58 protein-coding genes (1 of these 58 running past the window's edge) are annotated in these 57,671 nt (G+C 53.5%); 42 read left to right on the top strand and 16 right to left on the bottom strand.

Annotated features, from left to right (window positions below):
- Together manY and manX are read right to left on the bottom strand one after the other, a co-directional pair.
- Window positions 1-79, bottom strand: the 5' portion of a protein-coding gene (gene manY / locus AAIG39_RS09400) for a PTS mannose transporter subunit IIC (protein ID WP_090085924.1). 722 nt of this gene lie to the left of the window's left edge; the window shows 79 of its 801 coding nt (coding positions 1-79); the start codon lies at window positions 77-79; its stop codon lies off the left edge, out of view.
- Between the two features lie 59 nt (window positions 80-138).
- Window positions 139-1,098, bottom strand: a complete 960-nt coding sequence (gene manX, locus AAIG39_RS09395; RefSeq protein WP_343193704.1) for a PTS mannose transporter subunit IIAB — start codon at window positions 1,096-1,098, stop codon at window positions 139-141.
- A 442-nt stretch (window positions 1,099-1,540) separates the two neighbouring features.
- Here manX and yoaE point away from each other — a divergent pair, with 442 nt between their 5' ends.
- On the top strand, window positions 1,541-3,100 hold the full coding sequence (gene yoaE / locus AAIG39_RS09390; protein ID WP_343193703.1) for a CNNM family cation transport protein YoaE: 1,560 nt from the start codon (window positions 1,541-1,543) through the stop codon (window positions 3,098-3,100).
- 5 nt (window positions 3,101-3,105) lie between these two features.
- On the opposite strand, the gene AAIG39_RS09385 is transcribed toward yoaE, so the two are convergent.
- From AAIG39_RS09385 to pabB, 4 genes are all read right to left on the bottom strand, one after another.
- On the bottom strand, window positions 3,106-4,698 hold the full coding sequence (locus AAIG39_RS09385; protein ID WP_343193702.1) for an EAL domain-containing protein: 1,593 nt from the start codon (window positions 4,696-4,698) through the stop codon (window positions 3,106-3,108).
- A 133-nt stretch (window positions 4,699-4,831) separates the two neighbouring features.
- Window positions 4,832-6,196 carry an L-serine ammonia-lyase gene (sdaA, locus tag AAIG39_RS09380; protein ID WP_090085931.1) on the bottom strand — a complete coding sequence of 455 codons (1,365 nt, stop codon included), beginning with the start codon at window positions 6,194-6,196 and terminating at the stop codon, window positions 4,832-4,834.
- A gap of 183 nt (window positions 6,197-6,379) precedes the next feature.
- The gene (locus AAIG39_RS09375) at window positions 6,380-6,958 is read right to left on the bottom strand and encodes a CoA pyrophosphatase (protein ID WP_090085933.1); all 579 of its coding nucleotides are present in this window, start codon (window positions 6,956-6,958) and stop codon (window positions 6,380-6,382) included.
- A gap of 3 nt (window positions 6,959-6,961) precedes the next feature.
- A complete protein-coding gene (pabB, locus tag AAIG39_RS09370; protein WP_343193701.1) occupies window positions 6,962-8,323 on the bottom strand; it encodes an aminodeoxychorismate synthase component 1 in 1,362 nt (453 codons plus the stop codon).
- A gap of 83 nt (window positions 8,324-8,406) precedes the next feature.
- On the opposite strand from pabB, the gene AAIG39_RS09365 reads away from it, so the two are divergent.
- Both AAIG39_RS09365 and AAIG39_RS09360 read left to right on the top strand, forming a co-directional pair.
- A complete protein-coding gene (locus tag AAIG39_RS09365; protein ID WP_085005980.1) occupies window positions 8,407-8,586 on the top strand; it encodes a YoaH family protein in 180 nt (59 codons plus the stop codon).
- A 24-nt stretch (window positions 8,587-8,610) separates the two neighbouring features.
- Complete coding sequence (locus AAIG39_RS09360; RefSeq protein ID WP_343193700.1) at window positions 8,611-9,663, top strand: DUF7716 domain-containing protein; 1,053 nt, start codon at window positions 8,611-8,613, stop codon at window positions 9,661-9,663.
- A 35-nt stretch (window positions 9,664-9,698) separates the two neighbouring features.
- On the opposite strand, the gene AAIG39_RS09355 is transcribed toward AAIG39_RS09360, so the two are convergent.
- Window positions 9,699-10,043 carry a RidA family protein gene (locus tag AAIG39_RS09355; protein WP_039079523.1) on the bottom strand — a complete coding sequence of 115 codons (345 nt, stop codon included), beginning with the start codon at window positions 10,041-10,043 and terminating at the stop codon, window positions 9,699-9,701.
- Window positions 10,044-10,153: 110 nt separating this feature from the next.
- Between AAIG39_RS09355 and yoaA the strand changes: the two genes are divergently transcribed.
- The 5 genes from yoaA (at window position 10,154) to rnd (ending at window position 16,528) form a co-directional block, all read left to right on the top strand.
- Entirely contained in the window at window positions 10,154-12,064 is a 1,911-nt protein-coding gene (gene yoaA / locus AAIG39_RS09350; protein WP_249569107.1) for a DNA repair helicase YoaA, read from the top strand.
- Window positions 12,065-12,123: 59 nt separating this feature from the next.
- Window positions 12,124-12,819, top strand: a complete 696-nt coding sequence (tsaB, locus tag AAIG39_RS09345) for a tRNA (adenosine(37)-N6)-threonylcarbamoyltransferase complex dimerization subunit type 1 TsaB (RefSeq protein ID WP_090085940.1) — start codon at window positions 12,124-12,126, stop codon at window positions 12,817-12,819.
- 37 nt (window positions 12,820-12,856) lie between these two features.
- Complete coding sequence (locus tag AAIG39_RS09340) at window positions 12,857-13,438, top strand: Slp family lipoprotein (RefSeq protein ID WP_090085941.1); 582 nt, start codon at window positions 12,857-12,859, stop codon at window positions 13,436-13,438.
- A gap of 205 nt (window positions 13,439-13,643) precedes the next feature.
- Window positions 13,644-15,329, top strand: coding sequence for a long-chain-fatty-acid--CoA ligase FadD (gene fadD, locus AAIG39_RS09335; RefSeq protein ID WP_139223064.1), 1,686 nt, complete (start codon window positions 13,644-13,646; stop codon window positions 15,327-15,329).
- Window positions 15,330-15,400: 71 nt separating this feature from the next.
- Entirely contained in the window at window positions 15,401-16,528 is a 1,128-nt protein-coding gene (gene rnd, locus AAIG39_RS09330) for a ribonuclease D (protein WP_343193699.1), read from the top strand.
- A gap of 98 nt (window positions 16,529-16,626) precedes the next feature.
- Here rnd and minE read toward each other — a convergent pair whose 3' ends face one another.
- Genes minE through minC form a run of 3 tightly spaced genes read right to left on the bottom strand, consistent with a single transcriptional unit; the run spans window position 16,627 to window position 18,427 of the window.
- Entirely contained in the window at window positions 16,627-16,893 is a 267-nt protein-coding gene (gene minE, locus AAIG39_RS09325) for a cell division topological specificity factor MinE (protein ID WP_090085947.1), read from the bottom strand.
- A 3-nt stretch (window positions 16,894-16,896) separates the two neighbouring features.
- Window positions 16,897-17,709 carry a septum site-determining protein MinD gene (gene minD, locus AAIG39_RS09320; protein WP_090085949.1) on the bottom strand — a complete coding sequence of 271 codons (813 nt, stop codon included), beginning with the start codon at window positions 17,707-17,709 and terminating at the stop codon, window positions 16,897-16,899.
- Window positions 17,710-17,731: 22 nt separating this feature from the next.
- Window positions 17,732-18,427, bottom strand: coding sequence for a septum site-determining protein MinC (gene minC, locus AAIG39_RS09315; RefSeq protein WP_090085950.1), 696 nt, complete (start codon window positions 18,425-18,427; stop codon window positions 17,732-17,734).
- Between the two features lie 121 nt (window positions 18,428-18,548).
- On the opposite strand from minC, the gene AAIG39_RS09310 reads away from it, so the two are divergent.
- The 4 genes from AAIG39_RS09310 (at window position 18,549) to AAIG39_RS09295 (ending at window position 20,665) form a co-directional block, all read left to right on the top strand.
- Entirely contained in the window at window positions 18,549-18,818 is a 270-nt protein-coding gene (locus AAIG39_RS09310) for a YcgL domain-containing protein (protein WP_139223066.1), read from the top strand.
- 151 nt (window positions 18,819-18,969) lie between these two features.
- Entirely contained in the window at window positions 18,970-19,629 is a 660-nt protein-coding gene (locus AAIG39_RS09305) for a fumarylacetoacetate hydrolase family protein (protein ID WP_090085952.1), read from the top strand.
- Between the two features lie 91 nt (window positions 19,630-19,720).
- Entirely contained in the window at window positions 19,721-20,167 is a 447-nt protein-coding gene (locus AAIG39_RS09300; protein WP_039079506.1) for a YcgN family cysteine cluster protein, read from the top strand.
- A 108-nt stretch (window positions 20,168-20,275) separates the two neighbouring features.
- Window positions 20,276-20,665: an Exc2 family lipoprotein gene (locus AAIG39_RS09295; protein ID WP_343193698.1), complete on the top strand. Its 390-nt coding sequence runs from the start codon at window positions 20,276-20,278 to the stop codon at window positions 20,663-20,665.
- Window positions 20,666-20,764: 99 nt separating this feature from the next.
- Here the strand turns inward: AAIG39_RS09295 and dsbB are convergent, their stop codons facing one another.
- Entirely contained in the window at window positions 20,765-21,295 is a 531-nt protein-coding gene (gene dsbB, locus AAIG39_RS09290) for a disulfide bond formation protein DsbB (protein WP_090085955.1), read from the bottom strand.
- 352 nt (window positions 21,296-21,647) lie between these two features.
- On the opposite strand from dsbB, the gene fadR reads away from it, so the two are divergent.
- Entirely contained in the window at window positions 21,648-22,367 is a 720-nt protein-coding gene (fadR, locus tag AAIG39_RS09285) for a fatty acid metabolism transcriptional regulator FadR (RefSeq protein ID WP_090085957.1), read from the top strand.
- Window positions 22,368-22,405: 38 nt separating this feature from the next.
- Here the strand turns inward: fadR and AAIG39_RS09280 are convergent, their stop codons facing one another.
- The gene (locus AAIG39_RS09280; protein WP_090085958.1) at window positions 22,406-23,938 is read right to left on the bottom strand and encodes a SpoVR family protein; all 1,533 of its coding nucleotides are present in this window, start codon (window positions 23,936-23,938) and stop codon (window positions 22,406-22,408) included.
- A 318-nt stretch (window positions 23,939-24,256) separates the two neighbouring features.
- Here AAIG39_RS09280 and AAIG39_RS09275 point away from each other — a divergent pair, with 318 nt between their 5' ends.
- Window positions 24,257-25,555, top strand: a complete 1,299-nt coding sequence (locus AAIG39_RS09275) for a D-amino acid dehydrogenase (protein ID WP_343193697.1) — start codon at window positions 24,257-24,259, stop codon at window positions 25,553-25,555.
- Between the two features lie 28 nt (window positions 25,556-25,583).
- Window positions 25,584-26,654, top strand: coding sequence for a catabolic alanine racemase DadX (gene dadX / locus AAIG39_RS09270; protein ID WP_343193696.1), 1,071 nt, complete (start codon window positions 25,584-25,586; stop codon window positions 26,652-26,654).
- A 14-nt stretch (window positions 26,655-26,668) separates the two neighbouring features.
- On the opposite strand, the gene AAIG39_RS09265 is transcribed toward dadX, so the two are convergent.
- Entirely contained in the window at window positions 26,669-28,402 is a 1,734-nt protein-coding gene (locus AAIG39_RS09265) for a potassium/proton antiporter (RefSeq protein WP_090085964.1), read from the bottom strand.
- A gap of 141 nt (window positions 28,403-28,543) precedes the next feature.
- Complete coding sequence (gene ldcA / locus AAIG39_RS09260; protein WP_343193695.1) at window positions 28,544-29,455, bottom strand: muramoyltetrapeptide carboxypeptidase; 912 nt, start codon at window positions 29,453-29,455, stop codon at window positions 28,544-28,546.
- A gap of 98 nt (window positions 29,456-29,553) precedes the next feature.
- On the opposite strand from ldcA, the gene emtA reads away from it, so the two are divergent.
- Entirely contained in the window at window positions 29,554-30,168 is a 615-nt protein-coding gene (gene emtA / locus AAIG39_RS09255; RefSeq protein WP_090086066.1) for a membrane-bound lytic murein transglycosylase EmtA, read from the top strand.
- Window positions 30,169-30,203: 35 nt separating this feature from the next.
- Here emtA and ycgR read toward each other — a convergent pair whose 3' ends face one another.
- Window positions 30,204-30,938, bottom strand: coding sequence for a flagellar brake protein YcgR (ycgR, locus tag AAIG39_RS09250; protein ID WP_090085970.1), 735 nt, complete (start codon window positions 30,936-30,938; stop codon window positions 30,204-30,206).
- A gap of 210 nt (window positions 30,939-31,148) precedes the next feature.
- Here ycgR and AAIG39_RS09245 point away from each other — a divergent pair, with 210 nt between their 5' ends.
- The gene (locus tag AAIG39_RS09245) at window positions 31,149-31,403 is read left to right on the top strand and encodes a GlsB/YeaQ/YmgE family stress response membrane protein (protein ID WP_090085972.1); all 255 of its coding nucleotides are present in this window, start codon (window positions 31,149-31,151) and stop codon (window positions 31,401-31,403) included.
- 51 nt (window positions 31,404-31,454) lie between these two features.
- Here the strand turns inward: AAIG39_RS09245 and AAIG39_RS09240 are convergent, their stop codons facing one another.
- Window positions 31,455-33,149, bottom strand: a complete 1,695-nt coding sequence (locus AAIG39_RS09240) for an alpha,alpha-trehalase (RefSeq protein ID WP_343193694.1) — start codon at window positions 33,147-33,149, stop codon at window positions 31,455-31,457.
- Window positions 33,150-34,185: 1,036 nt separating this feature from the next.
- Here AAIG39_RS09240 and AAIG39_RS09235 point away from each other — a divergent pair.
- The 25 genes from AAIG39_RS09235 to AAIG39_RS09115 all read left to right on the top strand — a co-directional run.
- Window positions 34,186-34,680: a hypothetical protein gene (locus AAIG39_RS09235; protein WP_047370836.1), complete on the top strand. Its 495-nt coding sequence runs from the start codon at window positions 34,186-34,188 to the stop codon at window positions 34,678-34,680.
- 22 nt (window positions 34,681-34,702) lie between these two features.
- Window positions 34,703-35,209 carry a type VI secretion system lipoprotein TssJ gene (gene tssJ / locus AAIG39_RS09230; RefSeq protein ID WP_343193693.1) on the top strand — a complete coding sequence of 169 codons (507 nt, stop codon included), beginning with the start codon at window positions 34,703-34,705 and terminating at the stop codon, window positions 35,207-35,209.
- 25 nt (window positions 35,210-35,234) lie between these two features.
- A complete protein-coding gene (gene tssK / locus AAIG39_RS09225; RefSeq protein ID WP_343193692.1) occupies window positions 35,235-36,590 on the top strand; it encodes a type VI secretion system baseplate subunit TssK in 1,356 nt (451 codons plus the stop codon).
- Window positions 36,587-37,381, top strand: coding sequence for a PP2C family protein-serine/threonine phosphatase (locus AAIG39_RS09220; protein WP_343193691.1), 795 nt, complete (start codon window positions 36,587-36,589; stop codon window positions 37,379-37,381). The genes tssK and AAIG39_RS09220 overlap by 4 nt, the downstream gene beginning before the upstream one ends.
- A 21-nt stretch (window positions 37,382-37,402) precedes the next feature.
- A complete protein-coding gene (locus AAIG39_RS09215) occupies window positions 37,403-38,398 on the top strand; it encodes a hypothetical protein (RefSeq protein ID WP_090085996.1) in 996 nt (331 codons plus the stop codon).
- Window positions 38,399-38,533: 135 nt separating this feature from the next.
- Entirely contained in the window at window positions 38,534-39,346 is an 813-nt protein-coding gene (locus tag AAIG39_RS09210; RefSeq protein ID WP_090085998.1) for a type VI secretion system accessory protein TagJ, read from the top strand.
- On the top strand, window positions 39,339-39,905 hold the full coding sequence (gene tssE, locus AAIG39_RS09205; protein WP_090086000.1) for a type VI secretion system baseplate subunit TssE: 567 nt from the start codon (window positions 39,339-39,341) through the stop codon (window positions 39,903-39,905). The genes AAIG39_RS09210 and tssE overlap by 8 nt, the downstream gene beginning before the upstream one ends.
- 2 nt (window positions 39,906-39,907) lie before the next feature.
- Window positions 39,908-41,779 carry a type VI secretion system baseplate subunit TssF gene (tssF, locus tag AAIG39_RS09200; protein WP_090086002.1) on the top strand — a complete coding sequence of 624 codons (1,872 nt, stop codon included), beginning with the start codon at window positions 39,908-39,910 and terminating at the stop codon, window positions 41,777-41,779.
- A complete protein-coding gene (gene tssG, locus AAIG39_RS09195) occupies window positions 41,776-42,819 on the top strand; it encodes a type VI secretion system baseplate subunit TssG (protein WP_090086004.1) in 1,044 nt (347 codons plus the stop codon). Before tssF ends, tssG begins: the two co-directional genes overlap by 4 nt.
- Before the next feature lie 48 nt (window positions 42,820-42,867).
- Window positions 42,868-45,480 (top strand): type VI secretion system ATPase TssH, encoded by a 2,613-nt coding sequence (gene tssH / locus AAIG39_RS09190; RefSeq protein WP_343193690.1) that lies wholly within the window; start codon window positions 42,868-42,870, stop codon window positions 45,478-45,480.
- 26 nt (window positions 45,481-45,506) lie between these two features.
- On the top strand, window positions 45,507-47,018 hold the full coding sequence (locus AAIG39_RS09185; RefSeq protein ID WP_090086008.1) for a serine/threonine protein kinase: 1,512 nt from the start codon (window positions 45,507-45,509) through the stop codon (window positions 47,016-47,018).
- A gap of 66 nt (window positions 47,019-47,084) precedes the next feature.
- The gene (locus AAIG39_RS09180; protein ID WP_090086010.1) at window positions 47,085-47,492 is read left to right on the top strand and encodes a DcrB-related protein; all 408 of its coding nucleotides are present in this window, start codon (window positions 47,085-47,087) and stop codon (window positions 47,490-47,492) included.
- 27 nt (window positions 47,493-47,519) lie between these two features.
- Entirely contained in the window at window positions 47,520-47,747 is a 228-nt protein-coding gene (locus AAIG39_RS09175) for an Imm74 family immunity protein (RefSeq protein ID WP_090086012.1), read from the top strand.
- Window positions 47,748-47,958: 211 nt separating this feature from the next.
- Window positions 47,959-50,187 carry a type VI secretion system Vgr family protein gene (locus AAIG39_RS09170; protein ID WP_343193689.1) on the top strand — a complete coding sequence of 743 codons (2,229 nt, stop codon included), beginning with the start codon at window positions 47,959-47,961 and terminating at the stop codon, window positions 50,185-50,187.
- Between the two features lie 8 nt (window positions 50,188-50,195).
- Window positions 50,196-50,582: a DUF3592 domain-containing protein gene (locus AAIG39_RS09165; RefSeq protein ID WP_090086018.1), complete on the top strand. Its 387-nt coding sequence runs from the start codon at window positions 50,196-50,198 to the stop codon at window positions 50,580-50,582.
- Between the two features lie 151 nt (window positions 50,583-50,733).
- Window positions 50,734-51,117 (top strand): hypothetical protein, encoded by a 384-nt coding sequence (locus AAIG39_RS09160; RefSeq protein WP_343193688.1) that lies wholly within the window; start codon window positions 50,734-50,736, stop codon window positions 51,115-51,117.
- An 8-nt stretch (window positions 51,118-51,125) separates the two neighbouring features.
- Window positions 51,126-51,500, top strand: a complete 375-nt coding sequence (locus AAIG39_RS09155) for a DUF3592 domain-containing protein (RefSeq protein WP_343193687.1) — start codon at window positions 51,126-51,128, stop codon at window positions 51,498-51,500.
- A 70-nt stretch (window positions 51,501-51,570) separates the two neighbouring features.
- Complete coding sequence (locus tag AAIG39_RS09150; RefSeq protein WP_343193686.1) at window positions 51,571-51,960, top strand: hypothetical protein; 390 nt, start codon at window positions 51,571-51,573, stop codon at window positions 51,958-51,960.
- Between the two features lie 60 nt (window positions 51,961-52,020).
- Window positions 52,021-52,413 (top strand): DUF3592 domain-containing protein, encoded by a 393-nt coding sequence (locus AAIG39_RS09145; protein WP_343193685.1) that lies wholly within the window; start codon window positions 52,021-52,023, stop codon window positions 52,411-52,413.
- 10 nt (window positions 52,414-52,423) lie between these two features.
- Window positions 52,424-54,955, top strand: a complete 2,532-nt coding sequence (locus AAIG39_RS09140) for a DUF2169 family type VI secretion system accessory protein (protein ID WP_343193684.1) — start codon at window positions 52,424-52,426, stop codon at window positions 54,953-54,955.
- The gene (locus tag AAIG39_RS09135) at window positions 54,952-56,022 is read left to right on the top strand and encodes a pentapeptide repeat-containing protein (RefSeq protein ID WP_343193683.1); all 1,071 of its coding nucleotides are present in this window, start codon (window positions 54,952-54,954) and stop codon (window positions 56,020-56,022) included. The genes AAIG39_RS09140 and AAIG39_RS09135 overlap by 4 nt, the downstream gene beginning before the upstream one ends.
- Before the next feature lie 9 nt (window positions 56,023-56,031).
- A complete protein-coding gene (locus AAIG39_RS09130; RefSeq protein ID WP_343193682.1) occupies window positions 56,032-56,637 on the top strand; it encodes a DUF3540 domain-containing protein in 606 nt (201 codons plus the stop codon).
- A 9-nt stretch (window positions 56,638-56,646) separates the two neighbouring features.
- Window positions 56,647-57,039, top strand: coding sequence for a DUF4150 domain-containing protein (locus AAIG39_RS09125; RefSeq protein ID WP_090086029.1), 393 nt, complete (start codon window positions 56,647-56,649; stop codon window positions 57,037-57,039).
- Window positions 57,040-57,064: 25 nt separating this feature from the next.
- Entirely contained in the window at window positions 57,065-57,457 is a 393-nt protein-coding gene (locus tag AAIG39_RS09120; protein ID WP_343193681.1) for a hypothetical protein, read from the top strand.
- Between the two features lie 26 nt (window positions 57,458-57,483).
- Window positions 57,484-57,671 (top strand): hypothetical protein (locus tag AAIG39_RS09115; protein ID WP_425503294.1); only part of this gene is annotated, 188 nt, incomplete at its 3' end.

Raw genomic sequence — 57,671 nt, 5'->3', positions numbered from 1 at the left:
ATTCATCAAGTACCGATTCCATACCGGCAATACACGCGACGACGAACACCAGCACAATCTGAAGAGTGGTAATCTCCATTGTACTTCTCCTATGCTAAACAAACGTAAGTGTGAACTGAGTTAACCAACCCGGCGCGATTACTTCGCTGCCTTGTTAATCAAATCCATCATTTTCAGTTTCGGGTCGTTAGAAACTTTACGAACTTCGAGCTCGATATTGCGTTCATTGAGCTTTTTGAAGGCTGCAATATCTTTGTCATCCACCGAAACCGCGTTGTTCACCTGAGTTTTCCCCTGCCGGTAGGCCATGCCACCGATGTTAACAGAGGTGATTTTCACCCCTTCTTCGACAATGCGCAGTACGTCTGTGGGATTGGTAAACAACAGCATCACCCGCTCACCCGCATATTTCGGGTTGTTGTAAACACGGATCATCTTGGCAACGTCCACCACGTGCGCCGTCACCCCGGGAGGCGCAACTTGTGTGAGCAGCGTCTTACGTACGTTATCGGCTGCAACTTCATCACTGACGACGATAATTCGCGTCACGTTTGTTTCTTTAGTCCAGCGTGTAGCGACCTGACCATGGATTAAGCGGTCATCAATACGGGCAAGACCAATGATCATATAGTCATTCGGTCCCATGGGTTTTACTGGAGCCGCCGGTTTAGGGGGCGCGGCGGGTATCGGTTTTTCCACTGGTTTGGCTTTCAGCGCTTTCACTCCTTCACGTCCCGTTTCCACGGCGACCGCCACCAGCTCATCAAAGGTTGGGTTGTCGTCACGCGCCATCAGTGTTTCCACGAGCATAGGAATATTGACGCCAGCCACCACTTCATAATGCTCTTTATCGACGACAATGCGGCTGGCAGCATTGAACGGACTGCCCCCCCATGTATCAACGAGAAATAGCACGCCCTGATGTGTATCGAGCTTTTCCAGTTGCGCGTTGTATTTTTCGATTAACGTTTCGGCGTTTTCACCGGGAACGAAATCGATCCAACCGACATTCTCTTGCTCGCCCAATAGCATTTCGGCGGTTTTGAGTAACTGTTCCGCAACCCAACCATGTGTGCCTATCACAATAGCAATGGTCACTTGCTACCTCCTTCGTTTTTGTCGTTAACACATCATTAACTGATGTATTCTGAATCTCCCCGGCTGCCCGAATCGATTCAGACAGGGCTTAGAGAGAAAAAACTAAAACTGACGGGAATTATTTTAGATAGCGAAAAAATAATTTATGTGATGAACATCCGTAATTTAGCTTTAACGCCCGGGAAATTTCGGAGCGAAAAATATCTCTCAAAATGCAAATTCTGGTAAATCTTTGCAAAATTCAAACTCTCTCTGATATGTTTAGCATCCGTTTAAATAATCAGGAGTAAAGGGCATTAGCCCGCCGTATGGACCGTCACCGACGTCAGTTCCCCCTTTGGCCTTTTTGTGCCAGCCATTCTTTATCCTTGAACCCCCTTGTTGTCATTATGCCTGCGCCTCCCTGTGCGCGGACTCATCATGCCTTTAGCCGGAGCTTGCCATGGAATTCTTAATGGACCCCTCGATATGGGCGGGGTTATTGACACTTGTCGTTCTGGAAATTGTTCTTGGTATTGATAACCTGGTATTTATCGCCATCCTCGCCGACAAATTGCCGCCAAAGCAGCGAGATAAAGCGCGCCTGATTGGTCTTTCCCTGGCGCTGGTGATGCGTTTAGGACTGCTGTCGCTTATCTCCTGGATGGTAACGCTGACTAAACCGCTCTTTTCTGTCTGGGATTTCACCTTCTCCGGTCGTGATTTGATCATGCTGCTTGGGGGGATATTCCTGCTGTTTAAAGCGACGACCGAACTACATGAGCGGCTGGAAAATCGTCAGCACGATGAAGGTCAGGGTAAAGGATATGCCAGTTTCTGGGTGGTGGTTGTACAAATTGTTATTCTTGACGCCGTGTTCTCGCTTGATGCGGTGATCACCGCAGTCGGGATGGTCAATCATCTGCCGGTCATGATGGCGGCAGTGGTGATTGCCATGGCAGTTATGCTGCTGGCATCCAAACCCCTGACTCGCTTTGTTAATCAGCACCCTACAGTGGTGGTGCTCTGTCTGAGCTTCCTGCTAATGATTGGTCTGAGCCTGGTGGCAGAAGGTTTCGGTTTCCATATTCCGAAAGGCTATCTGTACGCAGCGATTGGCTTTTCGATCATTATCGAGCTGTTCAACCAGATTGCGCGTCGTAACTTTATTCGCCATCAGTCGACGTTGCCGCTACGTGCGCGTACCGCCGATGCGATTTTGCGTCTGATGGGGGGGAAACGCCAGGCCAGCCAGACACAGGATACCGACAGTCAGTCTTCTGTATCTGTGCCGGAAGGGGCGTTTGCCGAAGAGGAACGTTACATGATCAATGGCGTATTAACTCTGGCTTCTCGCTCGTTGCGCAGCATCATGACGCCACGTGGTGAAATCAGTTGGGTCGACGCCAACCTGAGTGTGGAAGAGATCCGCCAGCAGCTTCTCTCATCGCCCCACAGTCTGTTCCCGGTCTGTCGCGGTGAGCTGGATGAGGTGCTGGGTATTGTTCGCGCGAAAGAGATGCTGGTGGCGCTGGAAGAGGGGGCGGACGTTGCGGCAATGGCGTCGGCATCACCGGCAATTGTTGTACCGGAAACGCTGGACCCCATTAAACTGCTGGCCGTATTGCGCCGTGCCCGTGGCAGCTTTGTTATCGTGACCAACGAATTTGGCGTGGTGCAGGGGCTGGTAACACCGCTGGACGTCCTGGAGGCGATTGCCGGTGAGTTCCCTGACGCCGACGAAACGCCGGAAATTGTCGCTGATGGCGATGGCTGGCTGGTTAAAGGCACCACCGATTTGCATGCTTTGCAACAAACGCTGGACCTGGACACCCTGGTCAACGAGAACGAGGACATCGCCACGGTTGCGGGCCTGGTGATTGCCATTAATGGTCAGATCCCCCGTCCTGGCGACAGGCTGGAGCTTGCACCACTGCATATCAGCGTTATCGAAGCAAACGACTATCGCGTCGACCTGGTACGTGTTGTTAAAGAGCGAACGCCTCACGACGAAGAAGAGTAATCTGACTATGGCATAAGCGGCATCATGAGCCCTTTACGCCGCGCTGGCGGGGAAGTCCACCCCGCCAGCCAACGCGGAAACTCTTTGATCGGCATGGGCTTTGCGTACAGAAAGCCTTGTAATATATGCACCCCCCGTTGTCGCAGATGTTGTGCCTGACGAGGGTTTTCTACCCCTTCCGCCACCAGTTCAATATTCAGTCGTTGCCCGAGTGCGATAATCATATCTGTCACCGTCGAGTTCACCGCATCTGTACCAATGGCCATGGTGAATGATTTATCAATTTTTAATACATCCGGGCGCAGTCTCTCCAGCCAGGATAGCGAGCTGTTCCCGGTACCAAAATCATCAATGGCGATTTTGGCCCCCCTGCGATGAAGTTCGCGCACCATACGGTAATCAACGTCCTGCAAAGCGTCGCGTTCGGTAAGCTCAATGGTTAATTGTTGCACCGGATTCGCGTGATACCACAGACGATTGAGATCCTCGAGCAACATCCCATGGCGCAAGTGGCTGGGAGCGACATTGATACCAATCTGAAAGCTACTATCTGCCGGGAAAAGCCCAAGCTGGCGCTGCGTTTCCGCCATCACATAACGTGTCAGCGGGGCGATTAAATTGTGCTCTTCAGCGATGGGAATAAAAACATCCGGCGAGATCCAGCCCTGACGAGGATTGTTCCAGCGCAACAGGATTTCGACGCCGATACAGGTGTTGTTGTTCGCCTCCAGAAGAGGCTGGCAAAATAGCTCAAACTCCCTTGCGGCGAGACCCAGATTGATCTCCCCGGAAAAGCTCATGCGACTGGCCGTAGCCAGCCAGGCAATATAGCCAGTCAGTAAACTTAATAGCAGTGCCAGCGGTAATTGTGACGGTAAATGGCGCAATGCCAGCGCATCTGCCCCTGGTCCGGTCACGCTAACGACAAAGGGAAAGTGTTCCGAAGCCTGTTGATAGCGTTCTTCATTATTCAGTTCCGGCAGGCGATTACTGACTCCGCTGCCATAAACCAGATGACGGTCATTCACGCTCAGGCTTGCAGAGGTAATTAAAGGTTCGTCAGGTTCGAGCATTAAATTGCTCAGCAAATCGATATTAACAACCTCAATAATGCCGCTCTGACCATCGGTTGTGGTGGGATACCATATAATCATCACCGGGCTGTTTTTCAAAAGCGACTGATCGGTGGAAAGCATCATCAGCGATTTTGTTGCTGGTAATGCGGGTTGCAGTTGTTTAATCGGCACATCCCGATAACCAAAAATGCTTGAGCAGTATAAAACCCCGTCTTTGATGAGCCCGATGTCACGCACGGTCTGTAAACTTGCGGCCTGCGTGCGTAATAAGAGATGGGCATTAGCACAGGATAAGCCGACGAGAGCCATGATCACATCGCGCTTACGTTCAAGCGGTAAAAGTAATTTATCGAATGATTCAACAGCATGTGCGGTAAAAGCGACAATTTTGTCCTGATTTAAATTGCGCTCCGAAATAAATCGAGTGGCGAGAGTGAAAATCAGCGTCACGATTGCCACGGTCACGCAAATTATTAACCGTTTCCGCCGATAACTTTTAATAATTCTTTGTGCTGTTTGCATGCCGTGACCGCCTTAAAAGCCACTGGCCTGGAATTTCCGCCAGAACAAAGAAAGTGTAGTTGCGAAAGCGCAAAAACGATGAGAAAAGAGAGAGAATTTAGCCCTTCTGTCGTAGAAGGGCTATAAACGGGTATTAGTCGCACTGAACTTTGATGGCAAGGCCGCCGCGAGAGGTTTCGCGATATTTAGCATTCATATCTTTGCCGGTCTCGTACATGGTTTCGATAACCTTATCCAGTGAGACTCGGGGGGCGCTGGTGCGGCGCATTGCCATACGGGAGGCATTAATTGCTTTCACTGAGGCAATAGCATTACGCTCGATACAGGGCACCTGTACCTGACCCGCGACCGGGTCACAGGTGAGGCCGAGATTATGTTCCATACCGATTTCCGCCGCCACGCAAACTTGTTCCGGACTGGCGCCCAGCAGTTCCGCAAGGCCCGCCGCCGCCATTGAGCACGCTACGCCCACTTCCCCCTGACAACCCACCTCGGCGCCGGAAATCGAGGCGTTCATTTTATACAGTGCGCCAATAGCGCCTGCGGCAAGGAAATAGCGGATATAAATATCCGGAGTGACGGATTCGATAAAGTGGTCATAGTAGGCCAGCACTGCCGGGACAATACCACAAGCCCCGTTTGTCGGCGCTGTCACCACACGTCCACCAGCAGCGTTCTCCTCGTTCACCGCCAGCGCGAACATATTGACCCAGTCCACAACGTTCATTGGATCGTTTGAGAGCTTATCGCTGGCAACCAGCATTCGACGCAGCGCTGAGGCGCGACGTGGCACGCGCAGCGGGCCAGGCAGCACACCTTCCGTGTTCATGCCGCGATCGATACAGGCACGCATCGTCGCCCAGACATGGCCGAAGTACGCTTCGATCTCCTGCTTGCTGTGCAGCGCCAGTTCGTTTTGCATCACCATGCCAGAGAGCGAAAGCCCGGTCTCTTTGCAATAATTCAGCATATCGCTGGCCGATTTGAACGGGTAGGGAACGGTAACTTCGTTGAGCACTTCTTTACCAAAATGCTCTTCATCGACAATAAAACCACCGCCGATGGAGTACCAGGTATTGCTATAGACTTCACGCTCGCCATTCCACGCGTGGATGCTCATGGCATTTTCGTGCAGCGGCAGATTGTCGCTGTGAAAACGCATGCCGTTATCCTGCGGAAAATCCACTTCCCGACGGCCCTGAGCGAGCAGCAGGCGACCCCGATTTTCCACATCGCGGATAAATGCCGGAATGGAATCAATGTCTACCGTGGCTGGCTCATTGCCAGCCAGACCCATAATAATGGCGATATCGGTATGGTGGCCTTTACCTGTCAGTGACAGTGAGCCATAAACATCCACCGCAACGCGGGTGACGCTTTCCAGTAATCCTTTTTCGACCAGGTCATCGACGAACTGCTTCCCGGCTTTCATCGGGCCAACAGTGTGGGAGGAAGAGGGACCGATCCCCACCTTGAACATGTCGAATATACTAATCACATTAACACTCCTGACAGGGTTACCAGAGGTTCCAGTAACGATGTAATAACTGCGCATAGTGTAAGAGGGAAGCGTGCGGTCAGCTTAATTATTCACATGAATTAAACTAATGCCTAACCTCGATTTTACTAATAGCGCGCGGCCACATTCTACTGTCCCAAGAATGCTTCGTGTTAAGTATAGTTAAGGGCGAAGCCCCACCTGCAGTGCCAGCTCACGAATTATGCCGGCGGTCATGCCCCAGACAAAATAATGCTGATACCAGGAGAGCCACACCCGGTGAGCATTGCCCTGGCGATGGATATCCAGTGGATGATAGCGCCCCAGGCGTAGCGCCTCGGCCAGCGGCATTTCAAATACCGAAGCTACTTCGTCTTCGCTGGCGTGGTAATGCAGATCGGGAGGAATAATACCCACAACGGGTGTCACGCGAAATCCGGTGACGCTGTCCACGGGAGGGAGCACGCCGATAACGTCGACGGCCTCAGGAGGAATAGCCACCTCTTCTTGTGCTTCCCTCAGGGCCGCGGCAATCAGCGAAGCATCGGTGTCATCAACGGCACCGCCGGGAAAAGCGACCTGCCCGGCGTGTTTTCGCAATCGTGGCGAACGCTGCGTCAACAATAACCCTGGCTGCTCGCGTCGCACCACCGGCACCAGTACTGCCGCCTGCCGCGCATTTGCGGCTGTGGGGTGTAGCTGGGGGCGTAAAAGCTGAAAACGCGACAGAAAATCATCCAGGGTAAGGTTAGGCTGCGCCACGATTTAGCTCTCCAGTTGCTGCAAGATACGGTTAACTTTATCAAACGTTTCCTGATATTCCGCCTCTTCGTTGCTATCCGCCACGATACCGCCTCCGGCTGAACAGAATATTTGACCCGCCCACGCCGTCAGGGTACGAATGGTGATGCTGGTATCCATGGCGCCGCAAAAACTGATATACCCAATGCTGCCGCACCAGGCATTACGCCGTTGTGGTTCCAGTTCATCGATAATTGCCATGGCGCGAATTTTAGGCGCCCCGGTAATCGACCCACCCGGAAATGCGGCGCGTAATACATCGCTGGCATGTAAACCGGCAGGCAGCTTTGCTGTTACGGTACTGACCAGATGGTGAACAGCCGGGAAGGGCTCTACGACAAACAACTCCGGGACGCGTACGGAACCAGGCACGGCCACCCGACCAATATCATTGCGCATCAGGTCGACAATCATCAGATTTTCAGCCCGATCTTTCGTTGAAGCGGCCAGTTTTTGTGCCTGTTGTGCATCATCCTGCGCATCAGGCAGGCGCGGAAGTGTGCCTTTGATAGGGCGCGTCTCGATAACATCGTCCGAAAGATGAATAAACCGCTCCGGCGACAGGCTTAAAACCGCACCCTCTTCCAGACGTAAAAAAGCACTGAACGGGGCGCGATTTGAGCGATTCAGACGGCAAAACGCCTGCCACTCATCGCCGACATAGTGTGCCTGAAAACGCTGGGCGAGATTAACCTGATAACAATCACCGCTGTGCAACCATGCCTGTACCTGACGAAATTTCTCGCCATACTCCGAGCGCGTCATATTTGCCTGCCAGGGGGCGGTCAGGCTAAACGGGATGGCGGACGGCGGTGTTTGGGCGTTAAGCCAGGCCAGACGCGCCTGCGGATCCCGGTAACTCAGTAGCGTGACTCGTTGTTTATGGTGATCCACCACCATGGCCCAGTCATAAATGCCTATTGCCATATCCGGCAATAAAATATCTTTTTGTGCACGGGAGGGCAGTTTTTCGAAGCGACGCCCTAAATCGTAACCGAACAGTCCGAGTGCGCCACCCAGAAACGGCAGATCGTTGTTCGTCTGTGGGTGGATCCCGGCTTTGTCGATAGCCTGTTTCACCAGGGCAAACGGGCACTCTGGTGATATTTGCTCGCCATTGGCGTCGGTGATAACGGTCTGTTCACCCCGTGTGACAAGCGTTGAGAGAGGATCGGCGACCAGAATATCAAAACGGTTGCAGGCATGGTCCGCGTGACCGGAGTGCAGCAGCATGGCCCATGGCAGCGGCTGAATCAGGGAAAAATAGTGCTCTGCGGCATCGGGATGCCACGGTAACGATATCAAAGTAGGGAAAAACGTCTTCATCAGTCCTGGCTCTTTGCGCGATCGCTGGCGCATAGCCACGGCGCATGAAATAATCAGCGCGAATAATTTAGCAGGAGTTCACAATGTTTGCAGGTTTACCTTCCCTTAGCCACGAGCAGCAGCAAAAAGCGGTCGAGCGCATTCAGGAGTTAATGGCACAGGGCATGAGCAGTGGGCAGGCCATCTCTCAGGTTGCTGATGAGCTACGCGCCAGCCACACGGGCGAACGCATTGTGGCGCGCTTTGAAGACGAAGACGAATAATCCCCTGAAAACTGGAGGCGGTGAATGGATAACACGATGCCTGAGACGATACCGGATGCGATCCTTGCGTTTATCACAGCGGCAGTTATCCCGGGCGACCTCACGCTTCCTTTTCACTATCCGCAGCCAGAGCAATGGCACGCGTGGCATTGCGGTTTTCGCTGGCACGGCGTCACCGGTGAAAGTCTGGTGGCGGACACCCCCGGGATGTGGCAGCCAGGCTGGTATCTTCTGGCGCTTAATGGCTTCGACGATCCTTTCTTTATCGATCTGGGTGAAGCGGCGGACGGCTACCCGGTCTATTATGCCGCACACGGCGCTGGCCGCTGGCAGGCAGAACGCATTTCGCCCAATTTGCACGCTTTTCAGACCCTTTTAGACCAGCTATGCCATGCCGATGAGGCGGCTGCGCTGGCGTTGCTTGACGCGCATACCGAAGCGGACAGTCCGTTCTGGCTTGAGCTTCGGGAAGCGCGGCTGGCGCATGATGATGACGACGATAACGCCGTGAACGTGGACCCACAGGACTGGCAGGCGGGGCGTCTGCTCATTACTGATATCGGCCCGCAGAAACTAAAGGTCGTTCACGTCCTCAGAAAAACGCTTAATTTACCGTTAGCTGATGCGCTAAGTTTTGTCGCCAGTCCGCCCGTTTGTGTGGGCGAGGATTTTCGCCTGCGTTTGCGCCCGCTGGAGCGAGAATTAGAGGCCACTGGCGCAACCGTTACTTTTGCGCCTGCCGGCCCGGTGCTGGAAACCCTGCGGCTGAATATGGCGATTGGTATTGAAGCGCTGATTGCCTGCGTAAAGGCCGGGCAGGGTAAAACGCTTTATTACGATCTCTATTCAACACGCGACGGGGCTTTTCAGGCGGGCGATGCGCTTTATGTGGTCGCCAGCGATGACGACGAAGCCGCAGCATCGACGGGGCGTTATCGACACTTCGCCTGTATGGGCGAGCATTTTCAGTCCGTCGTGGAGCTGGCCGTTGAGCAAAAACCCAACGCCAGCGATGGCGAAATTATCCGTGCACTCAACCATTATCTGGAGCACGACGACTTTCTCGATATGGAATAAGTTCCGGCGCGGTATGCGCGCCGGAACGCGTCCTGTCAGACGGCGGCAACAATCTTAATTTCGACTTTATATTTCGGGTTCATCAACCCGGCCTGAACGGTACAGCGTACTGGTGCATGACCTGCCACCACCCACGCATCCCAGGCTTTGTTCATTGCCGCGAAATCGCTTTTATCCACCAGAAATATCGTCGCATCGAGGATGCGGGTCTTATCGCTGCCCTGTCTGGCCAGCACGGCGTCAATTTGCGCCAGGGTGTTGGCGGTTTGTTCAAACGCGTCGGCGTCGAGGTTTTCCGGCACACCGGTATAGTAGAGCGTTTGATTATGGATAACGGCGTCAGACCAGCGGGCGTCGGCATCAATGCGGGTAATAGTCATATTTTCTTCCTCAGGGTTTTTCTTCTGAATGCGGCCAAGACTGCCACAGACTGGCGTAAAACCCAATGCCCTGACATAATCGCTGGCGATTTATCCAGTGTGGGGGCAGTGTGACGGACGATTTTGCAACAGACGGTCAGTTGGCCAAAGCGATACCGGGTTTTAAGCCCCGGGAACCACAACGTCAGATGGCCCATGCCGTCAGTGACGCCATTGCCCGTACACAGCCGCTGGTGGTAGAGGCAGGCACCGGGACCGGTAAAACCTACGCCTATCTGGCTCCGGCCTTGCGTGCAGGCAAAAAAGTGATCATCTCAACGGGATCAAAAGCGCTGCAGGATCAGCTATACAGCCGCGATTTACCCACGGTGGCAAAAGCGCTTGCGTTCACTGGTCATACCGCACTACTTAAAGGGCGTTCAAACTACCTCTGTATTGAACGACTGGAACAGCAGGCGCTGGCGGGGGGCGATCTGCCGGTGCAAACTCTCAGCGACGTGATTTTGTTACGCTCCTGGTCAAATCAGACCAAAGATGGCGATATCAGCACCTGTGTCAGCGTGGCGGAGGATTCTGCCGTCTGGCCGCTGGTGACCAGCACCAATGACAACTGTCTGGGCAGCGACTGCCCGATGTACAAAGATTGCTTTGTGGTAAAGGCGCGCAAAAAAGCAATGGATGCCGATGTGGTGGTGGTCAACCATCACCTGTTCCTGGCAGACATGGTGGTGAAAGAGAGCGGTTTTGGCGAGCTGATCCCGGAAGCCGAAGTGATGATTTTCGATGAAGCGCATCAACTTCCTGATATCGCCAGCCAGTATTTCGGTCAGTCGATCTCCAGCCGTCAGTTGCTGGATTTAGCCAAAGATTTCACTATTGCTTATCGTACCGAGCTACGTGATACCCAGCAGTTGCAAAAATGCGCCGACAGACTGGCGCAGAGTGCGCAGGATTTTCGTCTGCAACTGGGGGAACCGGGATATCGTGGCAACTTGCGGGACCTGCTGGCCGATGCCCATATCCAGCGGGCGCTACTGCTGCTTGATGACGCTCTGGAGCTCTGTTATGACGTGGCAAAACTGTCGCTGGGACGTTCGGCTATTCTCGATGCGGCGTTTGAGCGTGCGACGCTGTACCGCGCACGGCTCAAACGGTTAAAAGAGATCAATCAGCCCGGTTTTAGTTACTGGTATGAGTGTACCTCGCGCCATTTTACCCTGGCACTGACGCCGCTCACCGTGGCGGATAAATTCAAAGAAGTCATGGCGCAGAAAAGCGGCAGCTGGATTTTTACCTCGGCGACGCTCTCGGTGAACGATGATCTGCACCACTTTACCGGGCGGCTCGGCATCGAAGAAGCACAAACGCTGCTGTTGCCAAGCCCGTTCGATTACGCCCGCCAGACGCTGCTTTGTGTGCCGCGAAACCTGCCACAAGCTAATCAGCCGGGAGCGGCGCGTCAGCTGGCGGCAATGCTCAAACCGATCATTGAAGCAAACAATGGTCGCTGCTTTATGCTTTGTACTTCCCACGCGATGATGCGCGATCTCGCTGAACAGTTCCGGGCCACCATGACGCTACCCGTTTTGCTGCAGGGAGAGACCAGCAAAGGGCAGTTGCTACAGCAATTTATTACCGCAGGAAATGCCTTACTGGTGGCGACCAGCAGTTTCTGGGAAGGGGTGGATGTGCGCGGCGACACGCTGTCGCTGGTCATTATCGACAAACTGCCGTTCACTTCGCCGGACGATCCGCTGCTAAAAGCGCGAATGGAGGATTGCCGCCTGCGCGGCGGCGATCCGTTTGATGAGGTCCAGCTTCCGGATGCGGTTATTACTCTTAAACAGGGCGTCGGGCGCCTGATTCGTGACGTTGATGACCGGGGTGTGCTGGTGATTTGCGATAACCGTCTGGTAATGCGCCCCTATGGCGCGGTGTTCCTGGCAAGTCTGCCGCCTGCGCCGCGTACGCGGGATATTCGCCGCGCAGTTGCGTTTCTTGCTGCCTCTGCGGCGAAGTAATTTGGCGCAGACTGTGTTAATATGCGCGCCATTTTGTTTTACCGGGACTGCGATTACCCATGCGAATTCTGGCCATTGATACCGCCACTGAAGCCTGCTCCGTCGCGCTGAACAGCGACGGAACCCTCTTTGCTCATTTCGAACTCTGCCCACGTGAACACACGCAACGCATTCTGCCTCTGGTGAAGGATATCCTCACCGAGGGCGGCGTTGCGCTGTCTGAACTGGATGCGCTGGCCTTTGGCCGTGGTCCGGGAAGTTTTACCGGTGTACGCATCGGTATTGGCATTGCACAGGGGCTGGCGCTGGGTGCGGAACTGCCGATGATTGGCGTTTCAACGCTGGCGACGATGGCCGAAGGGGCCTGGCGCAAATCGGGAGCTACCCGTGTGCTGGCAGCCATTGATGCCCGAATGGGGGAAGTCTACTGGGCGGAGTATCAGCGCGATGCTGACGGCGTCTGGCATGGTGAAGAGACCGAAGCGGTCCTTAAACCGGACGCGGTGACAGCGCGCCTCAACGCGCTTTCTGGCGAGTGGGCGACCGTCGGTACCGGCTGGCAAGCCTGGCCGGATATGGCAAACGACACCGGACTGACGCTGACAGATGGCGGTGTGTCGTTGCCGGAAGCGCAGGATATGTTGCCCATTGCGCACCAGCAACTTTCGCTGGGACGAACCGTCGCCGTTGAGCATGCCGAGCCAGTTTATTTGCGTAACGAAGTGGCCTGGAAGAAACTTCCGGGCCGGGAATGAATCTCAGTAACAAAAGGCTGAGTGAGGGAGTCGCATCATGGCGAGTCAAAAAAGAGTTATGCGCTGGTTACTGGCGGGCGTGGTCGCCGCAGCGTTGAGTGGGTGTGTTTCTGTGCCTGACGCGATCAAAGGAACTACTCCGACGCCACAGGATGATCTGGTGCGCGTGATGAATGCGCCAAATCTCTATATCGGCCAGGAAGCCCGTTTCGGCGGCAAAGTGGTGAAAATTGATAATCAGCAGGGGAAAACACGCCTTGAGATAGCTACCGTACCGCTGGATGACGGGGCCAGACCTATTCTTGGCGCAACATCCGTTGGGCGCATTATGGCTGATGTTAATGGCTTCCTCGATCCGGTGGACTTCCAGAACCAACTGGTAACCGTCGTCGGCCCGATTACCGGCACCTATGACGGTCAGGTTGGTGGTGCTGCCTATAAATTCGCGGTGATTCGTGCTGACGGCTACAAGCGCTGGCATATCACTAAACAGGTGGTGCTGCCGCCACAGCCGATGGATCCATGGCTGATGGGGCCACACCCGTGGCATCGCGGCTACGGCGGCTGGGGCTGGTATACTCCCGGCCCTGCGTATGAAGAGAGTGTTGTAACAGAGTAACCCTCTGTTCTGCATGAATAAAGAAACAGCGGCTGGTCCGCTGTTTCTTTATTTGCGCGACCATAACAAAAATAATTAGTGATGCGCTTCGCAACCTTCAATCCGAACAATAAATAAACTGGTACGCTGAGTTAATATTATGTTAACGACTTGTTTATTAACTGGGGTTGTGATGACGACAAATACACATTTTAGAGGTGATGCATTGAAGAAGGTTTGGCTAAACCGTTATCCCGCCGATGTGCCTGCGGATATTAATCCCGATCGTTATCAATCCCTGGTTGAACTTTTTGAACACGCGACGGCGCGCTACGCCGACCAACCTGCGTTCGTCAACATGGGGGAGGTGATGACCTTCCGCAAGCTGGAAGAGCGTAGCCGCGCTTTTGCCGCATACCTGCAACAGGGTTTAGGCTTGCAAAAGGGTGATCGTGTGGCGCTGATGATGCCGAACCTTTTGCAATATCCGGTGGCGCTGTTCGGTATTCTGCGCGCGGGTATGATTGTTGTGAACGTCAACCCACTGTACACGCCGCGCGAACTGGAACATCAGCTTAATGACAGCGGCGCATCCGCTATTGTGATTGTCTCCAACTTCGCCCACACGCTGGAAAAAGTGGTCGATAAGACTCAGGTTCGCCATGTGATCCTGACGCGCATGGGGGACCAGCTCTCCCCGGCGAAGGGCACGCTGGTTAACTTTGTCGTTAAATATGTGAAGCGTCTGGTGCCGAAATACCACCTGCCTGATGCCATCTCGTTCCGCCGTGCGCTGCAGGCGGGCTATCGTTTGCAGTACATCAAGCCGGAAGTCACAACAGATGATCTGGCGTTTCTGCAATACACAGGCGGGACAACGGGCGTGGCCAAAGGGGCAATGCTGACGCACCGTAATATGCTGGCCAACCTGGAACAGGTAAATGCGACCTACGGCCCGTTGCTCCATCGCGGCAAAGAGCTGGTGGTCACCGCGTTACCGCTCTACCACATTTTTGCTCTGACCATGAACTGCCTGTTGTTCATCGAACTGGGCGGACAGAACCTGCTCATCACCAACCCGCGTGACATTCCAGGGCTGGTGAAAGAGCTGGCGAAGTACCCTTTCACCGCAATGACCGGGGTAAACACCCTGTTTAATGCATTGCTGAACAATGACGATTTCCACAAACTTGATTTTTCCTCACTGCACCTTTCTGCGGGGGGCGGCATGCCCGTACAGCAAGCTGTTGCCGAGCGCTGGGTGAAACTTACCGGCGAATACCTGCTGGAAGGTTACGGTCTGACGGAATGTTCGCCGCTGGTGAGCGTCAACCCGCATGATATTGATTACCACAGTGGCAGTATCGGTTTGCCGGTCCCGTCCACAGAAGTGAAGCTGGTGGATGACGCGGGCAACGAAGTTCCTCCGGGCGAACCGGGTGAATTATGTGTCAAAGGCCCGCAGGTGATGCTGGGTTACTGGCAGCGTCCGGCGGCGACTGATGAAATCATTAAAGATGGCTGGTTGTACACCGGCGACATCGCGGTGATGGATGAAGAAGGCTTTATGCGTATCGTCGATCGCAAAAAGGACATGATTCTGGTCTCTGGTTTTAACGTCTATCCGAACGAAATCGAAGATGTCGTGATGCAGCATGAGGGCGTCAAGGAAGTGGCAGCGGTAGGCGTGCCCTCGGATGCCAGCGGCGAAGCGGTCAAAATCTTTGTAGTGAAAAAAGACGACTCGCTGACCGAAGAAGCGCTTATCGCGTTTTGCCGCCGCCAGCTAACGGGCTATAAAGTGCCGAAACGGGTGGAATTCCGCGCCGAGCTGCCGAAATCCAACGTCGGCAAAATTTTACGACGAGAATTGCGTGACGAAGCGCGTGGCAAAGTGGACAATAAAGGCTGAGCTATGCGTTAGTCGCCAGAACGCCGGTTAATCCGGCGTTTTTTGTGGGCGCAAACTAAAGAGAAGACGATTTGAATTACCAGATGATCACGACGAACGAGGCGCTGGCAGCGCTGTGTGAAGCTGCGGCTGGCACTGATGCTATTGCGCTTGATACTGAATTTGTCCGCACCCGCACCTATTATCCCCAGCTTGGTTTAATCCAGCTCTATGACGGGGAGCGTGTGGCGTTAATCGACCCATTAACCATCACTGACTGGGCACCGTTCCGCGATCTGATTACCAATACCCGTGTAACCAAATTCCTCCATGCCGGCAGCGAAGACCTCGAAGTCTTCCTTAACGCCTTCGGTGTGATGCCGCAGCCGATGATCGATACGCAAATTCTCGCCGCTTTCTGTGGCCGTGCGCTCTCCTGGGGCTTTGCGGCAATGGTGGAGCAGTACACTGGTGTGGCGCTGGACAAAAGCGAATCCCGTACTGACTGGCTGGCGCGTCCATTAACGACACGTCAGTGCGATTATGCAGCAGCCGATGTCTGGTATTTGCTCCCTATCGCCCGCAAATTACTGGCCGAAACCGAAGAAGCGGGGTGGCTCAATGCCGCACTGGATGAGTGCCGACTAATGATGCAGCGTCGCAGCGAAATTCTGGCGCCGGAAGAGGCATGGCGTGAAATCAGCAACGCCTGGCAGTTGCGTACTCGTCAGTTGGCCTGCCTGCGTTTGCTGGCTAACTGGCGCCTGCGTAAAGCCCGTGAGCGAGACCTGGCGGTCAATTTTGTGGTGCGTGAAGAGAACCTGTGGGCCGTGGCGCGTTATATGCCGGGCAGCATGGGCGAACTGGACAGCATTGGTCTTTCCGGCAGCGAAATTCGTTTTCATGGCAAAACGTTGTTATCACTGGTTGCACAGGCGCAGGCGCTGCCGGAAGATGCACTACCGGATCCGATTCTGAACCTGGTGGATATGCCCGGCTATCGTAAAGCGTTTAAAGCCATTAAGGCGCAGGTGCAGGAAGTCAGCGAGAGCAAAGGACTGAGCGCAGAATTGATCGCTTCACGTCGGCAAATTAATCAGCTACTTAACTGGCACTGGCAATTAAAGCCGCAGACGAATTTACCTGAATTAATTAGCGGCTGGCGCGCGGAATTGATGGGTGAGCAGCTCAAAACATTATTAGCGGAATATCCGCGCTGATGCCTGTATATAACAACAGGGGTTAAGCGTTAATAAAAGAAAAAGGCAGAAGATTTCTGCCTTTTTTATTACCCCTGACGCAGCGATAAACCGTCGGGTTATTTCGTCTCTTCTGGTTCCGGCAAGGTAACGTTGAGTTCCAGAATGGATATATCGTCACCGCGTTGTTCCAGTTGGACTGAAACCATTTCCGGATCGATTTGAACATATTTACAAATCACCTCCAGAATATCCCGCTTTAGCTGCGGTAAATAATGTGGTTCAGCTTCGCTGCGTCGGCGTTCCGCAACAATAATTTGCAGACGCTCTTTGGCGATGCTGGCGGTATTCTTTTTTCTGGAGAGAAAAAAGTCGAGTAATGCCATAGCTTATCCTCCGAACAGGCGTTTGAGGAAACCTTTCTTCTCTTCATCAATGAAGCGGAAAGGACGTTCTTCTCCCAGTAGACGTTCAACGGTATCTGCGTACGCTTTGCCTGCATCGGCAGTGGTATCCAGAATAACCGGCTCCCCCTGGTTGGATGCGCGAAGGACTGACTGATCTTCGGGGATCACGCCAACCAGCTTAATGCGCAGGATCTCCAGCACGTCTTCCATGCTGAGCATATCACCTTTATTAACGCGCCCCGGGTTGTAGCGGGTCAACAACAGGTGTTCTTTAATCGGTTCCTGGCCGTTTTCGGCGCGACGCGATTTAGACGCCAGGATGCCGAGGATACGGTCAGAGTCACGGACGGAAGAGACTTCCGGGTTGGTGGTGATGATCGCTTCATCCGCGAAATAGAGTGCCATCAGCGCGCCGGTTTCAATCCCCGCCGGTGAGTCGCAAATGATAAAGTCGAACTCCATTTTCTGCAGCTCATCAAGCACCTTCTCTACGCCTTCACGGGTTAACGCGTCTTTGTCGCGCGTCTGCGAAGCCGGGAGAATATAAAGATTTTCCGTACGTTTATCTTTAATCAGCGCCTGATTCAGCGTCGCATCGCCCTGAATGACGTTCACGAAGTCGTACACGACGCGACGTTCACAGCCCATGATGAGATCGAGGTTACGCAGGCCGATATCAAAATCAATAACGACGGTTTTCTTTCCCTTCTGGGCCAAACCGGTTGCGATGGCCGCGCTGGAGGTGGTCTTACCCACGCCCCCTTTACCCGAAGTAACAACAATAATGCGTGCCATAGGAGTTCCTTGTTAAAAGGGCTTAATCTAATGGTTGAATAGTCAAAGCGTTATCCGCTAAACGTAAGCGTGCCGCTTTGCCATAAAAATCGGCCGGGATTTGATCGCTCAGCCAGTATTCCCCTGCGATGGATACCAGCTCCGCCGTGAGGTGAGTACAAAATATTTGCGCATCCTTGTCGCCGCCTGCGCCAGCCAGCGCGCGGCCACGCATCATGCCATAAACATGGATATTACCGTCGGCAATTAACTCCGCGCCCGCACTGACATGGCTGGTGACAATCAGATCACAGTTTGGCGCATAAACACGCTGTCCGGAACGAACAGGAAGATCGATCAAGCGTGTTTTTGTGACCGGAGTAACAATAGGGGCGACGGGGACAGGGGCGGCAACCTGACGTTGCGGCTTTTCTTTGCCTTCGGTCAGAAGCGGCAACCCGGCACGTTCGATATCGGCTTTCAGTTCGCTGTCTTTACAACCGCTGATACCAACAACCCGTAACCCTGTAGCCAGAATGGTCTGCTGAATCGGCGACCAGTTTACCGGGCCCTCAAGATCAGAAACATTAATAACGACAGGAGCATGTTTTAAAAAAGCGGGAGCCTGAGCGATTTTGTCTTCTAACGCCTGGCGAATAACCTCGGGTTTTGCATCATGCAAGTGAACCACAGATAAGGTAAAACTACTGCCTTTTAGCTCGATGGGCGTGTTTGACATCCTGACCTTACTCATTTTGCTATTATCACTCATGAGTGAGCGATATTCCGAAGACTATCAAGCATGTTATAGTCACTATTATATTCAGGCAAGTAACCACCCCTTAATTCAGAGCAAAAGTATGTTTTGTGTGATCTACCGAAGTTCCCGACGTGAACAGACTTATCTGTATGTCGAAAAAAAAGACGATTTTTCACGCGTGCCGGAAGAATTAATGAAAAGCTTTGGCCAGCCCCAGCTAGCCATGTTATTGCCCCTCGACGGACGTAAAAAACTGGCCAGTGCGGATCTGGAAAAAGTAAAAGAGGCGTTGCGCACGCAGGGATATTATTTACAGATTCCACCGCCGCCAGAAAATTTACTGAAACAGCATTTAGAAAGCGAAAGATAACGCCCCCCGAATTTTATGGTGGCGGATCGATTCCGCCACTTGTCTTACTCCCGCATAAACGTTGAATAAAAAGTTTGCTATTTGACAAACCGCCATGTGGCGCGGATAGTCATTTTTCGCACTTGTTCAATGTGTTACTTAGGGGAAAGACATGTACCAACATCATAACTGGCAGGGCGCACTCCTGGATTACCCGGTGAGTAAAGTCGTGTGCGTTGGCAGCAACTATGCGAAACATATTAAAGAGATGGGCAGCGCCACGCCGGAAGAGCCGGTGCTGTTTATTAAACCGGAAACTGCATTGTGCGATATTCGCCAGCCGCTGGCATTGCCGCAGGATTTAGGTTCCGTGCATCATGAAGTTGAACTGGCCGTGCTTATTGGCGCCACTCTGCGTCAGGCAACCGAAGATCATGTACGAAAAGCCATTGCTGGGTATGGCGTGGCGCTGGATCTCACGCTTCGCGATCTGCAGGCCAAAATGAAAAAGGCTGGGCAGCCGTGGGAAAAAGCGAAAGGTTTTGATAATTCCTGCCCGATCTCCGGTTTTATTCCGGCGGCAGAGTTTACCAGCGATCCGCAGAACACGACGCTGGGGCTAAAAATCAACGGTGAAGTCCGCCAGCAGGGGACCACTGCCGACATGATCCATAAAATTGTGCCGCTGATTGCTTATATGAGTCGCTTCTTCACGCTCAAAGCCGGGGATGTCATTCTGACCGGAACCCCGGAAGGGGTAGGGCCGCTGCACGGCGGGGACGAACTGGAAGTGAGCTTTAACGGCCTCTCGTTAAAGACCCGAGTGTTATAAGTCGATTTGCCGCCAGAACGGCGGCAAAACTTGCATCCCCATGCCAGACTGGTTATAAGGTGCTCCCTGGTTTTAAATGGCGAACTGATTTATGAGCGACACACCTTTCTGGCAAAGCAAAACTCTTGAACAAATGACGGACGCGGAGTGGGAATCGCTGTGTGACGGCTGCGGTCAGTGCTGCCTGCATAAGCTGATGGATGAAGATTCCGACGAGATTTATTTCACTAACGTCGCCTGTCGTCAGTTAAACATCAAAACCTGTCAGTGCCGCAACTACGAGCGCCGCTTTGAGTATGAACCGGACTGTATCAAGCTGACGCGTGATAATTTACCTACCTTTGAATGGTTACCGCCCACCTGCGCCTATCGTCTGCTGGCCGAAGGGAAGGCGCTACCGGTCTGGCACCCGCTGCGTACCGGCTCGAAAGAGATGATGCACAAACAACGCATCACAGTTCGTCATATTGCGGTAAAAGAGTCCGAAGTCCGCGACTGGCAGGATCATATTTTAAATAAACCCGATTGGGCGCAATAATATCCACTGTTATACCGCTACTCTCTGAGATGAATGAAAACTGATTTAAAACAAGACGCTAAAAGATCTGCAGGTCTTAAATAAGCAGAAACATTAACGGGGCCTGTAATGAATAAATTCATTGTGATGGTAGCGGCAGGTATTCTGCTCGCAGGTTGTACAACGTCAAAACCCTCTCCACAACGGCACGCTATTGCCTTTACGGAAAACCACAGCTCAACGGACGGCGGTGTCCGTTTCTCGCCACGAGGCACTTACCGTAACATTATTCCCGCCTTTGAACAGGCATACGATAAAGGAAAACGAGATAGCATTACTGGTCGTGATTCGCATTACGCTACCAAATATGCCGGGATGCTAAGGGTACAGGCCAGCCGTCGTCTCACCGAAACATACGACAGGTCTGGCGATACGGCACAGGCGGACCCGAAAGATGCCGAGCTGATAGGCAATGAGTTAGCGGCGACTTATCTGGATGGCTATAACGGGGTGTATTAAGCGACTGTGTTGTTAAAGACAGTCGCTTCGGTTAGCTACCCCCTGCCGGGAGTTCTTTTTGTTGCGGTAATAAAAAAACGCTCCCGAAGGAGCGTTCTGTTAGCGACCGAAGAGGTCGCGTTTTTTCGGTTTAAAGGGCTGTGCGATGAGCACCAGCGCCGCGACAACAAAGTAAGCGACAAAGATACCTAACAGCCATTGCGGCATTTCCAGTGACAGGAACTGCCACTGTTTTTCAGCACAATCGCCTGAAGCCACGAAGACCTGCGGAAGCCATTTATCCAGTGGCAGCCACGAAGGGAAACGCGCAGCAAAATCGCAGGTCATAAAAGGAGAAGGATGAAGCTGAATCATGGTGTGTTCATACGCCAGCTGGATCCCACGCCAGGCGCTGTACAACCAGATTAAGATAGCGACGTAGCGCAGCGGCGTTTTCGGCGCAATCGCTCCGACAATACCCGCGCCCATCACACCAAAAAGGGCAGAACGTTCGTAAATACACAGGACACAGGGTTTCAGCAACATGACGTGCTGGAACCACAACGCCACTAATTCAAGTGCCAGTGCGGTGAACGCCATTAATAGCCAGGCGCCGCGCCCGTGAGAGCACTTGTTCAAATATCGCAACATAATCATTTCCCTGGGACATGCGTAGACACAGCAGTGTAAACGAAATCACTTAGCAAGCCACTATTGCATAAGAAAATAATACGTAATCGGATGTTTATCATGCGAAAAGTCAAATCCTGCTGTCAGGAATGTAAGCAAAGCGCTAACAGGAAAAACATTAATGATAGATGTGGTAAATGATTTTCAGTAAAGAAGAAGTAGTCGTGAATAAATTGGGGGTAAAAAGTACGGCATGTGAATCTTTCAAATTGGATCGGCGATCCCCTTTTTCTTCATTTCGCCTGCTATCTGCCCCCGAGGTGGTCTGGTATGATGAGTGATCTTTGCTTAGTTGTATAATGGAAATCTCACTATGGTCATTAAGGCGCAGAGCCCGGCGGGTTTCGCGGAAGAATACATTATTGAAAGTATCTGGAATAACCGTTTCCCTCCGGGGTCGATTCTTCCGGCAGAACGCGAACTCTCCGAACTGATTGGCGTCACTCGTACCACATTGCGTGAAGTGTTACAGCGTCTGGCCCGCGACGGCTGGCTGACCATTCAGCACGGTAAGCCCACTAAAGTAAATAATTTCTGGGAAACCTCCGGGCTCAATATTCTGGAAACTCTGGCGCGTCTGGACCATGAGAGCGTTCCGCAGCTCATCGATAACCTTCTGTCCGTGCGTACCAATATCGCGACCATCTTTATCCGTACCGCGTTCCGTCAGCATCCGCAAGACGCGCTGGCGGTGCTGGCAAACGCACGTGAAGTTGAAGATCACGGTGATGCGTTTGCTGAACTCGATTACAACATTTTCCGCGGTCTGGCTTTTGCCTCCGGCAACCCGATTTACGGGCTGATCCTCAACGGGATGAAAGGCTTGTATACCCGCATCGGGCGTCACTACTTCGCAAGCCCGGAAGCACGCAGCCTGGCCCTCGGTTTCTACCATCGTCTGGCAGAAATCTGTGAGAAAGGTTTACATGACGAGGTGTACGAAACGGTACGTCGTTATGGGCGTGAGAGTGGTGAGATCTGGCAGCGCATGCATAAAACACTGCCCGGGGATTTAACGATTCACGGGCGTTAAGCAAAGCGAAGCCCCTCCGACGGAGGGGCTTTTCGTTATCAGAGAGTATTATTACGGGCAGGGCAACGGTCCAGCAGTTCCACACTGCCATCTTCATTTTGCTGTTCCAGCAGCACGTCAAACCCCCACAACCGATGCACATGTTTGAGCACTTCCCGGCGGCCTTTATCCAGCGGCGCGCGATTGTGCGGGATATAGCGCAGCGTCAGAGAACGATCGCCGCGTAAATCCACATTCCACACCTGAATATTGGGTTCCAGATTGCTCAGGTTGTACTGTGACGACAGTTTGGAACGAATCTCACGGTAACCCTCCTCGTTGTGAATCGCCGCAATCTCCAGATAATTATTGCGATCATCATCCAGCACGCTAAAGAAGCGGAAATCACGCATGATTTTTGGCGACATAAACTGACTGATGAAGCTTTCATCTTTAAAATCGCGCATGGCGAAATGCAGCGTTTCCAGCCAGTCGGAACCGGCAATGTCCGGGAACCAGTATTTGTCTTCATCAGTTGGGGACTGACAAATCCGTTTGATGTCCTGGAACATCGCAAATCCGAGGGCATACGGGTTAATACCGCTATACCACGGGCTGTTGTAGGGCGGCTGGAATACCACGTTTGTATGGCTGTGAAGAAATTCCAGCATAAAGCGGTCTGTCACTTTCCCTTCATCATACAGATGATTGAGGATGGTGTAGTGCCAGAAGGTTGCCCAGCCTTCGTTCATGACCTGTGTCTGTTTCTGCGGATAAAAATACTGACTGACTTTACGCACGATGCGCAAAATCTCACGCTGCCAGGGTTCCAGCAACGGGGCATTTTTTTCCATAAAGTAGAGCAGGTTTTCCTGTGGTTCAGAAGGGTAGCGGCGCGCTTCCACAACGGCTTTCTCTTCTTCACGTTTTGGCAGAGTGCGCCACAGCGTGTTGACCTGGCTTTGCAGGTACTCCTCACGGCTTTTCTGGCGGGCTTTCTCTTCCTGCAGGGAGATCTTTTGCGGACGTTTATAACGATCAACGCCATAATTCATCAGCGCGTGGCAGGAATCGAGCAGTTTTTCCACCTCTTCGACACCGTATCGCTCTTCACAATCGGTGATGTAGTTACGGGCGAAAATCAGGTAGTCGACAATCGAACTGGCATCCGTCCAGCTGCGGAACAGATAATTATTCTTAAAGAAAGAGTTATGCCCGTAGCAGGCATGCGCCATAACCAGCGCCTGCATGGTGATGGTGTTCTCTTCCATCAGATAGGCGATACAGGGATTGGAGTTAATGACAATCTCGTAGGCCAGACCTTGCTGTCCATGCTTATAAAGCCGCTCGGTTTCAATAAATTTTTTACCGAATGACCAGTGGGGATAGTTAATGGGCATCCCTACGCTGGAGTAGGCGTCCATCATCTGTTCGGAGGTGATGACTTCGATTTGATGCGGGTAAGTATCCAGGCGGTAAAGTTTCGCCACCCGGTCGATCTCTGCGAGATACACATCCAGTAGATCGAAGGTCCAGTCAGGTCCATCACTGAGACGTATGGTGTCCTTATTCATGGAATCAATCGTAGCCATTAGCGCGCCCTCGTTGTTAGCAACTCTCTCTGTATGGAGAGTCTCATTTCAAGCATAGAACACACAATAAAAACCGTACGTAACGTCGCTTTTTTTCTTCGCGATAACACCTTGCAAGAGAGGGGTGAAAATCGTCATTGGCAGAATTTTATTCTGCGGCGAAATGTCGTGCAGCAGGAGATTCTAAATATCCTGACGCCTGAATTTACGGAAAGGTGTGAGTAGCGTCACCATAAAAAAGCCATATGTTGAATAACATTTTCATCTGAGTTATCAATTTGTAATCAGATGATTGTGCTTTACACATGGGAGCAGGTTATGCGAGTCGTTGTACTGGGAAGTGGCGTAGTGGGGGTTACCAGTGCCTGGTATCTGAGTCAGGCGGGACATGAGGTGACAGTCATTGACAGGGAGCCTGGTCCGGCGCTGGAGACCAGTGCGGCGAACGCAGGGCAAATCTCGCCTGGCTACGCTGCGCCCTGGGCGGCACCTGGCGTACCGTTGAAAGCGATTAAATGGATGTTCCAGCGTCATGCGCCGCTGGCGATAAGTCTCGATGGCACCTCTTCTCAACTCAAATGGATGTGGCAGATGCTGCGTAACTGCGACACCCGCCACTATATGGAAAACAAAGGCCGCATGGTGCGGCTGGCAGAATACAGCCGCGACTGCCTAAAGCTGTTGCGTGAAACCACCCATATTCAGTACGAAGGCCGTCAGGGCGGGACGTTACAGCTTTTCCGTACCCCGGAGCAGTATGAAAACGCCACCCGCGATATCGCCGTACTGGAGGATGCCGGAGTGCCTTATCAGTTGCTGGAATCCGCCCGTCTGGCGGAGGTAGAACCGGCACTGGCGCAGGTCGCACATAAACTCTCAGGCGGTCTGCGTTTACCCAACGATGAAACCGGCGACTGTCAGCTTTTTACTCAGCAACTGGCGCAGATGGCGGTGCAGGCGGGCGTCACATTCCGCTTTAACACCCCTGTTGACAGACTCCTGTATGAGGGTGAGCAGATTTACGGCGTGAAATGTGGCGATGAAGTGGTGAAAGCCGATGCCTACGTCATGGCCTTTGGCTCCTATTCCACGGCGATGCTAAAAGGGATCGTTGATATCCCGGTCTACCCCCTGAAAGGTTATTCGCTGACTATACCCATTGCGGAGGAGGCGGGCGCGCCAGTTTCGACTATTCTCGATGAAACCTACAAGATTGCGATTACCCGTTTTGATAACCGTATTCGCGTCGGCGGAATGGCGGAGATCGTCGGCTTTAATACCGAACTCCTCAAATCGCGCCGCGCCACGCTGGAAATGGTGGTTAAGGATCTCTTTCCACGCGGCGGGCATGTAGAACAGGCAACGTTCTGGACCGGGCTGCGTCCAATGACGCCAGATGGTACGCCAGTCGTGGGACGTGCCCCGTTTAAAAACTTATGGCTGAATACCGGGCATGGCACCCTGGGCTGGACGATGGCCTGTGGTTCGGGTCAACTGTTGAGCGACCTGATTTCCGGCCGCACGCCAGCCATTCCATGGGAGGATTTAAGCGTGGCGCGCTATCAACCGGGTTTTACCCCCTCGCGGCCGCAACATTTACACGGTGTTCACAACTAAGCCGCCCATCTTAAAACAAGGAGAATGTATGTCTCGTCCTGTCCAGGCGACTGTCGACTTACACGCACTTCGGCAGAACCTGCAGGTAGTCAGGCGTGCTGCACCACACTGCCGCGTCTGGTCAGTGGTGAAGGCTAATGCTTACGGTCACGGTATCGATCGTATCTGGCGTGCCCTGGAAGGCACCGACGGTTTTGCGCTGCTCAATCTGGAGGAGGCCATTCTCCTGCGCGAGCGCGGCTGGAAGGGACCGATTCTGATGCTGGAAGGCTTTTTCCACGCCGATGAGCTGCCGTTGTTTGATAAATATCGCCTCACGACCAGTGTCCATAGCAACTGGCAGGTAAAAGCCTTGCAGGATGCCAGGCTGCACGCGCCGCTGGATGTTTACCTGAAAATGAACAGTGGGATGAACCGGCTGGGCTTTCAGCCAGAGCGTGTGCAAACGCTCTGGCGACAACTGCGGGAGTTGGGCAATGTGGGCGATATCACCCTGATGGCCCATTTTGCCGATGCGGAAAAACCGGATGGAATTGACCGGGCGATGGAACGTATTAACCACGCCTCGGAAGGACTTGATTGCCCCCGTTCGCTCTCCAACTCTGCCGCCACGCTTTGGCACCCGGAAGCCCACGGCGACTGGGTGCGACCCGGTATCGTGCTTTATGGCGCGTCGCCGTCCGGGGAGTGGCAGGATGTGGCTGGCAGTGGTATCAAACCGGTTATGAGCCTGACAAGTCAGATTATTGCCGTGCAAACCCTGCGTGCCGGGGACTGTGTGGGCTATGGCAGTCGTTATCGTGCTACGCAGGAGCAGCGGATTGGCATTGTCGCCTGTGGTTATGCTGATGGCTACCCGCGCCTTGCCCGTACAGGCACGCCAGTGCTGGTAGACGGTATCCGCACCGGGACGGTAGGGGCTATTTCGATGGATATGCTCACAGTCGACCTGACGCCGTGCCCGCAAGCGGGCATCGGTACGCCGGTAGAACTATGGGGTAACGAAATTAAAATCGATGAGGTGGCCGCCTCGGCGGGGACGGTTGGTTATGAATTAATGTGCGCACTCGCGCCACGCGTCCCCATTGTGACAGTGTAACTATGATGAGGCGGTCATTCCGCCTCATCATCCGCAACCCGGACACCAACCTTACGTACGGTGTCCTCTTCTTTCTCTGCGACCGTCCAGATCATGCCGGCAAACTCAACCTGATCTCCCACCACGGGCGCCGCCCCCAGAAGTTGCTGAACAATCTCACCCAGTGTCTGCTGTTTATCCCGGTACTCCAGGCCATCTTCCAGACCATAAATCAGCGCCACATCGGCAAACTTTGCATCTGCTTCGAGAATAAAATCTCCGAAGAAACGCTGGTCCAGCGAGACGGGGGGAGACTGGCTAAAGAGCTTACCCAGCGCGGGCAGGTCGCGTTCACGACCAATCACGCACAGCACGTCACCTTCGCGCAGTCGCGTACTGCCGGTAGGATGCAGAAGCGCATTATCGCGAAACAGGGCGGCAATACGCGTTTCCGAAGGCATATGCAGGTCGCGGAGAGCGGCCCCCACACACCATTTATCGGCGCTCAACTGGTAGACAAACTGTTCCCATGGATTTTCCGGGTGAATATCCAGCCCGACGCGGGAAACCGGCCACCCCACGGGCGGTACGACGACTCTGGCTTTTTTGGCCGCCCACGACAGCGATGTTCCCTGGAAGAGCAGCGAAATCAGCACCACAAAGAAGGCGACATTAAAAAACAGCCTCGCATTGTCCAGACCGGCCATCATCGGGAAGACGGCAAGAATGATCGGCACCGCACCACGCAATCCCACCCAACTGATGAAAATGCGCTCACGCAAATTGAAGCCGCGAAATGGCAACAGTCCGGCGAAAACCGACAGCGGGCGGGCGAAAAAGATCATCCACGCCGAGAGAAGCAGTGCCGGAATGGCAATCGGCAGTAAATCAGATGGCGTGACCAGCAGCCCAAGGACGAGGAACATGCCGATTTGCGCCAGCCAGGCCAGACCATCAAAGTTTTGCTGAATGGCGTAACGATTGCGTATCGGGCGGTTACCCAGCACAAAACCGCACAGATAGACCGCCAGGATCCCGCTGCCTTCAATGGCGGTAGTAACCGAGAAGACCAGAATACCGCCGCTCAGCGCCAGCAGAGGATAAAGCCCGGCGGGGAGGGAAATGCGATTGATCATCTGTTGCAGCAAATAGCCGCCCGCGAGACCTAACACGATACCCAGGCCAAACTGCTGGATAATATGTACGACAAACATCCAGCTCAGGCCTGCATGGTGTTGTTGAATCATCTCAATGAGCGTGATGGTCAAAAAGACCGCCATCGGATCGTTGCTGCCTGACTCAATTTCCAGCGTCGAACCGACGCGTTCGTTCAGCCCTTTCCCGCCGAGCAGCGAGAACACCGCAGCCGCATCCGTCGAGCCGACAATCGCACCGATCAGCAACCCTTCCATAATGTTGAGGTGGAACAACCATGCCGCCATCATTCCGGTCAGCCCGGAAGTGATAAGCACACCCACGGTCGCCAGAGAGAGGGCGGGCCACAGCGCCACGCGAAAGGAGCTTGCCTGGGTTCGCATTCCGCCATCAAGCAAAATCACCGCCAGCGCGAGGTTACTGACCATATAGGCGAACGGATAGTTATCGAACGGGATGCCGCCAATACCGTCAATGCCGGCCAGCATGCCAATGGCCAGAAAGATAACAAGAATCGGGATACCGAGACGGGATGAGAAAGAACTTAATAAAATACTGCAGGTTACAAGTACAGAACCCAAAATAAACAGACTAATTACCGCCGCTGCATCCAATGTCGTGCTTCTCCTCTTGCCCGTAAAACGGTGAAACCCGTAGCCGCTCAGAGCCAGGACGCGCTGAGCGGCTACGGTTTAAAAACCCGATTTATATTAACGGCAGAAATACAGATTTAATCAGTCGGTTAAATGTTTTTTTTATGCGCCCAATACGGGATGGCCTGAAACGGTCAGCCGAGTGTGCTTATCATGCTCTAAAACTGCATGCGCACCCAGAGGTAGCGTGACGGTCTCCTGCTCGTGACCAAAGGCAAGCCCTGTTATCACCGGGATCGAGAGCCTGCTTCGCAAGTATTCCACCATCGTATTAAGATTGTAGCCTGCATCGTATTCATTGGGATCGGCACTGGTGAAACTGCCCAGTACGAGCGCCTTCTGGCGCGCGAGAATGCCGCAATGCATCAACTGCAACAGCATACGTTCCACGCGGAAAGGATGCTCATTGATATCCTCAACGACCAGAATGCCGCCCTCAATGGCCGGAAGCCACGGGGTACCAATAAGCGAAACCAGCATCGCCAGATTTCCCCCCCATAGCGTGCCTTGCGTGTGGCAGCGGGGGCCTTCGCCATTCCACTCGATGGTCAGCTCAGACTGGCGCAGCGCCTGCCAGAAATGGCGACCGGTAAAATCATTAAGTGCAGGCGCGCCGAAATTACCCGCCAGCATTGGGCCACTAAAGGTGATAACGCCGCCACGGGCTAATAATCCCATCTGCACAGCTGTAAAGTCGCTGTGTCCACAGATAAGCAGCGGCTGGGATTGCTGGCGACGGGCAAGGCCCGGCCAGTCAATCTTTTCCAGCAAACGGCTTGCGCCATAACCGCCGCGAACGGGGAGAACGATAATATCCGCGCCTTCCAGCGCGACCAGAGCGTTGAGGTCATTGAGACGTTCACTGTCCTGGCCTGCAAAGCGCTGATCGCGACGGGTAATGACATCACGGTTATCTACCTGATGCCCCTGTAACTCCAGCCGTTGAACCCCAAGCGCTGCGGCCTGTTGGTTAATGCAGTAGCCGGAGGGGGCGATCAAATGAAACCTGGACATGGCAATTCCTTGCTGACATCTAATTGGAAACGGTTATCATGCCGCTAACCCTGTTTGTTGTCATCCGTAGTGATGCGTTCACCAAAGAAGGATTGCGTGTGAAATTGAGATGGTTTGCTTTTTTAATTGTATTGCTGGCGGGTTGTAGCTCGAAACGCACGGATTACCGTAACCCGGACTGGAATCCGGAAGTACCGGTAAAACGGGCGATGCAGTGGATGCCAGTCAGTGAAAAAGCGGGGGCGGCGTGGGGCGTCAGTCCGCGTCTGATTACCGCGATGATTGCGGTTGAGTCAGGCGGCAACCCCAACCTTGTCAGTAAATCGAATGCCGTGGGATTGATGCAGTTGAAAGCGTCGACTTCCGGGCGAGAAGTGTATCGCTATATGGGCTGGAGCGGTGAGCCTTCGACCAGTGAGCTGAAAAACCCCGAGCGCAATATCTCTATGGGGGCCGCATATCTGAGCATTATGGAGCACGGGGTACTGGCGGGAATTAAAGATCCTCAGGTGATGCAGTATGCTCTGGTGGTCTCATATGTTAACGGTGCTGGCGCGCTGCTGCGGACATTCTCGTCTGACAGGAAAAAAGCGATCGACAAGATTAACGACCTGAGTGCCGATGGCTTTTTTGAGCATGTCGTAGAAAATCACCCGGCACCACAGGCGCCGCGCTATATCTGGAAGGTACAGAAAGCGATGAACGCCATGTAAATGGCAAAAGACCCGCCTGATGAGCGGGTCTTTTTTTAGCGTACCCGGCTGGCGCGTTCGCGGGCTTCGCGCTCGAGCGCAAAGATAATACGCTGGAGTTCGCGCTCAACGCCGGGGCTGACGTTAAGAAAGCGAAAACTCAGACGTGGCGTAGTAATGGTTTCGTTCTTGCCATCCACCACTTTTCTCTCACCGATAGCGATAAGCTGAGCGTCAAAATAGAACTGTCCCCAGGAGGCCATATCCAGTTCTATCTGGGAAAAGCGCATACCAGCCTGCAACCCTTCCGGAACGGTGCCATCCAGTAACGCGCCCATACCGCCGAGTGAAAGATCAAAAAGGCGAAAACGCAGTTCCGTCTTTTTGTCCGGCATTTTGGCTTTGCAGAAATAAGCAGGGTGTAGCGGCGCGTTGATACGAAAATATTCGCGACGCTGAATAAAATAGAGACTTTCTGGCAGTTCGGAAATAAAAGCGGGCAAAGCCTGATAATCGCCGCTGTGCAGAGCGGGGAGGGTAAATTCAACTTTGGCGCCCTGGGTTTCGGCGGTGATAGTCACTTTTGTGGCGCGTTGCACTGCCGTGTTATCAAACTCCTGACTACCGAAGTCCATGATCAACTCATCGGGATTCACTTCGAGGATCTTACTGATGAATTGCCCGCTCGACCACGCAATGCACACCGGTACCTGGCTCTTTTGCAAATCGCGTAAGACGCCGAGTACGGCTAATGGACTATTTTTCAGGAACTGCTCACTGTACTTACTCACGCCGAAAGGCTCCTTGATCACTGACAGACAGTCTAGATGCACTATCGGCAACTCCGGAGAATTCTTAATACAAATTTGTAAAAATTTTCTGAGGAATTGCAATTAAGTCTGTGAGATGAAAATGCTTTTCACGCTCTCGTCTATACTTTGCTCAACGTGCGGGCATTATGCCCGATACGTACATATCACGTTGTAGCAGGAGAAAATAAAATGGGCATCATCGCGTGGATTGTTTTTGGTCTGATTGCAGGCGTTATCGCAAAATTAATCATGCCTGGCCGGGATGGCGGCGGATTCATTTTGACCTGTATCCTTGGGATTGTCGGGGCTGTTGTAGGTGGCTGGCTTGCGACCCGCTTTAATTTTGGCGGCGATGTAACGGGTTTTAACCTTCACAGCTTCCTGGTTGCGGTGGTGGGTGCGATTATTGTACTGGCAGTCTTCAGGCTGCTACGGCGGGGTTAATTGTATTTGTAAAGCAATAAGGCCGGTGAGTTTGTTCACCGGCCTTTTCTTTTATTGCGCCGCAGCTTTTTGTGGCTCTGTTGTCGTTTGGGTGACAGGCTCCCGGGCAGGCAGGCTGTCACAAGGCTGTTCTTTCGGACAGACCAGATCGAGCATTTTCAGCGTGACGCCGTTTGTCCAGCCGAAACCGTCCTGCAACGGATATTCACCGCCGCCACCGCCTGTTCCGGTAGTGCTGACATCATATTTCTCCACCAGCTTCTTCTCGCGATCATAGGTATGTTGCACGTTCGAGAGGAAGCGCCAGGTGACATCCATCGACAGCTTTTTCTGATCGTAGTTTTGCAAACCGGCGGCCGCTACCCATTGCAGTGGCGCCCAGCCATTCGGCGCATCCCATTGTTGGCCACTGTTGACGGTGGTTGTGGAAATCCCGCCGGGTTTCAACAACCGCGACTGTGTCGCCGCTGCGACCTTCGCTGCGCGTTCTTTTGCCGCTGCATTTACATACAGTGGGAAGAGAGCGGCTGCCGTCAACTGATTACGAACTTTTTTGGTTTTCAGATCGTAATCGGCATACCACCCCTCTTTATCATTCCACAGGTTCGCTTCCATGGCTTTCTGCCGGGCCGAGGCCAGCGCTTCATACTGGCTCGCTTTGGCGCTGTCGCCAGACGCCTGGCTGGCGCGGGCAATCATTTTTTCCATTTTGTACATCAGCGCATTCAAATCCACCGGCACGATGCTGGTGGTGCGGATTGTTCCCAGTTGTTGCGGATCATCCATCCAGCGAGAACTGAAATCCCAGCCTGACGCCGCAGCGGAGCGCAGGTCGCGATAGATCTCGGTTGCCGGGCGGTTCGGGTTATTCTTCGCGGTAGTGACATCGTCCAGCCAGGACTCCGGACGCGGAGTGTCTTTATCATCCCAGTAGCGGTTCAGCACCGAACCGTCATCGAGTTTCACGACCCGCTTGTTAGCCTGACCGTTTTGTAGCCCCTCCAGCCCTTCCATCCAGTAGTGGTACTCTTTTTCCATTTGCGGCAGGTAGGTCTTGAGCACGTTATCGCCGTCATGGGATGCCAGTAACTCCACCATAAAAGCAAAGAAGGGGGGTTGGGAGCGGCTCAGATAGTAACTACGGTTGCCGTTGGGAATATGGCCCCAGGTATCAATTTCGTAAGCAAAGTTTGCCACCATGTCTTCGATTTTGTCCCAGTGTCCGCTCTCAGCCAGCCCCAGCATGGTGAAATAACTGTCCCAGTAATAGACCTCGCGGAAGCGGCCGCCCGGCACTACATAAGGCTTCGGCAGGGGGAGCAGCGAATCCCATTTTCCGGCTTTGTCGGTCGTGCGCGTCAGCACGGGCCACAGACCATCTATATGCTCACGCAGGCTTTGCCCTTCCGGTGGGACATACTTTTCCCCTTCCTTTGGCAGATCAAAGTTGACGTTGACGAAGTGGCGTAAATCAAAGCTGGTCTGGTTTCGCTGCATACGATAATCCGCCAGAATCATCAGGGGATCCCCCTTGGGCACGGCATCGGCGAATGTTTTCTGATCGGCAAAGAGTTTGGCGCTTTGAACATCGCTAAACAACGGGCCGAGCAGGATATCCGGCGATTGCGGAGTGTTGGGCGCTTCCGCCGCGAACGCTGACGGAATAAGTGAAAGCAGAGCGCCACCCAGTGCGATGTGCATTGCAAGATACAAGGCGCGCTGACGGCGCAAATCTGGTCTTGTCATTAACTGTTCTCCTTAGCGGGTAAAAAGCGGGGCCGCAGTAGCCAACCTTGTGAAAACCTTAGTCGAATATCAGCCGAACGGCGTGCCCTGTGTGGCATTTTCCGTGCTTCCAGATAATTTACCTTGCCCCCTTTTGGTATAAGTAAAAATTATGATTGGATGCCCGAAAAATGACATTCCGGTGCTTTTTATGACCAGAATAGGTTATGAAGTAGCAATTCAGACTAATAAATACGATTTCTGTCAAATAAAATAACGTCAATCGATCAGTTTTTCTTATTGAAAGAAAGGTGTCATATTCGTTTTGTATCAAATAAGCTGAATTGATTCATTTAACGTGAGTTCACATTAAGTTAGCACTGCTAAATAGTGTCGCCCTGAAAATAACTTATTTAGCAAAAATAAAATATTTCCGCTGTTGATTATTTCGCAAAGGTAAGACCGATGAGTAATATTGACCTGACATGGATGCGCTATTTCATTTCATTCGCTTTCCCGTCCCTGACATTTCATGCTTTGCGCATCATTCCCTGTATTAAATGTGGTTTTTGGCCTACCAGGAATAAGGGGTAAATGAAGTGAATATTATATTTTAGGATTAATCCGATAACGAGTTTGTCAGGAGACGTTTCTAAGTGGCGCGGCAGATAAAATCATTAAATACAGTATGTTGATCTAAACTGGAAGGGGATTTAAGCTAATGCTGGCAATGATTTTTATCATCGCGTTCCCAAAGTGAAATTGTTTCTTGAGAATTGTCTTATTTTGCGTAATTCTTAAATATTCATTTTTCATTAAGGCCGGGATGATATTGAATTGTATCGTCTCGTCTGTAAAATTTAGACACGATTATCATTGATGAAGTCATATTCTCGCTGCCTTGCTGGTGCAACGGCTCGTGCGGTAGCTATGCCTTTAATTAATTATTCGGCTGTTTTACAGGCTAAGGGAGAGACTTATTTTGAAAGAATGAAAAAGTTCTTTCCTGAACGTTCCAGTTCCACACAGTAATATATTTGCAATGGAAATCACTGCTATGAAAATGCGAAATGTATTAGCCCTGCTGTTTGTTTTTGCACTCTCCGCATGTAAAGCACCACCGCCGGCGACTCCCACAGACGACACGATTGTGACCAGCGAGGTGAATGGCACCACGCTTACCCACCGCTATGCGGTAAAACCACCAAAAGAGTTTCAGCCTATCAAAGAGAACTACCGTGCACTCTATCCTGCGTCGCTGATGAGCACGCCGGATTACGGCGGCAAAATGATCCGCCAGCTGCAAACCGGTAAAACCTATGTGGTACTGGGCCAGGTTGAGCACTTCTGGATGGCGCTGGCCGATGAAGGTCAGGAAGAGTTGATCGGTTATGTTCCGATGCGTGCGGTCGTGAAAAGCGAGCTGTACGACGAAACCGTGCGGAAACAAACCCCGCGCCTGAGAGCCCGTCAGAAACAGACCTGTGTGTCGGTGGATGGTAGCAGTAAAGCATGTAAAAACAGCAACTCAGGTACGTGGATTCTCAACTAACTCGCCATCATGAGCGATGGATATGAAAACTAACTTCGTGGTACGCCAGATAATCCTGGCGTTTTTCCTTACGCTGACCACCCTGGTCAGCGGTTGTGGATCGACTTCACATAGCGTACCTGCCAGCTACACCCTTCAATTTCAGGCGCACCCGCAGGTCAACGCATCCGCGCCGCTCAAAGTCAGGGTTCTGCTGTTGAAATCCGACGCGACGTTCATGTCCGCCGATTTCTGGTCGCTACAAAACAATGCGGGAAACACCCTTGGGGCTAACCTGCTCAACAGCGATGAGTTCTTCTTGCTGCCCGGCCAACTGACAAAAACACTCACCGGCCAGGCTAACCCGGAAGCTCGCTATATCGGCGTGATGGCGGAGTATCAGGCGCTGGATGGCAAAAAATGGCGAATCTCCATTCCGCTTCCCGTGCAGGGTGAAAGTCGCTTTTACGAATTCTGGAAATCGTCGTCTGACTCACTTGAAGCCAGCGTTTTTCTCGACGTGAACGGGATCCGCGTCGTTTCCAGATAGCGCCCAGTCTTAACAGGAAAACAGCATGAACAAAGCAGAAAAGGTCGTCTGGACCGAGGGTATGTTTCTGCGTCCCCATCATTTTCAACGTGCGGAAAGCCACCTGCATAACCACATTCGTGAATGGGGGACGTTACAACGCCCCTTCCTGTGGGGCTTTCTGGACCTTGAACTTGATGACGCAATGTTACGCCAGGGCTGTATCGCGCTGAGTTACGCCAGCGGTCTGCTACCGGATGGCACATTTTTTTCCTTTCACGATCCTCGTTATGCGCCCGCGCCATTAGCCATTGGGGATAACGTTACCAATGAGCGTGTCGTGCTGGCCTTACCTGCCCGTCGGGGTGGTCGTGAAGAGGTTATCTTCAGCGAGGATAAAGAGTCACTGGCACGCTACGTTGCCTGGGAAGCGGAAGTGGATGATGACAACGCCATTTCGGTTGGCCCGGCGGCCGTACAATTTGGCCGGTTACGTCTGAAACTGATGCTGGAAAAAGATCTCACTGCCGAGTGGACGGCGATGGGTGTGGTTCAGATACTGGAAAAGCGGAACGATAATCACATTCGTCATGATTCGGCCTATATTCCGCCGATGCTTAACGCCACTAACAGCGCGCCGCTGTACGCGATGATACCCACGCCACAAACCGTTCAGCGTGCCGCCGCGCAGACACCGAAAGGGCGCCTGCGGATCGACCCGGTCCAGAGCGAGAGCGCGCAATCCGGAACGACCACCAGCAACGAGAGCAGCGGCGATGTGCTTAAAGGCGAACTGCTGGATGCACTGCTTGAAGGAATGGGGCTCAGTGATATGCAGCCCACGCCGCAGTTTGATCGGGAAAACATGCGCCAGCTCGGACAGATGCTGAGCATGTTTTCGCAAGGGACAGTGGCGCTGTTGTCATCACGCTCGATCCTTAAACGTGGGGTAAAAGCGGACATGACGATGGTGCTCGATGACGCCAACAACCCGTTTAAATTGCTGCCTTCCGGCAAAACCGTGCTGATGCAGATGTTCGGTACCCGTATGCCGGGCTTTATGCCGCCCAAAAAATCGGTACGCGATGCGCTTATCGACTTACAGGCTCACCAGTTGGGGATGATCTCCGGCATTCGCGCCATTATTGCCGCTATGCTTCAGTCCTTTAACCCGGAACTGCTGGAAGAGGACGCAAAACGTGACGGGGCTACTGCGCGTCTTGGCATGCTCTCCAATCGCAAAGCGGCGCTGTGGGACTATTTCGTGCGTTCTTACGCAGAAACAGCCGGTGAAATCGATGACGACTTCCACACGCTTTTTGGCGAAGCTTTCCTGCACGCCTATGACATGGAAGTAAACCAGTACAAAGACTCACAAAGCGCATCGGAAGAACAACAATGAATATCAGCACCGCCTCAATGTCCCGACAGGGCGCGCGTGCGAGTAACCAGGATCAAACGGGTGAAAGCATTGGCGAACGCGCCGCATGTTTCGTGGTATGCGACGGTATTGCCGGGCTTCCCGGCGGCGACGTGGCGGCCGAGCTCGCCCGCAATGCCATCATTACCCGCTTCGATGGCGACCAGCATCTGAATGCGCAATACATTCGCGAGTATATCTACGAAGCCAACAACGCCATTCGCATCGAACAAAAAGCGGCTGAACAATTTCAGCGTATGGGCACCACCATGGTGAGTCTGTTTATTGACCGTGATTACCACCTGGCCTACTGGGTGCATGCGGGCGACAGCCGACTTTACCTGTTTCGCCGCGGGTGGCTCTACCACGTCACCACCGATCACAGTCTGGTACAGCAGATGAAAGACGCCGGACACCAGACCGATGGCATTAACAGCAACTTACTCTACTTCGCGTTGGGGCTGGGTGACGATGAGCGCGAAGCCAGCTACAGCGATGTGGTGCCGATTGAAGACGGCGATGTGTTTTTGCTCTGCACCGACGGTTTCTGGCACGGGGTGAGCGAAGAGCAGATGAAGCAGTCGCTTCATATGGTCAACACACCGCATGAGTGGCTGACATTAATGAATCAGATACTGCTGCGCACCAACGTGGAGAGTCATGACCAGCAGGACAATTACAGCGCTGTAGCGGTGTGGGTTGGTGCCCCGCAGGACACCACGCTTCTGCACTCGCTGGCGCAAGCGTCGCAGTTTTTCCCTCTTCGTGATTGATACAGGCTTACAAGGAATTTTATGAAACTTTGGCTTCCGGGGCTGGCACTCTTCGCGGTCTGTTTTGGCGCTCAGGCTGAAAACTACCGTATCGTGCAGTCTCCTACACAAAAACTGGATATCTGGATCGACGACATCGCGGATAACTCGCCGAAAAGCTGGTGTGCCCGGGAATTGCCGCTGCGTATCGTGGCAAATGGCGATAAAAAAGTCACCGTGCTCGACAGTTTTATGCCGCGTCTGGGTGCGCTGCTCGAAAATCAGTGCGGCACCTTAACGCTGGTGCGCTGGAAACTGACCGATGCGCAAAACAACACGCTGGCCCAGGGGACCGCAAGCAAAGCGAAAGATTGGGCGCCCGTGGTAACTCCGGCGGCTGCGACGACAACTACGCCGCCCGCGGCAAATACCGCCAGTGAATTACAACTGCCGGAAGGCCGACCGGAAGATAACTCGCCTGCGGCGAACCGCACACCATGGCAGGAGTTCACTCTCCAGGATGGCTGCCATCTGCGTACATTCTGGCAAGGAGACAGCAGCAGCCCGGCGCTGTTTATCCCGGCCAAAGACGACGGTAAATGTGAGAAGGGTGGCTGGCTCAATGGCCGCAGTGATGTTAGCCAAATCACTAACGGCATTGAGCGTAAAACCACCATGACCTTTGTTCATGGTTTCCCGGTCAGCGGTCTGAGCGACAGTGTGGATGCCGACCGTCTGCTAATAACCACAGTAAACAACGAACGAATGGTGGCCAGCGAAGGCAGTCTCGGTCAGAGCTGGATGATCCTGCCTTATGTACCGTCTCTGAGCGGATGGCAGGCGAACGGCACCGTGGCGGTCGAAGTTTCACGCGAACTGCTAAACGATCAGGCCCGCCTGCAGGCCCGGCTTGATGAGGTCCGTAAAGTCTGGACCCCGTGGTTCGCCCCAGGTACAACACTCAACATTTTGCTGATTGACTCACTGCGTCCGCAACTGCGCGACCCCGCGGTCGGTACCTATAAGGCTGTGCACTAATTTATTGCCCCTCACTGCCCTCACTGCATAGCCCGGATAAGGCGCATGCGCCGCCATTCGGGGGCTACGGTGCGAGAGCGTTGGGTGAGGGGCAGAGGCCACACTATATAATTCGTCGAACACTGAGGAGCGGTGATGAACACACTAGAGCAACAACTCGCGGGAGAATCACTCCAGGAGAGTCTGGGGCAACTGGAAAACCGCATTCGCAAGCAGCCTGGCGATGCCGACCTGCGTGCGGCCTTCACGCAAATGCTCTGCCTTGAGGGCAACTGGCCGCGCGCCCTGGCACAGCTTAAAAGCTGGCTGGCGCTGACGCCGCAGGCGCAACCGACCATTACCTTGCTTGAACAGACCATCAATGGCGAACGCCAGCGCGCGGAAGTGATGGCCGGACGGGGGCGTCCGACAATGCCGGAAAAAAACTGGCCGTGGCTGGCGGCAATGGTTACCGCCCTCGATCTTTCGGCAACCGAAGCCTGCTCGCAGCGCATTGGGGCGCTGGAACAGGCCGAAGCGATCCCCGGCGAGTTGACATTGCAGGATGGCACCACGCACAGCTTCGACTGGCTGATGGATGGCGACTGCCGCTTTGGTCCGGTCTGCGAGGCCATCGTCAACGGGCGCTACTTCTGGCTGCCATTCAGCGCGATTGAAGAGATGGAGTTCCAGCCTCCGGCGAGTGTCATCGACCTGGTCTGGCGACATACCCGCATCCGCCTGCATGACGGCAGCGAGCAGGTTTGTCAGATCCCGGCGCGCTATCCGCTGGAAAATCAGGTCGAAGACCGTTTCTTACTGTCACGCACTACCGAGTGGCAGCCGCTGCCGGGCGAGGAGCCTCATTACATGGGGCGCGGTCAAAAAGTATGGCTTAACGATAGTGCGGAATACCCGCTGCTCGATTTAGCCAGCGTACGTTTTGCACAGGGCGATACGCATGAGTAGCCAGCCCCAGGACGATCGCGACCTGCTGCGCAGCGGCTGGCGCGCCAGAAACGGCAAAGAGTCGCCGGGGGCGCGCGACAAAATGCAGCCGTCATTGCTGGACCGTCTGACCGATGATGCGCCGGATAAAAAGCAGGAGCCGCTCAACAGCAACCTGGTCTCGCACAATACGCTACGTCGCCACGTACTGCGTGACCTGCAGTGGCTGTTCAACACCATTAATAACGAGGCGCAAAACGATCTCTCAAAACTGAGTCACGTGCGCCGCTCGGTCGCCAATTTTGGCGTGGCGCCCCTGGCTGGTCAGCGCATGTCCGACATTGAATGGCACGATATCCAGCGCAAACTCACCGACGCTATTTTGCATTTCGAACCGCGTATTTTGCCCCAGGGGCTGATGGTGCGCTGTATCTCCGATACAAAGTCGCTGGATCTGCACAACGTCTTGTCGATTGAAATCAAAGGCCGCCTGTGGTGCGTGCCGTATCCGTTAAGCTTTTTGTTTCGCACTGATGTCGACCTGGAAAATGGCCATTTCGAGTTAAAAGATGTGGGGTAAGCGTGGAGAGTAAATTACTCGAGTATTACAACCGCGAACTGGCCTGGCTGCGGGAGATGGGGCAGGAATTTGCGGGCCGCTATCCGAAAGTGGCGGGGCGGCTGGGTATGCAGGGCATGGACGTCGCCGACCCGTACGTCGAGCGACTGATGGAAGGGTTCGCCTTTTTAACCTCTCGCGTGCAGCTCAAGATGGACGCCGAGTTCCCCCGGTTCTCTCAGCGTCTGCTGGAGATGATCGCACCAAACTACCTTGCGCCCACTCCGTCAATGGCCATTGCCGAGCTGCAACCTGACCCTGGCAAAGGCGATTTAAGTAAAGGCTTTGTGGTACCGCGCGGCACCATGATGGACAGCCAGACGCTCAAGAAAAATGGCGTCACCTGCAGTTACACCACCGCGCACGATGTGACGTTACTGCCGCTGAGCATCAGCGCCGTAGAACTGGGCGGCGTGCCCGCCGATCTGCCGCTGCTGCGTATCGGCCTCGGACAGAGCGGGGCGGTAAGCGCGCTGCGGATCCGGTTGCGCTGTGACGGTCCGGTGAAACTCTCACACCTTGATTTTGACCGCGTGGAGTTCTTTTTAAGCGGCCCGGATATGCAGGCACTACAACTGCTGGAACTGTTGATGGCGCATCAGGTCGGGGCGCTGGCGCTGATTCCCGGCACCTCAACCGCGCCTCTGGTTCTGCCGGAAGATGCGTTACACCATGAGGGCTTCGAATCCGATCAGGCGCTGTTGCCGGATGATTTGCGTAACTTTGACGGTTACCGTCTGCTACAGGAGTATTTTGCTTTTCCGTCGCGTTTTCTCTTTTTCAGTCTGAAAGGGCTGCGCCCACTGCTGGCGCAGAGCGATGATGCCACCACATTTGACATCATCATCCTGCTGGATAAAACCGATGACCAGCTTGAACGCGTGGTGGATAAAAACCATCTGGCGCTGCACTGCACCCCGGTGGTGAACCTGTTCGCTAAAGTGGCGGAACGGCAAAAACTCAGCGACAGTCAGCACGAATATCACCTGGTGGTCGATAACATCCGTCCGATGGATTACGAGATTTACGCCGTTACTCGTATTCATGCCAGCGTTGACGGGCAGCGTGATGAACAGGAGTTTCGCCCGTTCTGGCGTAGCCAGAGCCAGGATGACGGCAACTACGGCGCCTACTTTTCGCTGCGCCGCGAACAGCGCGGCCTGTCGGAACATGCCCAGCGCTACGGTACACGTACCGGCTATATCGGTTCGGAAGTGTTTGCCTCGCTGGTCGATGAACAGCATGCCCCCTGGCGAGACGACCTGCGTTATATCACCGCCGAAGTGCTGTGTACCAGCCGCGACCTGCCGCTGATGCTCCAGCAGGAGATGGGCAAATTTGTGCTGCCTGACTCACTGCCGGTTAAAAATCCGCGTCTGCGCAAAGGGCCAACGCCACCGCGCCCGGCGCTGGCGGAAGGGTTCAGTACCTGGCAACTGGTTAGTCAACTACAGATGAATTACCTGAGCCTGATGGACGGCGAAGAAGGGCAAGGGGCGGCGGCGCTTCGCCAGTTACTGGGCCTCTATACCCGACTGGCTGAAGCCCCGGTAGCCAGACAGATTGACGGCGTGCGCCAGTGCGTGTTGCAACCGGTACACCGCCGGGTACCGGAGCCTGGGCCAATTGTCTTCGCCCGTGGTGTGAGTATCTCGCTGACGGTGGACGAACAGGCCTTTTCCGGGTTTAGCCCGTGGCTGTTCGGTAGCGTACTGGAACGGGTCTTTGCACGGCTGGTGGCGATCAATAGCTTTACCGAATTCACGCTCAAAAGTCAGCAGCGCGGCGAAGTGGGCTACTGGCCGCCGCGTATGGGCAAAAGGGCGCTGCTATGAGCGAAACGCTTGCTCGTCTGGCCCCTGTGAAGCGGGCAACTGCCATGCCGCCGTCCTTCTGGCAGAACGTGATGGCGGCCCCCTGGCGTTACGATCTGTTTACCCTGTTGCGGCGTGTTGATGCCCAGGGGGGAGAGCGTTATCCACTGGGACGCGCGCCGCTGCCGCGCTTTGAACCTCTGCGTATCGGTCAGAAACCGTCGCTCGGTTTTGCCCCTTCAACCCTGGCAGAGGTGCGTCAGCGCGACCAGTCATCGCTGTATGATGTGTCGATTTTGAGTTTTGGTCTCTTCGGGCCGAACGGGCCGCTGCCGCTGCACCTGACAGAGTATGCGCGCGAGCGGCTGGATCACCATCAGGATGAGAGCCTGACGGCTTTTGCGGACCTGTTTCATCACCGGCTGACGCTCCTGTTTTATCGCGCCTGGGCCGATGCACAGCCGACGGTTTCACTCGATCGCGCGGACAATAAACGCTTCGAGCGCTATATCGCTTCGCTTATCGGCATGGGGCAGCCGGGACAACTGGAAAAAGGCTCTCTGAGTCCGCATGCCCGCTTCGCCCTGGCCGGACATCTAACGCGTAACGGTCGTGACCCGGAAGGGCTGGAGAAGATCCTGCGCGCCTACTTCAATGTACCAGTGAAAGTCGTGGCGAACGTTCCACAATGGATGCCGCTGGGTGAGCGAGAAAGAGCGCGTTTGCAGGGCGGACGTCGTGCGCCGCGTCTGGGTGAATCAGCTTTTCTGGGAGCGGCGGTACGCGATGTCACCCATAATTTTCGCATTGAGCTGGGGCCGCTGGATGCCGAAACCTACCGCCATTTTCTGCCCGGCGAGGCCTGGGTAACCCGGCTTCGCGACTGGGTTCGTCAGTATCTTGGCATTGAGTATCAATGGTCACTGCGCGTGTTGTTACAAAGTCAGGATGTGACCGGTGCGGCGCTGGGCGGTTCAGGGCGCCTGGGCTACAGCGCCTGGCTGGGTATGCAGCCGCAGCCGCTTGCACGCGGTGATTTGGTTTTCAGTCCGGAGCGGTGATACTTCACCGTCTCCCAGGCGTTATCTCTTACATTCACGGAATCGATCATGTCAGAAATTAGCCGTGCCGTGCTCTTCGGCAAACTGGATACGCTGTTATTTTCCTCGCTGGAAAGCGCCACCGCCTTTTGCAAGCTGCGCGGTAATCCCTATGTGGAACTGGTTCACTGGCTGCATGCGTTAATGCAGCAGGACCAGGGCGATCTCCAGCAGGTGATTCGTCATTTTTCATTGAGCGAGGAAGCCTTAACGAAGGATATCGTCCACGCGCTGGACAGTCTGCCGCGCGGTGCAAGCTCTGTCTCCGATCTCTCTGAGCATATTGATAACGCGGTCGAACGCGCCTGGGTCTATGGTTCGCTGAAATTTGGTGTAAACCGCATTCGCGGTGGCCACTTGCTGATTGGCTTATTAAAAACCTGGAGCCTGGCAACGGTCTTAAAAGGTATCTCGTCGCAGTTTGAACGGGTGCGTGTTGATGCGCTGCTCGATGATTTTGATGCCATTTTTGCCGACAGCAAAGAGGCCTCGCAGTCTGTCGCTGTAGCGGAAAATGCAGCCGCCGCGCCTGCACGTCAGGGCAGCCTGGCGCAGTACGGGCAGGACCTCACTGCCCGGGCCCGTGATGGCAAAATCGACCCGGTGGTCGGGCGTGATGAGGAGATCCGCCAGATGGTGGACATCCTGATGCGTCGCCGTCAGAACAACCCGCTGCTCACCGGTGAAGCCGGGGTCGGTAAAACGGCGGTGGTGGAAGGGCTGGCACTGCGTATAGCCGCAGGCGACGTGCCGGAACCGCTGCGTGATGTGCAACTGTGGTTGCTGGATATCGGCATGTTGCAGGCCGGCGCGAGCATGAAAGGGGAATTTGAGGCCCGTCTGCAGGCGCTGATCAACGAAGTACAATCCAGCCCTGTGCCGATCATGTTGTTTATCGATGAGATCCACACCCTGATCGGCGCGGGGGGGCAGCAAGGCACGGGCGATGCCGCCAACCTGCTAAAACCTGCGCTGGCGCGCGGTCAGCTGCGCACCATCGGCGCAACGACCTGGGCTGAGTATAAAAAATATATCGAAAAAGACCCGGCGCTGACCCGTCGCTTCCAGACGGTGCAAGTGGCCGAGCCGGATGAAGAAAAAGCGGTACTGATGCTGCGTAGCACAGTCTCGGCGCTGGAAACACACCATCGGGTGCTGTTGTTAGATGAAGCGGTGGTCGCGGCGGTGAAGCTGTCCCATCGTTATATTCCGGCGCGCCAGTTGCCCGATAAAGCCGTGGCGCTGCTTGATACCGCCTGCGCACGTGTCGCGGTAAGCCTCAGTGCGCCGCCGCCGCAACTGGAAGATTGCCTGCACCGCATTGCCGGACTGGATGTCGAAATAGAGATTGCCGGGCGCGAGGCGCGCATGGCTGCCGGTGATGAAAGCCGCGTGGCAACGTTACAGGCCGAACGCGAGCGTCTTGGCGAGTTGCGTGATGCTCTGACCCAGCGCTGGCAGCAGGAGCAGGGGCACGTGGATGAGATTATCCGCCTGCGTCGCGCGCTCAGCCAGGCTGCGGAGGAGGAACATCAGGCGCTGCGTAATGAACTGGAACAGCAGCAACAGGCGCTGCGCGAGGTTCAGGGAGATGCGCCGTTGCTGTTTGCTGCCGTCGATGCCAATATTGTTGCCGCCGTGGTTTCTGACTGGACCGGCATCCCGCTGGGCCGGATGGTGAAAAACGAAATCGACGCGGTGCTGAAACTGGCCGATACCCTCAATGAGCGGGTAATTGGCCAGCGCCACGGCCTGGAGGCCATTGCCCGTCGGGTGCGCACCTCCCGCGCACGGCTGGATGATCCGAACAAACCGGTTGGCGTATTCATGTTGTGTGGTCCTTCCGGCGTAGGGAAAACCGAAACCGCACTGGCGCTGGCGGAGTCGCTCTACGGTGGTGAGCAGAATGTCATCACCATTAATATGAGTGAGTTCCAGGAGGCGCATACCGTCTCGACCCTGAAAGGCGCACCTCCGGGCTACGTGGGTTACGGTGAAGGGGGTGTACTGACCGAAGCAGTGCGCCGTCGCCCGTATAGCGTGGTACTGCTCGATGAAATCGAAAAAGCGCACCCGGATGTCCATGAAATCTTCTTCCAGGTATTTGATAAAGGCTGGATGGAAGATGGCGAAGGGCGGCATATCGATTTCCGTAACACCATTATTATTCTGACGTCGAATGTGGGGACTGAGCTTATCAGCGGTATGTGCGCCGACCCGGAACTGTTGCCGGATCCCGACGCGCTGCGCGATGCGCTGCGTCCTCCGTTACTTAAAGTTTTTCCCCCTGCGCTATTAGGCCGCCTGCTGGTGGTGCCGTATTACCCCTTAAGCGAAGCGATGCTCGCGCAGATCGTGCGTCTGCAAATCAAACGCATCCAGCGTCGTCTTGAGGAGAACCACGGCATTGTTTCTGAGGTGGATGAAAGCGTTATCGCGCAAATCGTCCAGCGCTGTACGGAGGTTGAATCGGGCGGACGTATGGTAGATGCGATTCTGACCAACACGCTGTTGCCACAAATGAGTCAGCTTTTGCTTGATGCCAGCGCGCGTGACGAGAAGTACCGACGTTTACACGTCACCTTTGCACAGGGCGAGTTTCACTGTCAGTTTGCGGCGTAATGCCATTATCAAGAGAGTTTTCCATTATGACGGATCACGAAAACAACCGGACTGTACCGAACGCACTGCCGACGGGATACCGCTTTAATGAGTTCGAAATCAAAGAGGTGATTGGCGGTGGCGGTTTCGGCATTGTCTACCGTGCCTGGGATCATCAGCTCGAACGCACTATAGCCATTAAAGAGTTCATGCCCTCAACGCTTGCGGTACGCAATGACGACATGACGCTGGTGTTGCGTAGCGAGCGCTTTGGTAAGGCCTTTTCCGCAGGACTGAACAGCTTTATTCAGGAAGCGCGCCTGCTGGCGCGTTTTAATCATCCGAACCTGCTGCATGTGCTGCGTTTCTGGGTGCAAAACGACACCGCCTACATGGGCACGGTCTTTTACAGCGGTACTACGCTCTCCCGTTTGCGTGAAAAGAATCCGCAGATGATCAACGAAGCGTGGATCCGCCGCACGTTGCCGATGCTGCTCGGGGCGATCAAGACCATCCACGACGAAGGGTATCTGCACCGCGACATCTCACTGGATAACATTCAGATTCAGGATAACGGCCTGCCGGTTCTGCTGGATTTCGGCTCTGCCCGCCGCAGTATTGGCTCGGTCTCCGACGAAACCGAAACGATGCTGCGCCCAGGCTATGCGCCGATTGAGCAATACACTGACGATAACGAAAGCGAGCAGGGGCCGTGGACGGATATCTACGCCCTGGGTGCCGTACTCCATACCCTGATCGTGGGATCACCGCCGCCGGTGAGCGTGGTGCGCAGCATTCAGGATGGCTATCAGCCGCTGGCTCATCGCCATCTGCCCGGTTACTCTCTGTCATTACTGCAGGCGGTGGACAAGGCGCTGGCGCTGAAAATGGAAGACCGCCCGCAGACTATCGATGAGTTTGCAGCGCTGATCGAAATGCCGGTCGCCGGGCTTGATGACGTGCTGAACGTGAAAAAGCCAGGGACTATGCTTGTTCCTGTTGAAGAGGTTGAGACGAAACCCGGTGTGCTTGACTGGCGGCGTTACAAAGTGCCTGGGCTGGTGGCGGCCGGCGTACTGGTTGGCCTGATCGCCGGCGGCGTGCTGTTCCATCAAAGTGATGCGCCGCAGGAGAACGCGAGTCAGACAGCCAGCACCGGGTCTGCAAACAATTCCGTCGCGCCAGCCACACCGGCCGCCCCGCCTGCGCAAAACACGGCGCCGGTTTCGACACCGCCAGCTGCAACGTCCGCCACTGCTGCGCCTGCAAGTGGTGCGGCGCCAACTGCGCCGGCACAAACCGCGCCTGTGGCAGCGGATAAACCCGCTGCGACCACGCCGCCTGCAGCGATTGCCCAAGTGTATGTGCGAATGAATGAGGGTGAAAAACTGACCCTCAACGGGGAATCGCAGTCGATAACACCAGCCAGCAATGGTTTTGCGACCCTGAAACTGCAGCCGGGCCAGTATGCTCTGGTGTTGCAGGGTAATGGTCAGACTCGTCACCAGACGTTAAATATCACCAGTGCAGGTACCTGGCTGGTAAATCCGCAACCGTAATCTCTTCTCTGCCGGTGCGTAATATCGCTCCGGCAGCCTGTCGGTTGCATAAAAATAAATGTGGCAATGCCCTATACAGCCAAAGACCGAACTATGAATGCATTTACACACACTGTTGATGGTGGCAATGAATTTACGTTTGTCGTGTCTCGCGCCAGTGCAAATGCCGACGATAAAGTACATGCTGTCGCCGCCAGAACGCTTCGCGAACTAAAAGATACGCTTACCGATTTTTATCTTGAGTCGACGCAAATGTTGACGGTGGATGGCTACCCGGCCGTTGAGCTTTTCTATCAGTTCAAAAATGATAATCGCATTATCTTCCAGCGTCAGACCATTATTTTACTGGACGCCGCACCTGTCGGGAAAAAACTGGTGAGCTATGTAGCGACCTGTCCAGGTGAATTTAACGAACGCCATCAGCAGCAATATCAGGAAATTATTCAGAGTATCAAGTTTCACCGTGGGAAGTAGTACCTGGAACGGCAAAGTAACCGCATAATGAACATTACCGGAACGAATGCGTATATTATTTTGGATATTGATGGCCGGAAAGTTAAAGCAGAAGGGGAGAGGGTTCTCGGCGGTTTTTTCGCCGAGATAAAAAGCATGCAGCAGTTTGAACCGCCGCATGAAAACACACCACTCACTGATGAAATCAAACAGAAATATATTGACGAGGCGATTAAAAAAACGGCAGGTTCACATAGTGTGATCCATTTCGTTTAATTGCTGTTTTGCTGAATCGTCATATTTGCCAGGAATTTTCCGAAATAAATGACTGATACCCTTTCCTGATATCCATTAACAGGCAAAGCGGAAGCCATCGCCCATTTTTGTAATATCCTCACAGACTGACAGGTTGATTATATTTGTCGCTCGGGCTGATAATTTTTGTTTGCACCTGGTTCCTCTGGCTTTTTGTAACGGAATTAACCTTATGCTCAATCGTATTACCGTACAGCTCCCCGTTGACGGGCTAATGTTCTGGAAACTGTCAGGACGCGAAGCGCTCTCAGAACCTTTCACACTTGGCCTGACGCTGCTGGGCACCGATGCACGAATGGACCGCAGTCAGTTGCTGGGCAAATCCGTCACCGTCTCCATTCCTTCCCAGGATATGACGACGCCAAGATATCTGAACGGTAAAGTGACCCGCGTCGCGGTGAGCGCCGTGGAGCTGTCCGGCACCCGCTATGCGGTCTACCAGCTTAACGTTGAATCCGACTTATGGCCGATGCAGCGCGACCGCAACCTGCGTATTTTCCAGGGGCAGACGGTACCGCAAATCGTCAAAACGCTGCTTTCTGAAAGCAAGGTTAATGTCGAAGACAAGCTGAGTGAGAGTTACCGCGTCTGGGATTACTGCGTTCAGTATCAGGAGAGCAGCTTCGACTTTATCAGTCGCCTGATGGAACTGGAGGGCATCAGCTACTTCTTCCGCCACGAATCCGGGCGGCATGTCATGGTGCTGACCGATGCGGCGACCCAGCATCAGCCGTTTGCCGGTTATGAATCCATTCCCTACCATGTGACGCCGTCCGGCGGCAGCACTAATGAAGAGGGGATCAGCCAGTGGGCGCTGACCGATAGCGTGACGCCGGGGATCTACAGCCTGGATGATTATGATTTCCGCAAGCCGAATGCCTGGCTTTTTCAGGCGCGCCAGAATCCAAATTCGCCGGAGCCTGGCAGCATTAACGTTTATGAATGGCCGGGGCGTTTTGTTGATCATGGACACGGTGAATTCTATGCCCGTATTCATCAGGAACGCTGGCAGGTTGAGCACCAGCAGATACAGGGCAGCGCCACTGCGCTGGGCATCGCTCCTGGACACACATTTACTCTCTATAACGCCCCCTTTTTCAGCGATAACGCGGAATACCTGACCACCGAAGCTAACTACTGGCTGGAAGAGAACGCCTACGCCAGCGGGGGTGGCACGGAAACGATGCATCGTATTGATTTCACCGTTATTCCAGCTTCGGTCACGTATCGCCCGGCGCAAAAAACGGCCTGGCCGCGTACCTACGGGCCACAGACTGCGAAAGTCGTCGGCCCGCAGGGGGAGAGCATCTGGACCGATCGCTATGGCCGGGTGAAAGTGAAGTTTCACTGGGACAGGCAGGCAAAAGGCGACGATACCAGCTCCTGCTGGGTGCGGGTTTCCAGCGCCTGGGCAGGGCAGGGTTTCGGTGGGGTACAAATTCCACGCGTCGGTGATGAAGTGGTGGTCGACTTTATTAACGGCGACCCGGACAGGCCGATCATCACCGGGCGTGTCTATAACGAAGCCAGTATGCCGCCGTGGGATCTACCCGGCGATGCCACCCGTATGGGCTTTATGACCCGCAGCAAGGATGGCAGTGTCGATAATGCCAGCTTCCTGTTTTTTGAAGACAGTCCGGGTAATGAATCGGTGCAGATGCACTCCGAGAAAGACATGATGGTGTCGGTCGAGAATGATCAGACGGTCAATATCGACGGTAACCGGGCAACGACGATCAAAAAAGAGCAGAAAGATGATGTGACGGGCGATGCCACGTTCTACTACCGGAAGAAAAGAACGACCACGGTGGATGATGTTGAACAAAAAAACTTCAATAATAGTGAAGTTATCAATATCAAAGAAGGACGTCATCTGACTATTCTGAGCAAGGGTGAGTTAAATGAAATCACTGGCGATCAAACTACAAAAATAGCGCAAGGGAATCAGTCCACAACTGTTGCTGATGGAGAGCAAGAGACGTTTATCCAGACTGGAGGGCGTAATACTGAAATTCATAATGGCGATCGTTTAATTGTTAGCTCTGGTGGTCAGCACAATGAGATCACGGGTGGGGTCAACACCACAATAAATGGAGGTTGGGTACAAACTATTACTACTGGCGAAACACTTATTTCCTCCCCAGACAAAATTACAATAAAAAGTGATAGTGAAGTTAATGTTGATACGCCATGGGCAATTGAATGGAAAGGTGTTCAGGTTGGCTTCACTGCTTCGTCAGTTTCTACAACTGGTGTCAATATTGGCATGACTGGTATTAAGGTGGAAAATAACCCCATTAACTTTTTTTATAATAATGGTTTTAAAATGAGAGTTGGCTCGGTCGAATGTGATACTTTGACTGCGGCGATTAAAAACGCAGTTCTTCACATGTTTAATTAAGGTAGGATATGTTTGATTCATCTAGTTTTGCTAAAGGTTATGCTATTGTTGCGATGACTATTGTTGCGTTAATTGTAGTTGGGATTATTATAAGAGATATTCGCAATGCGAGAATGAAGTCATACATTGAGAAAAATGGAATTCATACCCATGCTGAGATTGTCAATATTGAAATCCATACGGGTAAAATATCAGATTATACGAATATTAAATTGCATTATAGATTTAATGATTATAATGGTCGTAATGTTACCGGTGTGGGAAATGCGGTTATCTTTACGTCAGATTTGGCACAATACCAACCTGGTAAGACCTTTGGTATTATCTACAATAAAGACGACCCATCACGTGTTGTGTTGAAGATAGAGAATGCATCATTGAAACGTCATAAGTGATGTTTATTTTAATATTTATCTGCCTTAGCGGTAAACCTTTACTGACTGCTCCTTAAATGTTATCTATGTAATGTTTCTAATAATATGTGCCAGATCTTAAAGGTAATAATTACTGGCACTTAAAAATTAATATTTTATATTGACTGACATCATGAATTTTTTATCAGAACATTCAAACTCAATAGCGCTGGGCGTGATACTGTTTTTTATTTTTATCTGCCTTAAGGGATTGAAGGGGCAAAAAGAAGATGTTACAGAAATAAGATACTGGTTATCGAGAGATGAATGGCAGGGAGAGGTGACGACGGCAACATTGCGCGAGTGGAAACAGACTTCCACTACGCATAACTTTGATTATTTTTTTATTGTTACCTTTGATGCAAATCTGGAGGGCGAGGTGAAACAATATAAAGCGGCTGCCGCGCTAAAAGTATCTGAAATCCCCCAGCTTAAAAAAGGGATGCCCATTGTGATTAAATATCAGGGTGTTCCGCCAAAGAAAATAGCAGTACTGAGCATGCAAGCTGAGCATTGATGATAAATATGAGAATTGTTACTGACGTCATTGTGTTCGCCGTCCTGGCGTTCTTTGCCTATGTTATTGTGTCTTTGCTTATCAGAGATGCAAGAAATAAGAAGATCAAAGAGGGGATAGCTGCTGATGGCGTTAATACTACGGGGGTTATCACTGATGTATCCAGTCGCTCTGGTGGAAACGCAGGCTTTATTAACATCACGGTCAGTTTTGACTATGAAATTGAGACGGGTGAAAAAATCAGCGGTAAAGCCGATGCGGTAATTGATGTAATGAAGATCAATAAGTATCAACCCGGTGAAACCATTTCTTTAAGATATTCGAGAAAAGAGCCTGAAAAAGTGGTTGTGGATATTCCAAACCCTCTTCTCAAGCGCCGCTGATTGTCATAGTGGGAAAAGCCATGGTTAGCTAAGTGGCTTTTCCCACAAATTAACTTTAAATAGGGTTCATATGAACATTCTTATCAATGTTATGAGTGACCCTTTCTTTATTTCTGGATTGATTATCACCCTTGCGGGGCTGTGGTTTGCCGTTGTGTCATTCAGGCAGTATGGGATACAAACGCGGTTACTACGCGACTGGGTATCACGTGAGGAATGGGTTGGAGAAATCACTCATGTTCCTCTGGAGTCCTGGCTACGTACCGGTACGACGCGTGGCGAGTATTATCTTTATGAATGTTATTTCTTTGCGAATTTCGGTACAAAGAGGAAGAAATATCGTGCCAATGCCGCCGTCAAACCCAATAAGATTCATAAACTGAAAAAAGGGTTAACCCTGACGGTAAAATACAGTGACGATAAATCGCCACGGGTTGCAGTAATGAGCGTGTTTGACTAGGCTTTTCTGGCTTCGTTAATTCTGAAAATAATTCTGCATATACACGAAAGGTCCAAATTAATGGAATTTTTTGACACTTACTGGTATCTGCTGCTCATTGGGATATTTTCAGCCGTCTTTTATCTTATCTACCTTAGTTTGCGCGATAATCTTATTGTTTATATTAAAGACTCCTTTAAGCAGGCATCGGTGCTTAAAACCGGTATTGGCGCCAATGCGGATATTATTGTTGCCAGGCAAACGGGGATGTGGGATGCGGAAAACCCTGTTTATTTACTGACGGTGAACTTCAAAACCCGTGAAGGGCTGGATGTGCAGGCAAGTTTTTATACATCTATGAACTTTGAAGAAAGAGAACGCTTTAAAGCCGGTAACGGCACTACCATTAAATACGATCCCAAAGACCCGAAAAGAATTGCGTTGTACGATCGGCCACTCATATTAGGCGAATAAGGTATTACGGATGAAGATTATTAAACCCTTGCGCCTGAGCGTGCTCCATCGCCCTTTCCGCTGGCAGGGTAAAAATCATTTTGGTGTCTCTGTCATGGCGCTGACCGATATGGGTGAGACGCCGACATTGCGCCCCGAGATGGAACTCTGGCAGCTTGCCGCCAGTGAACTGCAAACCAGCGGCGGCGTGATCGATATGGCGATGCCCAAAACCCGCGCTGAATTCCTTGCCACCGGCTATGCCTATACTCAGCACCAGCAGGAAAAAACGGCGGTGATGGCGCGGGTGGATATCGACAATCTCAGCAAATCGCTGGTGGTGTTCGGCGACCGTTACTGGTCGGGCAGCAAAATGACCTCGCCGCAGCCTTTTGACGAGATGCGTCTGGACTGGACGCGCGCCTGGGGTGGCGCAGGCTGTGAAGAAAACCCGCATGGCGTGGGGTTTGGTCCGGAAAATCATCAGGGACAAAGCGTCCACCGCCTGCCGAACATTGAACCCCTCCACGGGCGCATGACCACGCCAAAACAAAAGCCGGAGCCTGCGAGCTTTGGGCCGCTTGATCTCACCTGGCCGCGTCGCTTTCGCCGCATGGGCAAAAACTATGACGCCAGTTGGTTGCAGAACGATTTTCCCGGCTTTGCCCGCGACATCGACTGGACGGTGTTTAATGCCGCCAGCCCCGATCAGTGGTGGGATCGGGACACCCTGCCTGAACAGGCGTCGTGGCGTATCTGGAATATGCACCCGCAAAAACCAGTGCAGGAAGGCACATTGCCGCCGTGGCATGCGCGCTGCTTTATCAGCCGGTTGCGCCAGGAAGAGACCCTGTTTGAAGAGATAACCCTGCGGGCAACCACCGTCTGGTTTTTCCCGCATCTGGAGCAGATGGTGCTTATCTGGCAGGGGCATATCCGCATTAATGAAGACGACGCGGCAGATATTTTGCACGTGATGCCTGCGCTCGAAAAACACGGTGCCGGCCGTTCCCTTAACCACTATCGCAAAGTCCTTAGCCAGCGCCTGGATAAAGAAAAAGGGGCGTTGTTCGCGTTTCGCGAAAAGGATCTGCTGCCGGAATCGCTTATCGGCCCCTGGCTTGACAGCGAGGTGCAGCAGACGCCGAGCCCGATGCGCGACAACATAAAGAATCGTGAAAAGCTGCTGCGCGAACAGTACCGGGAAAGGCTGGAAGCAAACGGGCGCGACATTGGCGACCTGCTCGGCAACATCGAAGAGCCTGAGATGCCTGCCCTCGATGAGTTGCCTGAGTTTATGGAAAAAATGGAACGTCAGGCGCAGCAGATACAGGCCGATGCAGAGCAGCGCAAACGCGAAATGGAAGCGAAATACCCGCACAGGGATGACTCGATGCCGCGCGGGCCGGAATCACTGCATCGCATGCAGGAAATGCTCCACCGCAACGGTGACCTGATGAGTGAGAAAAAGCGCGAGCAGGCGAGCGAGGCGCTGCACCAGATGTATCTGGCGGCGGTTTCCCAACAGCCTCCCGCCGTGCGTCTGACGGGTGACCTTGCGCAGATCATTCGCCAGCGTGCCGGGCGCACCCTGGCGCAAGGGGGAGATTTTAGCGGTATGGATCTCACCGGCGCTGATTTTTCCGGTATGGACCTCAGTGGGGCCAATTTCACAAAGGCGCTGCTGGAATGTGCTGATTTCCGCAACAGTAAACTGGATGGTGCCTGTTTTGCCGGGGCGATGCTTGCCCGCACGCAATTTGAGCGCACCTCATTACAACGATGTGATTTTACCGGGGCGAGTCTGGCGCTTGCTCAGTGTCAGGAGAGCGATTTCAGCGGCGCGCGCTTTAAAGAAACGCAGACACAAAATGCCTTATTCGAGACGTGCATCTTCGATAACGCCAGCCTGGACGGACTGCTGTTACGCGAAACCGGGCTGAGCCGCTGCCGTTTCCACCACGCTTCGCTGGACGGCTGCATCTTTATGGAACTCACCCTGGCAGAACCCGATTTTCACGGTGCGCGGCTGCATAAATGCGCGTTTATGCAATCGGTGCTGGTGGCCGCAGTATTTAGCGACGCACGGCTGGATAGCTGCTCCTTTGTCCAGACTCAGGCGGAACAGGCGAGTTTTGCCGGGGCCACTTTAATCGCTACCGCAATAGCGGCCGAAAGTACTTTAGCGGGCGCCGACTTCCGTCAGGCTTCGCTCATCCAGTGCAACCTGCGTCAGACGCCGCTCGCTGGCGCGCAATTTGCCCTGGCGAAGCTGGAGAATTGCGATCTCAGCGAAGCGGATTGCCGCACCAGCCACTTTGGTCAGGCAAACCTGATGGGGAGCCTGTTTGTGCGCACCGATTTTCGCGATACCGATTTCACCGATGCCAACCTGATGGGGGCGTTGCTGCAAAAAAGTCAGCTTTGCGGGGCCAATTTTAGCGGGGCGAATCTCTTTCGCGCCGATCTCTCGCAGGCGTTTATCAGTGATACCACCCGTCTTGACGGGGCATGGACGAAACGCATCAAAACGCTGCCGAAGCGCGACGGAGAAGTGATATGACGATGCTTACCGCAGCACAATTGCAACAGCGGGTGAAAGGCGGCGAACCCATTACTGAACTTTCCCTCGACGGGCTGGATTTACAGGGTTGCGACCTCTCCGGCGGCATTTTTCAGGAGGTCTCCCTTGATGGCGTCAACCTGCAGGGGGCGAATTTGCAGGAAACGGTGTTCACCGAATGTGCGTTAAACGGAGTAAACCTGCGGGGAGCCCGGTTAATCCAGACGGTGTTCAATCAGTGCGAAATGGCAAACCTGCAGGTTGAGGAAACGCCACTTGATGGCTGTATCTTTAACCACTGCGCTCTGACGGGCAGCCGTTTTACAGGCTGCTCGCTGCAAACCGTGCAGTTTACGCAGTGCACACTGGAAGACAGTGATTTTGATCGGGCAACATCCGAACGCAGCGTCTTTTTCGAATCACCGCTGACTCATGCCCGCTTTGCCGGGTGCCGTTTTCTGCTGACCACCTTTTATGGCATTGATCTGCGTACAACGGTGCTTGAGGGGAGCCAGTTCGAGCGGGTGGTCTTTTTCGACTGCGATCAGCGCGGGAAAACCTATGCCCGGCACGGCTTTACCGGCTGCCAGTTTACCGACAACCAGCTAGACGATGCAGATTTTACCGGCGCGCAGCTTACCCAGTGCAATTTTAAAGGGGCGTCGTTGCAGGCCGCGCGGTTAAACCAGGTGAATGCGACCCAGGCGTTGTTTATGGAGGCGAATCTGCGCGGTGCGCAGTGTCGTGGCAGCGTTTTTGATCAAGCTATTTTCGTGGGCGCCACGCTCGAACAGGCCGATTTCAGCCAGAGTCGCCTGTTTCAAAGCATCCTGCAGCAGGTGAATGCCGCCGGGGGCTGTTTTACGCTCTGCGACCTGACCTACAGCGATTTTACCGGTGCCGACCTGCGTCTGGCCGACCTGCGCGGTGCGACCTTTTCCCGTACCCGGATGCATCGGGCGAATCAGGAGAATGCCCGGTTTAGCGGACGTCAGGGCATTCTCGAATATGACGAAGAATTATTGGCTGCTGAGGCCTGGAGCCTGCAGCGCCAGAGCCGCCGTTGAGGAGAGAAAATGAGTAAAGTAAATCACTTACTGGCACAACCCCTTCTGCCGCCCGCACAGGCATCGGCGGTGGTCACTCACTGCTTTGCTGAGGGTAGCCTGACGGTAGAAAGCGAAGGACGCGGCTGGCACTGCCGCCGCGCGGCGAGTTGCGTTATCGCACCGCAGACGGGCGACACGGTGTTGATTGCCAGCGTAGAACGTCAAATCTGGCTGCTGGCGGTACTGGAGCGGGCCAATCCGCAGGTTGCGGAGCTCAGCGTGCCGGGCGATCTGCATATTCGTAGCGAAGGGGAGCTAAGCCTGAGTAGCGACGCGCTCCGCGTCACCGCCGGGCAGGGGGACTGCCATATTGACGAGATGAAATACAGTGGTGAGAAACTCTCGGCCTGGGTCAGCCTGTCGCGTGTTGTCGGCAAGCGGGCAGAATCTGTCTGGCAGACCGTCACTCAAATCAGCCACAGCCTCTTTCGCACGACCCGACAGACCGAACAGGTTCGCGCCGGGCAACTGGACATGAAGGCTGAGGATTATGCGCGCCTGCATGCCCACAACACGGTGATTACCTCCAAAGCGATCACCAAAGTCGATTCTGAACAGATTCATATGGGATAAGGAGCCGTCATGTTTGCGAACTGCCAGCTTTTTGGGGTCGATTTGGCCTTTCCGGATGTCTGCCTGACGCCGATGCCAGCCCCTACGCCGATTCCCTATCCGGATATTGCGCTGGGACCGACGGCAATCCCCAATGCTCTCAATATCCTGTTTATGGGGATGCCTGCCCACAATATGGCAACCATCACGCCACTGACCAACGGCGATAACCCCGGCGTGGCAACAGGCGTGGCCTCCGGTACGGTAATGGGGCCGTCCCGGCATTTAACCGGGGCGTTTAGCGTGCTGTTAAAAGGCACCCCCGCCACACGATTGACCAGCGTGAGCCTGCAAAACTCCACTAATGCGATTGGAATGCGTATCGTGCCGAGCCAGTTCAAAGTGCTGATGCTGGCGCCGTAATAACGCGACAGGAGTGCATTCAGGCGTGAATATCTCGACGTTTGATATGGTGAATGTGGTTGCCACACTGGTGCTGATAGTGATTATTTTCGGGCTGGCAAAAAGAGTCGTGCGTAATTCTCAACGCAAAGAGCAGGATATTCTCGCTAACGGCAGCGATGTCAATATCACCATTTTATCCATGAAGCAAAGCGGGTTGTTTATTAATAACAACCCGGTCATTGAAATGTCATTACGGGTGGAACAACCACAGTTTAATAAAAGCTGGCTGGTCGAAAAACATAATGAAACAGCGTGGCTAATCGCCGTTGCAGCTTATCAGCCAGGGAATGTTTATCAGGGCAAGCTGGGGCAAAATGATAAGAGCCTGGTCTTTGTAAAAGATGGCAGCGGCAAACCGCTGCCTGCGATACAGTAGTAAAGAAAGACAGGGAAGGGACAATCGTGATCGATTTACATTCTGATATTCGGGAAATAGAGCGCTATGCAAAACAGTATGAGCACTATATTCCGTTTACTAATGCGCGGACGCAGCACCGCATGCTGTATGACTACATTGCGCATCCACTGGTAGATGACCCGCAAGAAGCCGCGTCGACAAAATGGTATGACACGCCTGATCAGGTCAAACC

The sequence above is a fragment of the Phytobacter palmae genome, from assembly GCF_039409775.1.
Taxonomy (GTDB): Bacteria; Pseudomonadota; Gammaproteobacteria; order Enterobacterales; family Enterobacteriaceae; genus Phytobacter; species Phytobacter palmae.
Note: the sequence above shows the minus strand (reverse complement) of the source record. Positions and strands in the feature narration are given on the sequence as shown.

Coding starts and splice junctions, on each gene's coding strand:
- AAIG39_RS09295 (WP_343193698.1), top strand. CDS start 20,276: ATGAATAAATTCATTGTGATGGTAGCGGCAGGTATTCTGCTCGCAGGT.
- AAIG39_RS09170 (WP_343193689.1), top strand. CDS start 47,959: ATGCTCAATCGTATTACCGTACAGCTCCCCGTTGACGGGCTAATGTTC.
- tssE (WP_090086000.1), top strand. CDS start 39,339: ATGAGTAGCCAGCCCCAGGACGATCGCGACCTGCTGCGCAGCGGCTGG.
- AAIG39_RS09310 (WP_139223066.1), top strand. CDS start 18,549: ATGTTTTGTGTGATCTACCGAAGTTCCCGACGTGAACAGACTTATCTG.
- AAIG39_RS09245 (WP_090085972.1), top strand. CDS start 31,149: ATGGGCATCATCGCGTGGATTGTTTTTGGTCTGATTGCAGGCGTTATC.
- AAIG39_RS09280 (WP_090085958.1), bottom strand. CDS start 23,938: ATGGCTACGATTGATTCCATGAATAAGGACACCATACGTCTCAGTGAT.
- AAIG39_RS09130 (WP_343193682.1), top strand. CDS start 56,032: ATGAGTAAAGTAAATCACTTACTGGCACAACCCCTTCTGCCGCCCGCA.
- AAIG39_RS09135 (WP_343193683.1), top strand. CDS start 54,952: ATGACGATGCTTACCGCAGCACAATTGCAACAGCGGGTGAAAGGCGGC.
- AAIG39_RS09145 (WP_343193685.1), top strand. CDS start 52,021: ATGGAATTTTTTGACACTTACTGGTATCTGCTGCTCATTGGGATATTT.
- AAIG39_RS09210 (WP_090085998.1), top strand. CDS start 38,534: ATGAACACACTAGAGCAACAACTCGCGGGAGAATCACTCCAGGAGAGT.
- fadR (WP_090085957.1), top strand. CDS start 21,648: ATGGTCATTAAGGCGCAGAGCCCGGCGGGTTTCGCGGAAGAATACATT.
- AAIG39_RS09165 (WP_090086018.1), top strand. CDS start 50,196: ATGTTTGATTCATCTAGTTTTGCTAAAGGTTATGCTATTGTTGCGATG.
- AAIG39_RS09125 (WP_090086029.1), top strand. CDS start 56,647: ATGTTTGCGAACTGCCAGCTTTTTGGGGTCGATTTGGCCTTTCCGGAT.
- AAIG39_RS09160 (WP_343193688.1), top strand. CDS start 50,734: ATGAATTTTTTATCAGAACATTCAAACTCAATAGCGCTGGGCGTGATA.
- AAIG39_RS09355 (WP_039079523.1), bottom strand. CDS start 10,043: ATGACTATTACCCGCATTGATGCCGACGCCCGCTGGTCTGACGCCGTT.
- AAIG39_RS09365 (WP_085005980.1), top strand. CDS start 8,407: ATGTTTGCAGGTTTACCTTCCCTTAGCCACGAGCAGCAGCAAAAAGCG.
- AAIG39_RS09215 (WP_090085996.1), top strand. CDS start 37,403: ATGAAACTTTGGCTTCCGGGGCTGGCACTCTTCGCGGTCTGTTTTGGC.
- AAIG39_RS09140 (WP_343193684.1), top strand. CDS start 52,424: ATGAAGATTATTAAACCCTTGCGCCTGAGCGTGCTCCATCGCCCTTTC.
- ldcA (WP_343193695.1), bottom strand. CDS start 29,455: ATGTCCAGGTTTCATTTGATCGCCCCCTCCGGCTACTGCATTAACCAA.
- tssG (WP_090086004.1), top strand. CDS start 41,776: ATGAGCGAAACGCTTGCTCGTCTGGCCCCTGTGAAGCGGGCAACTGCC.
- minC (WP_090085950.1), bottom strand. CDS start 18,427: ATGTCAAACACGCCCATCGAGCTAAAAGGCAGTAGTTTTACCTTATCT.
- tssK (WP_343193692.1), top strand. CDS start 35,235: ATGAACAAAGCAGAAAAGGTCGTCTGGACCGAGGGTATGTTTCTGCGT.
- tsaB (WP_090085940.1), top strand. CDS start 12,124: ATGCGAATTCTGGCCATTGATACCGCCACTGAAGCCTGCTCCGTCGCG.
- AAIG39_RS09240 (WP_343193694.1), bottom strand. CDS start 33,149: ATGACAAGACCAGATTTGCGCCGTCAGCGCGCCTTGTATCTTGCAATG.
- AAIG39_RS09155 (WP_343193687.1), top strand. CDS start 51,126: ATGAGAATTGTTACTGACGTCATTGTGTTCGCCGTCCTGGCGTTCTTT.
- AAIG39_RS09360 (WP_343193700.1), top strand. CDS start 8,611: ATGGATAACACGATGCCTGAGACGATACCGGATGCGATCCTTGCGTTT.
- yoaE (WP_343193703.1), top strand. CDS start 1,541: ATGGAATTCTTAATGGACCCCTCGATATGGGCGGGGTTATTGACACTT.
- minD (WP_090085949.1), bottom strand. CDS start 17,709: ATGGCACGCATTATTGTTGTTACTTCGGGTAAAGGGGGCGTGGGTAAG.
- AAIG39_RS09180 (WP_090086010.1), top strand. CDS start 47,085: ATGCCCTATACAGCCAAAGACCGAACTATGAATGCATTTACACACACT.
- minE (WP_090085947.1), bottom strand. CDS start 16,893: ATGGCATTACTCGACTTTTTTCTCTCCAGAAAAAAGAATACCGCCAGC.
- tssJ (WP_343193693.1), top strand. CDS start 34,703: ATGAAAACTAACTTCGTGGTACGCCAGATAATCCTGGCGTTTTTCCTT.
- AAIG39_RS09305 (WP_090085952.1), top strand. CDS start 18,970: ATGTACCAACATCATAACTGGCAGGGCGCACTCCTGGATTACCCGGTG.
- AAIG39_RS09300 (WP_039079506.1), top strand. CDS start 19,721: ATGAGCGACACACCTTTCTGGCAAAGCAAAACTCTTGAACAAATGACG.
- dsbB (WP_090085955.1), bottom strand. CDS start 21,295: ATGTTGCGATATTTGAACAAGTGCTCTCACGGGCGCGGCGCCTGGCTA.
- AAIG39_RS09385 (WP_343193702.1), bottom strand. CDS start 4,698: ATGCAAACAGCACAAAGAATTATTAAAAGTTATCGGCGGAAACGGTTA.
- pabB (WP_343193701.1), bottom strand. CDS start 8,323: ATGAAGACGTTTTTCCCTACTTTGATATCGTTACCGTGGCATCCCGAT.
- AAIG39_RS09185 (WP_090086008.1), top strand. CDS start 45,507: ATGACGGATCACGAAAACAACCGGACTGTACCGAACGCACTGCCGACG.
- AAIG39_RS09175 (WP_090086012.1), top strand. CDS start 47,520: ATGAACATTACCGGAACGAATGCGTATATTATTTTGGATATTGATGGC.
- tssH (WP_343193690.1), top strand. CDS start 42,868: ATGTCAGAAATTAGCCGTGCCGTGCTCTTCGGCAAACTGGATACGCTG.
- AAIG39_RS09275 (WP_343193697.1), top strand. CDS start 24,257: ATGCGAGTCGTTGTACTGGGAAGTGGCGTAGTGGGGGTTACCAGTGCC.
- AAIG39_RS09340 (WP_090085941.1), top strand. CDS start 12,857: ATGGCGAGTCAAAAAAGAGTTATGCGCTGGTTACTGGCGGGCGTGGTC.
- AAIG39_RS09235 (WP_047370836.1), top strand. CDS start 34,186: ATGAAAATGCGAAATGTATTAGCCCTGCTGTTTGTTTTTGCACTCTCC.
- dadX (WP_343193696.1), top strand. CDS start 25,584: ATGTCTCGTCCTGTCCAGGCGACTGTCGACTTACACGCACTTCGGCAG.
- AAIG39_RS09220 (WP_343193691.1), top strand. CDS start 36,587: ATGAATATCAGCACCGCCTCAATGTCCCGACAGGGCGCGCGTGCGAGT.
- AAIG39_RS09150 (WP_343193686.1), top strand. CDS start 51,571: ATGAACATTCTTATCAATGTTATGAGTGACCCTTTCTTTATTTCTGGA.